General features: G+C 59.5%; 51 protein-coding genes and 1 pseudogene (2 of these 52 running past the window's edge). 22 read left to right on the top strand and 30 right to left on the bottom strand.

What is annotated here, in order from left to right; translation table 11 throughout:
• Both FHX15_RS21850 and FHX15_RS21845 read right to left on the bottom strand, forming a co-directional pair.
• Window positions 1-756: the 5' portion of an efflux RND transporter periplasmic adaptor subunit gene (locus FHX15_RS21850; RefSeq protein ID WP_184400450.1), read on the bottom strand. 414 nt of this gene lie to the left of the window's left edge; 756 of the gene's 1,170 nt are visible here — the first part of the coding sequence; its start codon is at window positions 754-756; its stop codon lies beyond the left edge, outside the window.
• Window positions 757-1,052: 296 nt separating this feature from the next.
• A complete protein-coding gene (locus FHX15_RS21845) occupies window positions 1,053-1,751 on the bottom strand; it encodes an MgtC/SapB family protein (protein ID WP_184400449.1) in 699 nt (232 codons plus the stop codon).
• A 164-nt stretch (window positions 1,752-1,915) separates the two neighbouring features.
• Between FHX15_RS21845 and FHX15_RS21840 the strand changes: the two genes are divergently transcribed.
• The 6 genes from FHX15_RS21840 to FHX15_RS21815 all read left to right on the top strand — a co-directional run bounded on the left by FHX15_RS21840 (window position 1,916) and on the right by FHX15_RS21815 (window position 8,185).
• Window positions 1,916-2,470, top strand: coding sequence for a YqhA family protein (locus tag FHX15_RS21840; RefSeq protein ID WP_184400448.1), 555 nt, complete (start codon window positions 1,916-1,918; stop codon window positions 2,468-2,470).
• A 303-nt stretch (window positions 2,471-2,773) separates the two neighbouring features.
• Entirely contained in the window at window positions 2,774-3,931 is a 1,158-nt protein-coding gene (locus FHX15_RS21835; RefSeq protein ID WP_184400447.1) for a Gfo/Idh/MocA family protein, read from the top strand.
• A 13-nt stretch (window positions 3,932-3,944) separates the two neighbouring features.
• On the top strand, window positions 3,945-4,829 hold the full coding sequence (locus FHX15_RS21830; RefSeq protein WP_184400446.1) for a carbohydrate ABC transporter permease: 885 nt from the start codon (window positions 3,945-3,947) through the stop codon (window positions 4,827-4,829).
• Complete coding sequence (locus FHX15_RS21825; RefSeq protein WP_132654659.1) at window positions 4,826-5,683, top strand: carbohydrate ABC transporter permease; 858 nt, start codon at window positions 4,826-4,828, stop codon at window positions 5,681-5,683. Before FHX15_RS21830 ends, FHX15_RS21825 begins: the two co-directional genes overlap by 4 nt.
• A gap of 76 nt (window positions 5,684-5,759) precedes the next feature.
• A complete protein-coding gene (locus tag FHX15_RS21820) occupies window positions 5,760-6,965 on the top strand; it encodes an ABC transporter substrate-binding protein (protein WP_184400469.1) in 1,206 nt (401 codons plus the stop codon).
• Between the two features lie 86 nt (window positions 6,966-7,051).
• Window positions 7,052-8,185 (top strand): ABC transporter ATP-binding protein, encoded by a 1,134-nt coding sequence (locus FHX15_RS21815; protein WP_184400445.1) that lies wholly within the window; start codon window positions 7,052-7,054, stop codon window positions 8,183-8,185.
• A 25-nt stretch (window positions 8,186-8,210) separates the two neighbouring features.
• Here the strand turns inward: FHX15_RS21815 and FHX15_RS21810 are convergent, their stop codons facing one another.
• From FHX15_RS21810 to FHX15_RS21800, 3 genes are read right to left on the bottom strand one after another with little or no spacing between them, the layout of a single operon-like run.
• A complete protein-coding gene (locus FHX15_RS21810; RefSeq protein WP_184400444.1) occupies window positions 8,211-9,311 on the bottom strand; it encodes a D-TA family PLP-dependent enzyme in 1,101 nt (366 codons plus the stop codon).
• 1 nt (window position 9,312) lies between these two features.
• Window positions 9,313-10,788 carry a M81 family metallopeptidase gene (locus tag FHX15_RS21805; RefSeq protein WP_184400443.1) on the bottom strand — a complete coding sequence of 492 codons (1,476 nt, stop codon included), beginning with the start codon at window positions 10,786-10,788 and terminating at the stop codon, window positions 9,313-9,315.
• A 29-nt stretch (window positions 10,789-10,817) separates the two neighbouring features.
• Entirely contained in the window at window positions 10,818-11,303 is a 486-nt protein-coding gene (locus tag FHX15_RS21800; RefSeq protein ID WP_184400442.1) for a hypothetical protein, read from the bottom strand.
• A gap of 112 nt (window positions 11,304-11,415) precedes the next feature.
• Between FHX15_RS21800 and FHX15_RS21795 the strand changes: the two genes are divergently transcribed.
• From FHX15_RS21795 to FHX15_RS21775, 5 genes are all read left to right on the top strand, one after another.
• Entirely contained in the window at window positions 11,416-11,802 is a 387-nt protein-coding gene (locus FHX15_RS21795; protein ID WP_184400441.1) for a RidA family protein, read from the top strand.
• 25 nt (window positions 11,803-11,827) lie between these two features.
• Window positions 11,828-12,694, top strand: a complete 867-nt coding sequence (locus FHX15_RS21790; RefSeq protein ID WP_184400440.1) for a MurR/RpiR family transcriptional regulator — start codon at window positions 11,828-11,830, stop codon at window positions 12,692-12,694.
• Window positions 12,695-12,713: 19 nt separating this feature from the next.
• Complete coding sequence (locus FHX15_RS21785; RefSeq protein WP_184400439.1) at window positions 12,714-13,490, top strand: SDR family oxidoreductase; 777 nt, start codon at window positions 12,714-12,716, stop codon at window positions 13,488-13,490.
• A gap of 31 nt (window positions 13,491-13,521) precedes the next feature.
• On the top strand, window positions 13,522-15,438 hold the full coding sequence (locus FHX15_RS21780; RefSeq protein WP_184400438.1) for a beta-N-acetylhexosaminidase: 1,917 nt from the start codon (window positions 13,522-13,524) through the stop codon (window positions 15,436-15,438).
• Window positions 15,439-15,594: 156 nt separating this feature from the next.
• Complete coding sequence (locus FHX15_RS21775; protein WP_184400468.1) at window positions 15,595-16,797, top strand: MFS transporter; 1,203 nt, start codon at window positions 15,595-15,597, stop codon at window positions 16,795-16,797.
• Between the two features lie 69 nt (window positions 16,798-16,866).
• Here the strand turns inward: FHX15_RS21775 and FHX15_RS21770 are convergent, their stop codons facing one another.
• The 7 genes from FHX15_RS21770 to ltnD form a co-directional block, all read right to left on the bottom strand.
• Window positions 16,867-17,766: a carbohydrate ABC transporter permease gene (locus FHX15_RS21770; protein ID WP_184400437.1), complete on the bottom strand. Its 900-nt coding sequence runs from the start codon at window positions 17,764-17,766 to the stop codon at window positions 16,867-16,869.
• Window positions 17,767-17,776: 10 nt separating this feature from the next.
• On the bottom strand, window positions 17,777-18,709 hold the full coding sequence (locus FHX15_RS21765; protein ID WP_184400436.1) for a carbohydrate ABC transporter permease: 933 nt from the start codon (window positions 18,707-18,709) through the stop codon (window positions 17,777-17,779).
• 68 nt (window positions 18,710-18,777) lie between these two features.
• The gene (locus tag FHX15_RS21760) at window positions 18,778-20,082 is read right to left on the bottom strand and encodes an ABC transporter substrate-binding protein (RefSeq protein ID WP_184400435.1); all 1,305 of its coding nucleotides are present in this window, start codon (window positions 20,080-20,082) and stop codon (window positions 18,778-18,780) included.
• A 151-nt stretch (window positions 20,083-20,233) separates the two neighbouring features.
• Window positions 20,234-21,301, bottom strand: coding sequence for an ABC transporter ATP-binding protein (locus FHX15_RS21755; protein ID WP_184400434.1), 1,068 nt, complete (start codon window positions 21,299-21,301; stop codon window positions 20,234-20,236).
• Window positions 21,302-21,376: 75 nt separating this feature from the next.
• Window positions 21,377-22,150, bottom strand: a complete 774-nt coding sequence (locus tag FHX15_RS21750; RefSeq protein ID WP_184400433.1) for an SDR family oxidoreductase — start codon at window positions 22,148-22,150, stop codon at window positions 21,377-21,379.
• Entirely contained in the window at window positions 22,147-23,133 is a 987-nt protein-coding gene (gene denD / locus FHX15_RS21745; protein ID WP_184400432.1) for a D-erythronate dehydrogenase, read from the bottom strand. The genes FHX15_RS21750 and denD overlap by 4 nt, the downstream gene beginning before the upstream one ends.
• A 265-nt stretch (window positions 23,134-23,398) precedes the next feature.
• Window positions 23,399-24,313, bottom strand: a complete 915-nt coding sequence (gene ltnD / locus FHX15_RS21740; RefSeq protein WP_184400431.1) for an L-threonate dehydrogenase — start codon at window positions 24,311-24,313, stop codon at window positions 23,399-23,401.
• A 227-nt stretch (window positions 24,314-24,540) separates the two neighbouring features.
• On the opposite strand from ltnD, the gene FHX15_RS21735 reads away from it, so the two are divergent.
• The 3 genes from FHX15_RS21735 (at window position 24,541) to FHX15_RS21725 (ending at window position 29,969) form a co-directional block, all read left to right on the top strand.
• Window positions 24,541-25,485 carry a LacI family DNA-binding transcriptional regulator gene (locus FHX15_RS21735; RefSeq protein ID WP_246779019.1) on the top strand — a complete coding sequence of 315 codons (945 nt, stop codon included), beginning with the start codon at window positions 24,541-24,543 and terminating at the stop codon, window positions 25,483-25,485.
• A gap of 316 nt (window positions 25,486-25,801) precedes the next feature.
• Complete coding sequence (locus FHX15_RS21730) at window positions 25,802-27,586, top strand: PAS domain-containing methyl-accepting chemotaxis protein (protein ID WP_184400429.1); 1,785 nt, start codon at window positions 25,802-25,804, stop codon at window positions 27,584-27,586.
• A 163-nt stretch (window positions 27,587-27,749) separates the two neighbouring features.
• The gene (locus FHX15_RS21725) at window positions 27,750-29,969 is read left to right on the top strand and encodes an EAL domain-containing protein (RefSeq protein WP_184400428.1); all 2,220 of its coding nucleotides are present in this window, start codon (window positions 27,750-27,752) and stop codon (window positions 29,967-29,969) included.
• Between the two features lie 107 nt (window positions 29,970-30,076).
• Here the strand turns inward: FHX15_RS21725 and FHX15_RS21720 are convergent, their stop codons facing one another.
• Genes FHX15_RS21720 through FHX15_RS30790 form a run of 4 tightly spaced genes read right to left on the bottom strand, consistent with a single transcriptional unit; the run spans window position 30,077 to window position 32,550 of the window.
• Window positions 30,077-30,388, bottom strand: coding sequence for a PRC-barrel domain containing protein (locus FHX15_RS21720; protein ID WP_184400427.1), 312 nt, complete (start codon window positions 30,386-30,388; stop codon window positions 30,077-30,079).
• Window positions 30,385-30,750, bottom strand: coding sequence for a hypothetical protein (locus FHX15_RS21715; RefSeq protein WP_184400426.1), 366 nt, complete (start codon window positions 30,748-30,750; stop codon window positions 30,385-30,387). The genes FHX15_RS21720 and FHX15_RS21715 overlap by 4 nt, the downstream gene beginning before the upstream one ends.
• Window position 30,751: 1 nt before the next feature.
• On the bottom strand, window positions 30,752-31,969 hold the full coding sequence (locus tag FHX15_RS21710) for an Nramp family divalent metal transporter (RefSeq protein ID WP_184400425.1): 1,218 nt from the start codon (window positions 31,967-31,969) through the stop codon (window positions 30,752-30,754).
• Window positions 31,966-32,550, bottom strand: a complete 585-nt coding sequence (locus tag FHX15_RS30790; protein WP_210290800.1) for a hypothetical protein — start codon at window positions 32,548-32,550, stop codon at window positions 31,966-31,968. The genes FHX15_RS21710 and FHX15_RS30790 overlap by 4 nt, the downstream gene beginning before the upstream one ends.
• An 86-nt stretch (window positions 32,551-32,636) precedes the next feature.
• On the opposite strand from FHX15_RS30790, the gene FHX15_RS21700 reads away from it, so the two are divergent.
• The gene (locus FHX15_RS21700; protein WP_184400423.1) at window positions 32,637-33,218 is read left to right on the top strand and encodes a sugar transferase; all 582 of its coding nucleotides are present in this window, start codon (window positions 32,637-32,639) and stop codon (window positions 33,216-33,218) included.
• A 171-nt stretch (window positions 33,219-33,389) separates the two neighbouring features.
• A complete protein-coding gene (locus FHX15_RS21695) occupies window positions 33,390-35,333 on the top strand; it encodes a nucleoside-diphosphate sugar epimerase/dehydratase (protein WP_184400467.1) in 1,944 nt (647 codons plus the stop codon).
• Between the two features lie 350 nt (window positions 35,334-35,683).
• Here FHX15_RS21695 and FHX15_RS21690 read toward each other — a convergent pair whose 3' ends face one another.
• Both FHX15_RS21690 and FHX15_RS21685 read right to left on the bottom strand, forming a co-directional pair.
• Window positions 35,684-36,661 carry a L,D-transpeptidase family protein gene (locus FHX15_RS21690; RefSeq protein ID WP_184400422.1) on the bottom strand — a complete coding sequence of 326 codons (978 nt, stop codon included), beginning with the start codon at window positions 36,659-36,661 and terminating at the stop codon, window positions 35,684-35,686.
• Between the two features lie 184 nt (window positions 36,662-36,845).
• Window positions 36,846-37,601: an SDR family NAD(P)-dependent oxidoreductase gene (locus FHX15_RS21685; protein ID WP_184400421.1), complete on the bottom strand. Its 756-nt coding sequence runs from the start codon at window positions 37,599-37,601 to the stop codon at window positions 36,846-36,848.
• 207 nt (window positions 37,602-37,808) lie between these two features.
• Between FHX15_RS21685 and FHX15_RS21680 the strand changes: the two genes are divergently transcribed.
• Window positions 37,809-38,687, top strand: a complete 879-nt coding sequence (locus FHX15_RS21680) for an AraC family transcriptional regulator (RefSeq protein ID WP_184400420.1) — start codon at window positions 37,809-37,811, stop codon at window positions 38,685-38,687.
• 116 nt (window positions 38,688-38,803) lie between these two features.
• Here the strand turns inward: FHX15_RS21680 and FHX15_RS21675 are convergent, their stop codons facing one another.
• From FHX15_RS21675 to FHX15_RS21665, 3 genes are all read right to left on the bottom strand, one after another.
• Window positions 38,804-39,160, bottom strand: a complete 357-nt coding sequence (locus tag FHX15_RS21675; RefSeq protein ID WP_409527024.1) for a hypothetical protein — start codon at window positions 39,158-39,160, stop codon at window positions 38,804-38,806.
• A gap of 132 nt (window positions 39,161-39,292) precedes the next feature.
• On the bottom strand, window positions 39,293-40,066 hold the full coding sequence (locus FHX15_RS21670) for a dienelactone hydrolase family protein (RefSeq protein WP_184400418.1): 774 nt from the start codon (window positions 40,064-40,066) through the stop codon (window positions 39,293-39,295).
• Between the two features lie 397 nt (window positions 40,067-40,463).
• Window positions 40,464-40,769 (bottom strand): hypothetical protein, encoded by a 306-nt coding sequence (locus tag FHX15_RS21665; RefSeq protein ID WP_184400417.1) that lies wholly within the window; start codon window positions 40,767-40,769, stop codon window positions 40,464-40,466.
• 339 nt (window positions 40,770-41,108) lie between these two features.
• On the opposite strand from FHX15_RS21665, the gene FHX15_RS21660 reads away from it, so the two are divergent.
• A complete protein-coding gene (locus FHX15_RS21660) occupies window positions 41,109-42,026 on the top strand; it encodes a sterol desaturase family protein (RefSeq protein WP_184400466.1) in 918 nt (305 codons plus the stop codon).
• Window positions 42,027-42,112: 86 nt separating this feature from the next.
• Window positions 42,113-43,153, top strand: a complete 1,041-nt coding sequence (locus FHX15_RS21655) for a substrate-binding domain-containing protein (RefSeq protein WP_184400416.1) — start codon at window positions 42,113-42,115, stop codon at window positions 43,151-43,153.
• 21 nt (window positions 43,154-43,174) lie between these two features.
• Here FHX15_RS21655 and FHX15_RS21650 read toward each other — a convergent pair whose 3' ends face one another.
• The 8 genes and pseudogenes from FHX15_RS21650 to FHX15_RS21615 form a co-directional block, all read right to left on the bottom strand.
• Window positions 43,175-44,440 carry an ABC transporter substrate-binding protein gene (locus FHX15_RS21650; RefSeq protein ID WP_184400415.1) on the bottom strand — a complete coding sequence of 422 codons (1,266 nt, stop codon included), beginning with the start codon at window positions 44,438-44,440 and terminating at the stop codon, window positions 43,175-43,177.
• A gap of 25 nt (window positions 44,441-44,465) precedes the next feature.
• Window positions 44,466-45,305 (bottom strand): carbohydrate ABC transporter permease, encoded by an 840-nt coding sequence (locus FHX15_RS21645; protein WP_184400414.1) that lies wholly within the window; start codon window positions 45,303-45,305, stop codon window positions 44,466-44,468.
• On the bottom strand, window positions 45,305-46,228 hold the full coding sequence (locus tag FHX15_RS21640; RefSeq protein ID WP_184400413.1) for a carbohydrate ABC transporter permease: 924 nt from the start codon (window positions 46,226-46,228) through the stop codon (window positions 45,305-45,307). The genes FHX15_RS21645 and FHX15_RS21640 overlap by 1 nt, the downstream gene beginning before the upstream one ends.
• The gene (locus FHX15_RS21635; protein WP_184400412.1) at window positions 46,221-47,384 is read right to left on the bottom strand and encodes an ABC transporter ATP-binding protein; all 1,164 of its coding nucleotides are present in this window, start codon (window positions 47,382-47,384) and stop codon (window positions 46,221-46,223) included. The genes FHX15_RS21640 and FHX15_RS21635 overlap by 8 nt, the downstream gene beginning before the upstream one ends.
• On the bottom strand, window positions 47,381-48,217 hold the full coding sequence (locus FHX15_RS21630) for a metallophosphoesterase family protein (RefSeq protein ID WP_184400411.1): 837 nt from the start codon (window positions 48,215-48,217) through the stop codon (window positions 47,381-47,383). The genes FHX15_RS21635 and FHX15_RS21630 overlap by 4 nt, the downstream gene beginning before the upstream one ends.
• Window positions 48,218-48,419: 202 nt before the next feature.
• Window positions 48,420-48,749 (bottom strand): type II toxin-antitoxin system RelE/ParE family toxin, encoded by a 330-nt coding sequence (locus FHX15_RS21625; RefSeq protein WP_184400410.1) that lies wholly within the window; start codon window positions 48,747-48,749, stop codon window positions 48,420-48,422.
• Entirely contained in the window at window positions 48,730-48,990 is a 261-nt protein-coding gene (locus FHX15_RS21620; RefSeq protein WP_183726342.1) for a CopG family ribbon-helix-helix protein, read from the bottom strand. Before FHX15_RS21620 ends, FHX15_RS21625 begins: the two co-directional genes overlap by 20 nt.
• A 249-nt stretch (window positions 48,991-49,239) precedes the next feature.
• Window positions 49,240-50,121: pseudogene (locus FHX15_RS21615) on the bottom strand (LysR family transcriptional regulator); the annotation flags it as partial.
• Between the two features lie 142 nt (window positions 50,122-50,263).
• On the opposite strand from FHX15_RS21615, the gene FHX15_RS21610 reads away from it, so the two are divergent.
• Genes FHX15_RS21610 through fhuB form a run of 3 tightly spaced genes read left to right on the top strand, consistent with a single transcriptional unit; the run spans window position 50,264 to window position 55,280 of the window.
• Window positions 50,264-52,408 carry a TonB-dependent siderophore receptor gene (locus FHX15_RS21610; protein WP_184400408.1) on the top strand — a complete coding sequence of 715 codons (2,145 nt, stop codon included), beginning with the start codon at window positions 50,264-50,266 and terminating at the stop codon, window positions 52,406-52,408.
• Window positions 52,402-53,316 carry an iron-siderophore ABC transporter substrate-binding protein gene (locus FHX15_RS21605; protein ID WP_184400407.1) on the top strand — a complete coding sequence of 305 codons (915 nt, stop codon included), beginning with the start codon at window positions 52,402-52,404 and terminating at the stop codon, window positions 53,314-53,316. Before FHX15_RS21610 ends, FHX15_RS21605 begins: the two co-directional genes overlap by 7 nt.
• Window positions 53,313-55,280 (top strand): Fe(3+)-hydroxamate ABC transporter permease FhuB, encoded by a 1,968-nt coding sequence (gene fhuB, locus FHX15_RS21600; protein ID WP_184400406.1) that lies wholly within the window; start codon window positions 53,313-53,315, stop codon window positions 55,278-55,280. Before FHX15_RS21605 ends, fhuB begins: the two co-directional genes overlap by 4 nt.
• A 9-nt stretch (window positions 55,281-55,289) precedes the next feature.
• Here fhuB and FHX15_RS21595 read toward each other — a convergent pair whose 3' ends face one another.
• Window positions 55,290-57,540, bottom strand: partial view of an EAL domain-containing protein gene (locus FHX15_RS21595; protein ID WP_312861877.1) — the 3' portion only. The gene runs 56 nt beyond the window's last position; the window shows 2,251 of its 2,307 coding nt (coding positions 57-2,307); the start codon falls outside the window, past its right edge; the stop codon is at window positions 55,290-55,292.

Here is a 57,540-nt window from a genome sequence, read left to right as displayed (position 1 = left end):
TTCGATCGTTCCCGGCTCCGTGTAAGGTTGGCCATTCGAAAGCCGCAGGCTTGGCTTATAGCTGCCGGCGAGTTCCTCCTTGCCGATATTGCCTCTGTTTGCACGCAGTTCGAGGATCGATCGATCGCTCACCGAGAACACGACGCGGATCGGGTCCATTTCGACGACACGAGCCAGGGCCATTGAACTGCCGCTGACGAAGCTTCCGACCGATAATTCTGCAGCTCCGATGCGACCGTCAATCGGCGAGACGATGTGGGCATAGCTGAGGTTTAGCTCGGCCTGGCTCACGCGTGCTTGTGCCGACAGGAGGTTTGCCTGGCCGGTTTCAAGCGCGGTCTGACTTTCCTCCAGCGTCGCGCGCGGTACCGTTTGGTTGCTCAGCGATTGATTTCGCGCGACGCGGCGTTGAGCGTCGGCCAATGTCGCCTGAGCGCTCGCAAGCGCTGCTTTGGCGTCCGCCAGCGCTATGTCCAGGGAGCGCGTGTCGATCAGGAAGAGATCCTGGTCCTTTCTGATCAGCTGACCTTCTTCAAAAAGGCGTTGGTCTATGAAGCCTTCGATACGCGAACGGATATCGACGGCATTGACGGCTTCCACACGTCCGACGAATTCGTGTTTCGGCGAAACGTCTTGGACCGTAACGGTCAGAATCCCAACCGACGGGCCAGCCTCTGCCGCCACGTTTTGCGGCATCCACATCAGCGTTGCGAACGATAACATCAGGAATGTCGGCGAAACACGATGCAATTTCATCGACATGTCTCCAACAGAACCGAGAAATTGGATAGCTCAAGGCGGATGGAAGCAGTCTACAATAATTAGCATATACTCAAATTCTACTACCATACGTGGAGAGCAGCAAGCGTTACCGATGGCGCGTCCTGCCCCAATTTGGCGCTCTGATGACCGTTCGCCTGATAAGCGCTGCACTGTTGAATATTTCGCGGCCAGATGTTGATGCCGCCACTCCTGAAGTCGCCCCTCAAGGCGGCGAGAGAGGAATTCCTGCGCTGTCTTCTCATGCTCCCGAAGGAGCGCCGTGTCCCCCCTCAGGTGGTCTCATCGTCGGTTTTGGACCAGCTTGTTTGCGCAACGTCCGATCTCAAACTCAGCTGGGCTACGAGTTGTTCGACAGCGCCGTCCTGGTCGCCCTTTGTGAAAACGATCGCTTCGATTTCCATTAAGTCGCTGGCATCGACCAGGCGGCTTCTTATCGACCGAAACTGCAGTTTGCTGGCATTCAGCGACTGCAGCAGTGTCGCCCGGACTGCTATTTCATGGTCCGTTTGGCATTTGAGCCTTATATCGTAGATGCGCTCTTGTTCCGGCGCGACCACAGACCAGGCTTCGATATACAATCCAATCTTGGGAAGCGTGTAGTTGAAGACGACGATGAAAAAGGCCGCTTCGGCTGCGAGCAGAAGCTGGCCATAGCCGGCGAAGACGCCGACCGCGCCGGTGCTCCAGACCGTCGCCGCCGTGCTCAAGCCTTTGATATTGGTGCCGTCGCGGATAATGAGACCCGCCCCAAGGAAACCGATACCGGTGACGACTTGAGCGCCCATGCGCAGATCGAAATCGAAGCCGATCGCACTCGGAAGCGACGCGTAGGATGCGGCACCAAGGGAAACAAGCGCATGCGTCACGAGATTCGAGTTCCGCCGCTTCAAATGTCTTTCGGCGCCGATCAGCGTTCCAAGCAGCAACGCGGTCACCAGTTTGAGGAGAATGGATTGGCTGGCGTCCATATCGATCGCCTCTATGTCTATCCGGTGTGAGTTGCGCCTATTTGCGGATGACGGCCGGTGACGTCTGCTGCAGCAAAGCATTTACCCTCGTGCAGAAAGAACCGGCATCCTTTCATCTTTTTTCTTACCTTGATTTTCGCAGTTGAAGCCCGATCGGAGAGACCATGATAAACATCCTGCTGAAGTTACGCTTCGTCATGGCGCTTGCATCCATAGGTGTTATCGCAGCCGCCGGTTTGATGTTTTGGGAGGGCTTGCTGACATTATGGCATGCCTTTGCCTATGTGAGAACCGACCCGGACCTTGCCGTCATCGCAGCCGTTATGCGGGCGACCGATAAGCTTCTGTTTGCGATCGTTCTCGTCATCTTCGGCTGCGCCATCGCGCTTGGTTTTCTCGTCGATCTGTCGCCCGAACAACGCGCAGCGCTGCCTGGTTGGATGGTCATCGACAGTGTCGCCGAGCTCAAGAACCTCTTCATCCAGATGATTATCCTCTATCTGGTGGTCCATTTCGCCACACTCGTCGCCGAAACTGACGAGATGCTGCAGTGGAACGCGCTGGTCCTTCCGATTTCGATCCTGCTATTGGCCGGCGCAATGAGACTGATTGCCGGTTCGCCCGGACACGGGCCTTTGGGCGAACACACCCCAGTGCGGGACAAACCACCCGCATCCGCTATCCACAGCGAGGATACCGACAGGCACAATATCGGGTGATCCTGCCGCTATCGACACCACCGAATGTTCATAGTGGTGACGTAGCGAACGTCGCCCACTGAAGTGATCAGGGCGCGTCTGCAGGCAGGCTTGCTTGTTCTGCCTACTGACAGTTCTCACGCGAAAAGCGTTGCCGCTTTTGCCGGCTGCACGTTTCGATTGCGTTCCACCGCAATTAACGCCGACATCATTGATGATGAAAATTAATTTCATCATTTCCCTTTGAACCCCGTTTTTAGTTGACGGGCTTTGTTTTTTGTCCCAACTTGAAGAAAATAAATTACGAGTTGGGAACTTGTTGGCATGAAAGTGGGAATTATAGGGCTTGGCTTCCGGCTCGGCTATCTTGGCTATGTCTTCAAGGCTATGGACAGCAGCTTCGAGATTGTCGGTTACGTCGATCCGGATCCTGCGGGACTTCCCGGACTGACGGAAAAAGGCATCTCTGCCGGCAAAGCTTATGGCTCGCCGCAAGAGCTCCTCGCTGCAGAAAAGCTCGATCTTTTGATGATCGGCTCTCCCAACCACATGCATCTCGATCATATTCGCCTCGGCCTCGAGGCTGGCCTTAAGGTCTTCTGCGAAAAGCCGATCGTCACCACGATTGCCGAGAGCATCGAACTTGCCCACCTGATGGCGAAGTTCGGCCATGAACGGCTGATGGTCGGTCTCGTGCTGCGCTACTCACCGCTTTACAAGGATTTGCGCGCCATCCAGGCCGAGGGCAAGCTTGGACATATCGTTTCAATCGAAGCCTCCGAACATATCGAGCCCTATCACGGCGCCTTCTTCATGCGCGACTGGCGCCGTTACGAGCGCTATTCCGGTAGCTTCATGCTGGAAAAGTGCTGCCACGACCTCGACCTCTATAATGGTGTGGTCGGCGCCCGCCCCGAACGGGTCGCCAGCTTCGGCGGCCGCAAGAGCTTCATCCCTGCCAACGACCCGGCGCGCGAAGGCATCAACGACCTGGAGCTCTTTCACCGCAAGCCGAGCGGCTGGATGGGCTCGGACAAAGTGTTCGACAGCGACGCCGACATCATCGATTACCAGGTCGCGATCGTCGAATACGCCAATGGCGTCGGCATGAATTTCCACACCAATCTGAATGTTCCCGACCAGTTCCGCCGCTTTGCCATCATGGGCTCGCGCGGTATGGCTGAAGGCGACTTCGTGCGCAGTTACCTCAATGTCCACGAGCAGCTGACTGGCAACAAAATCGTCGAAAACAAATATGCCGCGACCGAGCTGTCGCAGCATTACGGCGCCGACGAGCAGATGGCAGCCGATATTTTGCAAAGCGTGCGCACCGGTTCGGAACTCCCGGTTTCCACGCTCAATGCATTGGAGGCAGGCATCCTGGCGCTCGCCATGGATGAAGCCCGCATGAAGAAGGCCGTGATCGACCTTCGTCCCGTCTGGGACCGGTTCGACGAGGCGCTACACTCAAGAGCGGCCTGAGGAGACCGGCAAGATGAGTGCTCAGAAAAGTGCCGTCATCTTCGCCTGGATCCTTCTCCTCCCAGCTGTCCTTTATGTGCTCGCGATCGTCGCCTATCCACTGGTCGATACATTCATCCTGTCGTTTACGGATGCATCGCTGCGCAAGGTGACGAACTGGGTCGGCTGGGCCAATTACGAGAAGATCTTCAACGCCACCTTCGTGCAAGTCATTGTCCGAACCTTCATCTGGACCTTCTTTTCGGTCGCCCTGAAGATGATTATCGGCACGTTCGGCGCTGCAATGCTGAATGCTGCCGTGCCGGGCCGGTCGCTGTTTCGGCTGCTGACCATGCCGCCATGGATCGTGCCGATGGCCATCGGCATCTTCATGTGGGGCTGGATGTATAATGGCCAGTTCGGAATGATTTCCGGATTGCTGCAGCGCTTCGGCCTCGTCGATGGTCCGGTCGCCTTCCTCGCCTATGGCAGCACCGCCTTCTGGGCGACGATCGTCACCGACGTCTGGATCGGCGTGCCGCTTGTGACGATCTACTTCCTCGCCGCGATCCAGTCGATCCCGAAGGACCTTTACGAAGCAGCATGGACCGATGGCGCCGGCCGCTGGTACCGTTTCCGCCGCATCACGCTGCCGCTGATGGTTCCGGCGATCATCACCATGTCGATGCTGTCGCTGATTGCGACCTTCAATTCCTTCGACATCATCTGGATCCTGACGCAGGGTGGTCCAAGCGGCGAAACGACGACGATGATCATCGACACCTATCAGACGGCGATCGGTTCGAAGAAATATGGCGAAGGGGCAGCGCGCGCGGTGCTGATCTGCATCTTTCTTTCGCTCTTCTGCTTTGCCTATTTCCGCGTCACCCGCCGTCTGAACCCGGAGAAGCGCGCATGAGCAGCCGTCCCATGATCGATCGCTACAGTTGGTGGGAAATCATCCTCATCTACTGCGGCATAGCGCTCTTCCTCTTCTTCGTGCTGTCGCCCTTCGTCGAAGGCTTCCTGGTGTCGCTGAAGCCGCTCGCCCAGCTCTTCTCCTCGCCCTATCGCTTCTGGCCCGAAAACGGCTCGTTCGAGGCTTATCGGACCATGTGGATCAGCGTGCCGGGCTTCGGGCGCTACATCTTCAACTCCTTCTTCATCTCGATCATCGTCACCGTGATCGTGCTCTGCCTCGTCATTCCGGCGGCCTACGCTTTCGCGAAATTCGAGTTCAAGGGCATGGGCATCCTCCTTGGCGCCTTCCTGACGGTGAACATGTTCTCCGGCGCCGTCCTGCTCATCCCGCTGTTCCGGCTGATGCGCAGCATGGGTGTGCTGAATACCTATCTTGCCATGATCGTGCCGGGAGTCGCCTTCCTGATCCCCTCGGCGATCTGGCTGCTGCGCACCTACATGATCCGCATTCCGCAGGAACTCAACGAAGCCGCTTACATGGATGGCGCCAGCCATTTCTATACGCTGCGTCGCGTCATTCTGCCCATTGCGATGCCGGGCATTATCGTCGTCGCGATTACCACCTTCATCGGCGCCTATGCGCAGCAGTTCATCTTCGCGCTGACCTTCAACTCGAAGACCGAATACATGCCTCTGCCGGTGGGACTCTTCGCTTACTTCGGCAAGCAGGAGGTCATCTGGAACGAACTGATGGCGGCCTCCTTCGTCGGCATCGCGCCGGCGATGATCGTCATCTTCTTCCTTCAGCGCTATCTCGTCGGCGGCCTGACCGCCGGTGCGGTGAAACAATAAGACTAACAATAAAGAGTGAACAGCTAACACAGAGAATGGGAGTAACGACGTGAGCATTACCATCAAGACAGGCCTTATGGCGCTCGCCCTGGTCGGATCCACGGCATTGACCGCGGTCACGGCCCAAGCAGCCGACAAGGAAATCAGCTGGATCTATTGCGGCGACACGATCGATCCGGTCCACACCAAATACATCAAGGAATGGGAATCCAAGAACGCCGGCTGGAAGGTCGCGCCGGAAGTCGTCGGCTGGGCGCAGTGCCAGGACAAGGCAACGACATTGGCTGCCGCCGGCACGCCTGTTGCCATGGCCTATGTCGGCTCGCGCACGCTGAAGGAATTCGCACAGAACGACCTCATCGTACCCGTTCCGATGACGGATGATGAGAAGAAGAGTTATTACCCGCACATCGTCGACACGGTCACCTTCGAGGGCAACCAGTGGGGTGTCCCGATCGCCTTCTCCACCAAGGCGCTTTACTGGAACAAAGACCTCTTCAAGCAGGCCGGCCTCGATCCCGAGAAGCCGCCGAAGACCTGGGCTGAAGAAATCGAGATGGCGAAGACCATCAAGGAAAAGACCGGCATTCCGGGCTTCGGCCTTTCCGCCAAGACCTTCGACAACACGATGCATCAGTTCATGCACTGGGTTTACACCAACAACGGTGCCGTGACCGATGCCGAAGGCAAGATCACGCTCGACAGCCCACAGATCCTCGCCGCCCTGAAAGCCTATAAGGATATTTCGGCCTACGCCGAAGAAGGCCCGACCGCCTACGAGCAGAACGAAGTGCGCGCCATCTTCCTCGACGGCAAGGTCGCCATGATCCAGGCAGGATCGGGCGCCGCCACCCGCCTGAAGGAAACGAAGATCAACTGGGGTATCACGACACTGCCGCTCGGTCCGGACGCCAAGGGCCCCGGCACGCTGCTGATCACCGACAGCCTTGCGATCTTCAAGGGATCGGGCGTCGAGGATAAGGCGATCGAGTTCGCCAAATTCATCACCTCGCCTGATGTTCAGTCGGAATACGAACTGCAGGGCGGCGCCGGCCTCACCCCGCTGCGTCCATCGAAGAAGGTTGACGAGTTCGTCGCCAAGGACCCCTACTGGAAGCCGCTTATCGAGGGCATCAGCTATGGTGGTCCCGAGCCGCTCTTTACCGATTACAAGGGTTTCCAGAACTCGATAATCGAGATGATCCAGTCCGTCGTCACCGGCAAGGCTGAGCCTGAAGCTGCCCTCAAGAAAGCTGCCGGCGAGATCGAAGCCTTCAAGTAAACCGATCTCGAGGATCGCAGGTCTACGATCTGCGGTCCTCACCGACCAAACTCTTGCGCATTCAGGCCGGGACCGGAGACAGATTTTTGGGACAGCTTCAGCTCAACAAGGTTCAAAAATTCTACGGCGACTACGAAGTTCTCAAAGGCGTCGAGCTTGACGTCAGGAACGGCGAATTCGTCGTCTTCGTCGGGCCTTCGGGGTGCGGCAAGTCTACGCTCCTGCGCATGATCGCAGGTCTCGACGCGACGAGCAAAGGCGACATCATCATCGATGGTGTCAGGGTCAACGACCTGCCGCCCGTTAAGCGCGGCATCGCCATGGTCTTCCAGTCCTATGCGCTTTACCCGCATATGACGGTTTTCGAAAACATCGCCTTTCCGCTGCGCGTGGAAAAGATGGAGGAGGAAAAGCTCAAGGCCAAAGTCGAGAATGCTGCACGCATCCTGCATCTCGACACGCGCCTGCAACAAAAGCCCGGCATGCTCTCGGGCGGGCAGCGTCAGCGCGTGGCGATCGGCCGCGCCATCGTTCGCGAGCCGAAGATATTCCTGTTTGACGAGCCGCTATCCAACCTCGATGCAGCTCTTCGCGCCGACATGCGCATCGAACTTGCCAAATTGCACCGGCAGCTGAAGGCGACGATGATCTACGTGACCCACGATCAGGTGGAAGCTATGACGATGGCCGACCGCATCGTCGTTCTGGACGCCGGCAATATTTCCCAGACCGGCGCTCCGCTCGAGCTCTACCACAAGCCCGCCAACCAGTTTGTCGCCGGCTTTATCGGCAATCCGAAAATGAATTTCCTGCCGGTGACCTGCACATCCGCAAGTGAGGCAGGCGCGACCATCGACTATCGCGGCCAGACGGCGACGCTGCCGGTGAAGCCCCGCGACGGCATGGTCGGCAAGGTGATGACGCTCGGTATCCGGCCGGAGCATATCCAGCTCGCCGCTGGCGACATTTCGCTGACGGTTACGCCGAGCGTCATCGAACGGCTTGGCGCAAACACCGTGGCCTATGCGGCGCTCGGCAGCGAAACGGAGAATTTCTGCGCCATGCTGCCCGGCAGTGTCGGTATCCGTGCCGATGCGCCGGTTGCCGTTGGCATCAACGCGGCCGATTGCCATCTCTTTGACGAGGAAGGTGTGGCCTTCGAACGCCGCGTCGAGCTCACGGATATCGACATGAGCCTTCTGGCTCCCGTCACGGCCTGAACGGCCATTTCATCCCCGGGACCGGTTACCAGACAAGCCCGCGCGCGGCGACCTCCTCGACGCGGGTGACGATGCCGTTGCGATGGAAGACCATTGTATCGAACAGGTTCGAAACCACGCATGTATGGTTCGGGATGATGAAAAGCTTTTCGCCGATCTCAGGCCGTTGACCGGTACAGGCTGAAAGGTCGATGACGCCGTGCTCTTCGGAAAGCGAGACTATTCTCGCCTCCGGATAGCCGACGACGAGGCCGAAATCGGTAAATCCCTGCAGGTCGGAGGTCAGCGCCTTCGAGCCTGCGTCAATGACGGCGCGATCCGCATTCGGCCGCGACACGACGGTTGCCAGAACGTGCATTGCGCAATCGTCCTGCGTACAATGCCCCATTCGGATCATCTGTCGGTCATTATAGATATAGGTCCCGGCCCGGTGCTCCGTCGCCGATTTGACCAGATGCGCCTGAAAGAGGCTGGGCGTACCGCCATTGCTCACGATCGGGCAGGCGATGCGCTCTCCCGCCAACTGCTTCAATGTCGCCTGGATGAAAGCTTCGATCGTATCGGCCGCCTGCGGTTTCGGATAGGTGAGAATGCCGCCGAATATCAATCCATCGGCGATAGCGATGCGCCTTGCCAGTGCGACAGCCTGATCCGGTGTCTGGACGCCACAGCGTGCGCCGCCGGTGTCGCATTCGACGAGGACGGTGAGCGGCTTACGGCCGGAAAAATGTGCCGACAGCCCGTCGACCGTCACGTCGCTGTCGGCGACGACCTTGAGAGCGGAAATGCGATCGTTCAGGGCAGCGAGCCGTTTCAGCTTCGGAGCTCCGACAATATTGAAGGTGATCAGGATGTCTTCGAAACCGGCCTCGGCAAAGACCTCGGCTTCCGTCACTTTCTGACAGTTGATGCCCTTGGCGCCGGCCGCAACCTGGGCCGCGGCAAGTGCCGGTATCTTATGGGTCTTGATATGCGGGCGGAAATTCAGCCCGTGCTCGTCCATGTAGGACTGGACCCGCGAAATGTTGGCAGCGAGCCTGTCCTCGTCGATGATCGGGCGGGGCGTGGAAAGATCTGCGACCCTGTCTCCAGCCTTGGCGACGACGGCAAACCGGTTGTCATGCATCTTAAGCAGCTCCGCGTTCGGTTCCATGGGGATCGGCGACGATCGGCCAGATGGACTTCGGCGCGCGTCGATAGTGCGTCGTCGCCGGGTTGTTGGGATAGGGGGTTCCTGCCGAACAGTAGAGGATCTCAGCGGCGATCTTCGAGAAGGATGCGAAGAAATGGTTGGTCGATTTGATCACCAGGATCTTCTGCTTGGTCGGATCGATGCCCATTACCGAAAACAGGCTCGGATCGAAGCTCTGCGCTCGCGTCGAATTGAGAATGATGTCAATGCCATTAAGAACGATATGGGCCGCATCACCGAAAGGTGCGAGGCTCTCGCCGAACCGCATCTCCGCATTCTTCACCAGCTTGACGACCTTCACCCTACCGTCGACGGGATTGCCGGTTCCCGGTGCCGATTTTGCGCCGAAGCGCAGCGGAATTTCAGCGCCTTCGCCTGCAGCAAAACAGATCTGAACGGCGATCGGATCCCAGATGGTGCCGATCGCAGCACTTTTCACACCGCGGGCGATCAGCTCTTCGAGGACGACGGTGGCATCGCCAGCGGTTCCGCCGCCCGGATTGTCCCAGACATCGGCGATGACGATCGGCCAGGCTTTGGCGGCCATTGCCCGGGAGACGGCTTCCTTCTCGTCGATCTGCGGCACCATGAAGGTGCCGCGCTTGGAAAACAGCTCCATGCCGAGTTCGCGCGCCAGCGCCGCACCCTTTTGCGGATTATCGTCGGTGACGACAAGCAGCTTGGTGCCCATCTCCGGCACATCGCCGACCATGAAGCCGTGGACCACGGAGATCGACAGGATTTCCGGGTCTTCCTTTTCGATGCGCATGATCTTGTCGACGAAGGAGCGCATTGGATCGCGTGAGGTCGGGAAAACATCGATCATGCGGCAGTCGAACACCGAATTGACCGGCTTGACCCTGCCCTCAAGCGCATCGACGGCAATGCGCCAGAGATCCTCGGCGCGGTCGACGAAATCCGTATGCGGAAATTCCTTGAAATAAACCGCGAAATTCAGTGCTTCGAGGCGCTTCCTGGTCAAATGGCTATGCGGATCGAGTTCGGCGCAGATCAAGACATCAGGCCCGACGATATCGCGCATACGGCTCAAAACGTCGCCTTCCGTATCCTCGTATCCCGCTGCCACCATTGCCCCATGCAGGCCCATCACCACGGCATCGACAGGCATTGCGGCACGAAGCTGGTCGAGGATTTCGTCTCGCAGCCCCTCATAAGCCTGGCGGTTGACGAGGCCGGCTGGGTCGGCCCAGGCTGCCGTGCCCTCGATCAGTTCCCAGCCTTTTTCAGCGGCGACGCGGCGGCCGACCGTAATCGGCGCCGTGCAGAGGGTCGGCGTTTCCGGATGCTGGCCGGGCGGCGCATAGAGAGAGGCTTCAAAAGCGCGGCGATCCACGCAGATGGGGGAAAATGTATTGGTTTCGGTCGCGAGTGCCGCCGTAAAAATGCGCAAGTGGGTCAGCCTTGTTTTGCGGCGCCGCCTCAACCCATCGGGTTCGGCAGATAGCCGGTAAATCCGCAGATCTTCCACCGTCCCTCGTGGAGCCTGCAATAATAGAGCGTCTGCCACTGCATGAGGTCGCGGGTGCCATCACTCTTCGTCAGGCTGCCGTCGAACTTCTTGCGGACAAGCGCCGTGTTGCCCTCGATCTCGATATCCTCGAGCCTCGTCGTCGTGAAGATGGCGATGCGTGTATCTTCGGCAAAGCTCTGTGCCGCAAATTCCTTTGCCTGCCGCAGCCACTCGTCGCGATAGGCGACAAGTGTTGGAAATGCAAGACGCCACCTGTCGGGGCTGACCTCCTTACGCCCGTCAATGCCGATGAAGCCTTCCTCGATGAAATCATCTTCGACCATCGACCAGTCGGCAGCCAGAAAGGCATCGATGTCGCGGGGCACGAGCATCTCCCAGATGGCATGTCGTGCGGCGTCGGAGGACGGAAAAGGATTCTTGAAAGGATCACGCATATTCCGTCCCCCGATTTAAATTCTTTTCATAAATGGCGTTTTTCACTGGTCAAAATCCGCTTTCTATGGTCCCTTGTCAACTTATCAAGAAAATAATTTGCAAGGATCAGCAATGTCCATCACACGATATGGCACTGTTCAGACCGGCGCCGGCGGCAAGCCCTTGCCCTTTGCGCGCGCAGTCGAAGCCGATGGCTGGCTCTATGTTTCCGGCCAGGTGGCGATGGAGAACGGCGAGATCATCGACGGCAATATCGTTGCCCAGACGCATAAGACGATCGCCAACGTGCTCGCCATTCTCGACGAAGCCGGATACGGCGTCGAGGATGTGGTGCGCGTCGGCGTATGGCTGGACGATCCGCGCGATTTCTGGAGCTTCAACAAGATCTATCAGGACTATTTCGGCGCGCATCCGCCGTCTCGCGCCTGCGTCCAATCGTCGATGATGGTGGATTGCAAGGTCGAGATCGACTGCGTTGCCTATAAGAAGAAGAGTTGACTGAAGGATCGGCGGGAGGACCGGCTTGGACATCTTTTCCACATTGCAGGAAGACAGGGGCCGGCTGTCCGCCTCCGAGAGCCGCATTGCCGACATTGTCGTCAATGACTTCGAATTCGCCGTGAACGCCTCGATCATCGAGCTTGCCGAACGCGCAGAAGTCTCGCCGCCGACTGTTACACGTTTCTGCCGCCGCCTCGGTTGCGACAGCTTTTCCGATTTCAAGGTGCAGCTTGCCCGCACCGCCCATGTCGGCGTGCGTTATCTGAAGCCTGAATCAAAGAGCAGCGATCCGGCCGATGTCGCTCAGGATATCATCACCAAGGCACAGAACGCCCTTTTCCTGGTGCACCGCTCGCTGGATCTCGCAGCTATCGAAGCCGCTGTCGCGCAGATCGCCAAGGCGGAGATGATCTATGCTTTCGGTTCGGGCGGTAATTCCTCGATGATCGCCGACGAACTGCAAAACAGGCTCTTCCGGCTTGGCCTGCGCATCACGGCCAGCTCCGACCACGGTATGCAGTTGATGATGGCGGCAGCGGCAAAGTCCGGCGATGTGATCATCGGCTCGTCCTTTTCGGGTCGCAATGCCGAGCTTGTTCGGGCCTTTGGGTTGGCCCGCGAAGCCAAGGTCAAGACGATTGCGCTGACACAGAGCGGCAGCGCCGTCGCCAAGGCGGCCGAGATCGTCGTGCCGATCGACATTCCCGAAGGCACGAACATCTTTCGCCCGACATCGACGCGCATCGCCTATATCGCGACGGTCGATATCCTGGCGAGCCTTGTCGCTTACGCCGTGCGACCGAAGGCGACGGTCACGCTGAGGCGTATCAAGCAACAGCTTGTCACCTACCGCGACGGCGACGACGACAAGCAACTGCTCGGCGATTGACCAACAGAAGGAAGCAGCAATGACACGATCAGTGGCCATCGTCACCGGAGCAGCAGGCGATATCGGAGCGGCAATCGCTGGCCGGCTTGCCGACGATCATGACATTATCGTGCTCGCTGACATCGATCCCGACGCTGCGGCAGCCGTTACCGGCGCACTCGGGCCAACCGACCGCTTTGTCGTCGTCGGATGCGACGTGACCAGCGAGGCAAGCGTTGCGGCTCTTGCTGCGCGCGCGGCCGGGCTCGGCAGTCTGCGCACGCTCGTCAACAATGCGGGTGCAGCGCGTGCCGTCAGCCTGCATGATACGACGCCGGAAATCTGGCGTGCCGACAATGCACTCAACCTCGAAGCGGCATTTCTCTGTTTCCGCGCCGTCGAAGACCAGCTGAAGGCGTCGCGGGGCTCGATGGTCAACATTGCCTCGGTCAACGGCATGAACGTGTTCGGCCATCCGGCTTACAGCGCGGCCAAGGCCGGACTTTTGCACTTCACCCGGCTGGTCGCGGTCGAATACGGAAAATTCGGCATCCGCGCGAATGCCGTTGCGCCCGGAACGGTGAAGACACAGGCCTGGGAAGCTCGCGCGGCCGCCAATCCCAATGTCTTCGAGGATGCGCGTCGCTGGTACCCGCTGCAGCGCGTGGTCGATCCGAAGGATGTCGCCAATGCCGTCGCCTTCCTGGCCGGGCCGCAGGCTGCGGCGATCACCGGCGTCTGCCTGCCCGTCGACTGCGGCCTGACGGCCGGCCAGGCCGAGCTTGCGCGCACCTTTTCCCAGTCCGAGCACTATTGAAACTCATAGGATATAACGAGAGGAACAAGACATGAAGCCGGCAGAGTATCGCCTGGAAAGCAGCTGGAACCCCGACGGTGGACCGAATGGTGTGTTTACTTTCACGCTTTTCAATCTCTCCGATAGGGCACTCTCCGGTTTCAAGCTTGCCTATACCTCGCTGACACGGGTCATCGATGCGGCTTTATGCGGCAATGCCACCTTTTTAAGACGCAATGCCAATTTTCATGAGTTCGAGCCACCGGCAGGGCTGGTCTTGGCTGCCGGCGAAAGTTGGACTTTCACCGTCGCCGGCCTGCACCGCCCGGCGCGGCATTGCACCGACGGCGCCAAGTCGGCCTATCTGACGCTGTTATCCGGAAAGCATGTCGCGGTCGCCGTTTCCGATCTGCTGCTCGAGGGCGGCAATAGCGAGCCTCCGCCTGTACTTTTGCCCGAGGGCCGGCTCGATCTGCCCTTTGCACTGCAGCCGTGGCCGGCCGAAATCGATGCGAAGCCGGGCGATAGTTTTCCGGTCGTTCTCTATCCGGAAGGCGCCAGCGCAGACGAATTGTCGGCAATATCTGCCTGCATTTCGCTAACCCGCCGCCTTTTCGAAAGCGACCATTCGGTTTTCAATCTGGTCGCCTCGCCGCAGGGGCGCGCGCTCACCTTCAGTAGAAACGCCTCGCTCAATGCCGAAGCCTACCGGCTGACCTTCTCGGCCGATCGCGTGACGCTTTTCTATTCCGGCGCCGCTGGGCGCCAGTATGGCCTGACCTCGCTCGCGCAGATGCTGAACGGTGCGCGGGCAAGCAAGGGCAAATTCCGCTTCCCGGTTTCCGGAACGATTTCCGATCGGCCCCGCTATAGCTGGCGCGGCTGCCATCTCGACGTTTCCAGGCAATTTTATCCGGTTGCCGACATCAAGCGGCTGATCGACATCCTCGCCTGGTTCAAGCTCAACATTTTCCACTGGCATCTGACCGATGACGAGGCCTGGCGCCTGGAGATCAAGGCCTATCCGCAGCTGACGACAACAGGCGTGTTGCGAGGCCCGGACGAGCCGCTGCTGCCGCAGCTCGGCAATGGCGCCGAGCCGGTCGGCGGTTTCTATTCGCAGGACGATGTCAGAGACATCGTCGCGCATGCGAACTCCCTCAACGTCGAGGTGGTTCCGGAAATCGACATCCCCGGCCACAATGCGGCGACTTTGGTTGCGCTTCCTGATTTGACGGATGGACAGGAGGCCCCGGACAGCTACCATTCGGTCCAGGGTTATCCCAACAATGCGCTCAATCCTGCCGTGCCGCTGACCTACGAATTCCTGGAAAAGGTTTTCGATGAGATGGTCGAGCTGTTCCCCTCATCCTACATCCATATCGGCGGCGACGAGGTGGCGGACGGCTCCTGGCTTGCTTCGCCGCTTGCCAGAAAGCTGATGGCGGAAGAAAGCATTTCCGGCACGTTCGGCCTGCAGTCCTACTTCCTGAAGCAGGTCAAGACCATGCTCGACAAGCGCGGCCGCAAGCTCGCGGGCTGGAACGAGGTCGCCCATGGCGGCGGGGTCGCGGCGAAGGACAGCCTGCTGATGGCCTGGGAAAATCCGCAGGTCGGCATCGAGCTTGCCGAACAGGGCTATGACGTCGTTATGACGCCGGGCCAGGCCTATTATCTCGACATGGTCCAGGCCGAAGCCTTCCAGGAACCGGGCGCGAGCTGGGCTGGTACGGTCCCTCCGGCCCACACCTATGGCTATGAGGCAGCCGGCGAATTCCCTGAGGAATTGAAGCACAAGCTCAAAGGTGTTCAGGCCTGCATCTGGTCGGAGCACTTCCTGTCGCGCGGCTATTTCAACCGCCTCGTCTTCCCGCGCCTTCCCGCAATTGCCGAAGCTGCGTGGACACCGAAGGCGTCGAAGGATTGGGAGCGTTTCGCCGCGATCGTGCCGCTTAGCCCGAGGCTTTGAGCTCGCAGCGATGCCTTTCCCTTGAATGAGGATTTCGGCTACACGCCGCGTGCCTTTCCACCCACTGGCGCGAGCGAGAGTGATCATGGCGATGATGGTGCGGACAAGGTTTTCCCCGTCCTCACCATCATCGCCTCAAAGCCAGCTGGCGAGATAATGAACCGCTTCATTCCCGACGTTTTCCGTAATCCTGCAGTCCGGGTGAGCATGATCGCCATCTTCACCTTCGGATTTGCCGGAGCGACGACGACCCCCTACCGGTCCGTGGTCGGCATCCGCGAGCTCGGTCTGTCGAATGAACTCTATGCCGCGCTGATCTTTGCCGCGGCGGCGGTTAACGTCATCGTCAGCATTCTGCTCGGCAATTTTGCCGATCGGCTCGGTGAGTATCGCACGATGATGCTTGTCGCGGCGACCTTCGGCGTCATCGGTTATGGCGCGGTCTTCTTCTTTCCGACGCAGGACATATTTGTCCTCAGTGCACTTCTGGTGCTGCCGGTTTATGGTTGCCTTAACTCGTTGCTCTTTGCCAATGTTCGGGCCGCAACGCATGGAATGGCGCCAGCCGACGTGGCGACAGTCAATTCCGGCGTGCGGGCGATGATCTCGCTTTCCTGGGTTCTGGTTCCAGGGCTCACGGGCATTCTGCTTTCTTCTTCTGCGACCATGCTGCCGGCCTATCTCTTCGCCGCGATTTCCTGTCTGGTCTGTGTGGGGCTCGTCGGCTTCCTATTGCCCCGACAGAGCGGTACGGTTCTCGCCGCCACACACCATCTTTCCTATTTCGCCGCACTCGGCCAGGTGATTTCTCCAAAAATTTTCGGCCGGATCGCGGCGGTTGCGCTGATTAGCAGCACATTGCATGTGAACGACGCTGTTTTCCCGCTCGTTGTAACCGGCGCCGCACGCGGTACAGTCGCCGATATCGGCATTTTAGTCGGGATCGTCGCTCTGCTTGAGGTGGTCTTCATCATTGTCTGGTCGCGCCTGTTGCGCCGTATCAGCCAACTCGCAGCCCTTACCGCCGGGGCGCTGATCTATGCCGTCTATTTGCTGCTTCTGGCGTTCGCCCATGAGCCCTGGCATGTCTATGCTCTCACCTTGATCAGCGGTATCGGGGCGGCGTCGCTGATCTCCATTCCAATCACCTACCTGCAAGATTTGATCGCCGAGCGGCCTGGTCTCGGCAGCGCTCTGATTTCCGTCAATATCTTTCTCAGCGCCGGATTGAGTGCTCTTCTCTTTGCGGCCGGCACAGCCATGACAAGCTATTCCGGCACTGCGGTCGTCAGTGCGCTCTCCGGTCTTCTCGGGATCGCCTGGCTGCTATTTCTCGACAGGCGCCGGCGCTGGTTCTGACGACGGATTTTTCCTCCTCGCCCAGAGCCAGCCCGGGTACGCCAGCAGGAGCAGGCTTTCTGCCCCTCTTCACTCCTTGACCGCCCCGGTCATCGACGAGACATAATAGTCGACGAAGAACGAATAGAGAATGACGACCGGCAATGAGCCGAAGAGGGCGCCCGCCATCAGCGATCCCCATTCGAATACATCGCCACGGACCAATTCGGTCAGGACACCGACGGGGATCGTCTTGTTCTCCGACGACTGAATGAAGGTCAGAGCGTAGATGAACTCGTTCCATGACAGCGTGAAGGCGAAGATCCCGGCTGAGATCAGGCCGGGTACTGCCAGGGGCAGGATGATCTTCGTCAGGATCTGCCAGCGGTTGGCGCCGTCCACCAAAGCGCTTTCCTCAAGCTCGAAGGGAATCGAGCGGAAATACCCCATCAGCAGCCAGGTGCAGAAGGGAATGAGGAAGGTCGGATAGGTGAAGATCAGCGCGAGCCGCGAGTCATAGATCCCGAGCTTGAAGACGATGAAGGCAAGCGGGATGAACAGGATCGATGGCGGCACGAGATAGGCAAGGAAGATGACGAGGCCGATGGAGCGAGAACCGGTGAAACGCACGCGCTCGATCGCATAGGCACCGAAGACCGACGCCAGAAGCGAGAGCAAGGTCGAGCAGACCGCGACGAGGATCGTGTTCCACATCCAACCGGGATAGGAGGTCTCGAGGAACAGATATTTGATATGCGCCAGCGTCGGACCAACCACCCAGAAGGGGCTGTAGTTACTGTAGTCAGTCAGTTGCTCGTTCGGCTTTACCGCGGTGATCGCCATCCAATAGAAGGGGAAAAGCAATACGAAGACGAAAACTGCCATCGGCAGGTAGAGCATCACCACCCGCCGGGGGAGACGGTTCAGATAGCTCATTCCCTCGGCATTGTCGGTCAGGACGACGTTAGCGGTGTTTGAATTGGTCGACATATCTTTCTCCCTAGTCCTGGCCGCCCTGCTGCCATTTGCGGCGCTGCAGACCGAAAAAGCTGAACATGATCGCCCCAAGCAGGAACGGGATCATGGCGACAGCAATCGCCGCACCTTCGCCGAGCTGGCCGCCGGGAATGCCACGTTGGAACGACAGTGTCGCCATCAGATGCGTGGCGTTGACCGGCCCACCCTTGGTCAGCACGTAGATGAGCTGGAAATCCGTGAAGGTGAAGAGCACCGAGAAAGTCATGACGACAGCGATGATCGGCGTCAGCATCGGCAGCGTCACATAACGGAAGCGCTGCCAGCTGGTCGCGCCGTCAAGGGAGGCGGCTTCCTGCAGTGAGGCCGGAATGGTCTGCAGGCCGGCAAGCAGCGAGATCGCCACGAAGGGAATGCCACGCCATACGTTGGCGATAATGACGGAAATGCGTGCATTGGTGGGATCGCCGAGGAAGTTGATCGGCGCATCGATCAGGCCAAGCTGCATCAGCGACCAGGAAATGATCGAAAACTGGGAATCGTAGATCCACCAGAAGGCCAGGCCCGACAACACGGTCGGTACGACCCAGGGCAGAAGCACGATCGCCCGGAAAAAGCTCTTGAACGGCAGATGCTGGTTCAAAAGCAGCGCAAGCCAGAGGCCGAGCGCGAACTTCAGTAGCGATGCGATGAACGTATAGAGGACGGTGTTGAAGACCGACAACCAGAAGACATTGTCGTCCATCAGGTATTGGTAGTTCTCCAGACCGATGAAGATACCGTCGCGGCCGATGCGTGTATCGGTGAAACCGAGCCAGACACCGAGCCCCAGCGGATAGGTCAGGAAGCAGACAAGGAATATAGCCGCCGGCAGCATGAACAGGAAGCCGAGAACATTATTGTTTTGCAGGAGCGAGCCTGTCGGCCCGCGCGTATCCCCGGAATTCATCGTCGACATTGCTTATCTCCAGATTGGCGCATGCGGTAAGGCCTGCGGCATGCCGCTTGTCTTGAAAAATGTGGGGATCAGATGCGGTAGTAGCGGTTCGCCCGGCGCTCGGCCTCCTTCATCGCATCTTCCGGCGACTTCTGGCCGGTGACAGCAGCGGCATACATGTCGACCAGCACGTAGTCCGCCATCGTCGCAGCCGAAGCATAGCCGAGCGGACCGGCATAGCCGTTCGGGCGCAGTTTCTCCGAGGCGAGCGCGTAAGGCGCATGGACCGGATCGGCAGTCCAGATCGGATTCTTGGCAAACGCCTTGAGAGGCTGGCAGCAATAGGCGCTGGAGCCCTGGATCCAGGCATTCATCTGATCGGCTTCCATCATGAACTTGATGTAGGCCTTGGCCGCTTCCGGATATTTGCTGTGCTTGAAGAGCAGCAGCGAACTCGTTTGGAAAAGTTCCACGCTCTTCCCGACAGGCCCGATCGGGAAGTTCGTCGTGCGGATGTCCTTGGCAATGTCGGCGAGCTTCGGGTCGTTCTTGGCGGTGTAGTACACCGAAACGCCGTTGGCGATCAGCGAAACCTGGCCGGCGAGGAAGGCGCGATTGTTGTTGACGTCCTGCCAGCTTTCCGTCCCCGGGATGAAGGTGGCGTAGAGTTCCTTGGCATAGTTGATCGAGGCCAACGTTTCCGGGCTGTTGATCGTCACCTTGCCGCCTTCGTCGACCATCTTGCCGCCATGGCTCCAGAGCAGCCAGTGGGCATAGTTGTTGCCGTCACCGACGGCCTTGCCATGCGGGAAGCCGGCAGGGGTGCCCTTGGCTTTCATGGCCTTGCAGAGCTCGAGGAAGCCTGCCGTATCCTTTGGAAATTCGCTGAAGCCGGCGGCCTTCACGTGGGTATCGCGATAGACGACCGCATTGCCGATCGTCGTCAGCGGCATGGCAATGAACGTATCCCCGTGCGACGCGTAGCCTTTCAAGCCGTCGTACCAGCCGCCGTATTTGTCGCCGAGATAATTGGCGAGTTCCGTCAGATCGACCAGCTTGTCCGGATACTGATGGGCATCGTCGAACCAGCACATGATGAGGTCAGGCCCTGAGCCGACATTGGCCGCGACCGCAGCCTTCGGGCGAATGTCCTCCCAGCTTTCCTTGTCGATGCGTACCTCGACGCCGGTCGCCTCTGTGAATTTCTTGGTGTTTGCAACCCAGGCGTCCTCATCGCCCTTCACGAAAGGCGTCCAGCGCAACAGGCGCAGGCTCGCACCGCTTTCAGGCTTATAGGTCGGTTCGGCCTGTGCGAAAGTAGGCCTGATGCCCAGCCCGGCGACGCCGGCTGCGGCGGCCGAAGCAGCAAGAAATTCACGTCTCTTGATCGTCATTATATTCCTCCTCCTTGGAAAAAGCGGGAGAGAATTCTCCGACATCCATCTCCCGCTCGATGAACGACGGTACCTGCATCCGGAAATGGGATGCTTTGCCATTCGACGGATGGACGGAAGGCTCCTCCCTCCCGCGCTCCGCTGGAAGGCGTCAGCCGGTCAACCTCTGGCCGCTTTCGGCATCGAAGAGATGAACATGCGAGGCGTCGATTGCGATATCCAAGCGTTCGCCGGGGCGCGCATTGACGCGTTCGCGGAAGACGCAATTGAGATCGCTGCCGCCGAGTTTCAGCGTGAGATGCGTCTCGTAGCCAGTCGGCTCGATCACGACAATTTCGCCTGACAGGCCATTGGGGTCGAGCAAGATATATTCCGGGCGAAGTCCGTAGACGAGGTCACGCCCTTTTGCGCTGTCCGGCGCATTGGCAACCGGCAGCGCTGTGCCATCGGCGGTGATGAATCGACTTGCGTTTTCGGGATCGAGCCTTCCCTTGATCATGTTCATTGCCGGGGAGCCGATGAAGCCGCCGACGAAGAGATTGGCCGGCTTGTCGTAGAGCTCCAGAGGCGAGCCCACCTGTTCGACGATCCCGTCATGCATGACGACGATCTTGTCGGCCATGGTCATCGCTTCGATCTGGTCGTGGGTGACGTAGACGGTCGTGGTCCTCAACCGCTGATGCAATTCCTTGATCTCGGCGCGCATGGCGACACGCAGCTTCGCATCGAGATTGGAAAGCGGTTCATCGAAGAGGAAGACTTCCGGATCGCGCACGATGGCCCGGCCCATGGCCACACGCTGGCGTTGGCCGCCGGAAAGCTGGCGTGGATAGCGGTCGAGCAGTGCATCGAGCCCAAGAATGCCTGCGGCGTATTTCACGCGCTTTTCGGCCTCGGCCTTCGGCGCCTTGTTGAGCATGAGCGAAAAGCCCATGTTCTGCTGCACCGTCATGTGCGGATAAAGCGCATAGTTCTGAAACACCATGGCGATGTCGCGATCTTTCGGGGCCAAACTATTCACCACCCGTCCGCCGATCCGAATTTCACCGGCTGAGATGTTCTCAAGCCCCGCCAGCATGCGCAACAGCGTGGACTTGCCGCAGCCTGACGGGCCGACGAGAATGACGAATTCGCCATCGGCGATATCGATGTTGACGCCTTTAATCACCGGAAACGCGCCGAACGATTTGCGCACTTCCGCGAATTGAACACCTGCCATACTCCCTCCTCCCAGATATCGAGCACCACATGCTATGTATTCGCCTTCTCAGGCTTCACCGGCGGCAACCGCTCGCTATCCGCGCCCGACAAAGGGCATCTTTGTCGCCATAACGGTCATTGTCAGCACATTGGCGCTGAGCGGCAGACCCGCCATGTAGACGACCGCATCGGCAATGTGAGCGGCATCAATGGTCGGCTCCGCAGCAGTCGTGCCGTTGGCCTGAAGAACGCCGGTGGCCATTCGTTTCGTCATATCGCTTGCCGCATTGCCGATATCGATCTGGCCGCACGCAATATCGAATTCGCGCCCATCGAGCGCGGTCGATTTCGTCAGGCCGGTGATTGCGTGTTTGGTCGCCGTGTAGGGGGAGGAATTGGGGCGGGGCGTCGTTGCCGAAACCGAGCCGTTGTTGATGATACGGCCGCCCCGTGGCGTCTGGGCCTTCATCAGCCTGAACGCCTGCTGCGTACAAAGAAAGGCGCCTGTCAGATTGGCCGACACGATGGCGCTCCAGTCTTCAAAAGACACATCCTCCAGCGGGATGCCAGGCACCGAGACTCCAGCGTTGTTGACCAGGAGGTCGAGCCGGCCATACCGATTTGCGATCGTGTCGAACAATGCCTTCACCGAAACCGGATCGCCGACATCGGCACGCACTGCGACCACGTCCGCACCTGTTTCGCTTCGGAGTTCGGCAGCCGCTTTCTCGAGAATCTCAACACGCCGTCCGGAGATGACGACCCTGTAACCGGCAGCACCGAGCCCCTTGGAAATCGCGCGGCCAACGCCCGTACCGCCACCGGTCACCAGGGCAACCTTAGACTGCTCTGCGAAACTTCCGCTCATCCAAGCCTCCCGCCAAGTTCGTCCTCGATATGCACCTGCAGGATCTCATCGAAACCCGTCTCTGCCTTAAAGCCCAGTGCGGATGCTCTCTTTGCATCGAACCGGGTCGGCCAGCCGGCAACGATACGTTCGATCGCAGGATCGCGCTCGCGCCTAATCAGTGCGACGGCCTTGTCGCCTGCAAGACGGCGCAGCGCATCGATCTCCTCCGAAACCAGGGCGGAGAGCCCCGGCATGGTTAGGTTGCGCCGCGGCCCCACTTCTGCCGTGTCGATCTTTGCAGCATGAACGAAGAACCCGACCGCAGCCCTCGGACTTGCGAACCAGTGCCGGACAGTATCACTGACCGGCAGCACCGCCGGCTTGCCGGCGAGCGGCTCACGCAAAATATTGGAAAAGAAGCCGGAGGCGGCCTTGTTCGGCGCACCTGGTCGCACGCAGATCGTCGGCAGGCGAATGCCGATGCCATCGAAAATGCCGCGGCGCGAGTAATCGGCAAGCAGCAGCTCGGCGATTGCCTTTTGAGTGCCGTAACTCGTCAAGGGCGTGGAAAAGAATTCGTCCGGAATGACATCCGGGAAAGGCGTGCCAAATACGGCGATGGAGGATGCAAACACCAGACGCGGCACATAGTCGGATTTCAGACCCTCTTGGCGGATCGCGTCGAACAGTGCACGTGTCCCATCGAGGTTGACGGCGTAGCCTTTATCGAAATCCGCCTCCGCCTCGCCGGAAACGATTGCCGCCAGATGAAAGATCAGATCGGGCCGCGCCTCAATCAGCTTGTCGGCGACGCCCGGCTGGGCAAGATCGACCGTGGTGGCGTTTGACAGGGACCGAAGGGCTTCAGGCACCGGTGGCTGAAATGCATCGACCAGCGTCAACCGACTGATCGAAGCGCCGAGCGCGTCAGGTTCGCGGGCAATTCTTTCGACCAGTTTGCGGCCGACCATGCCTGCCGCACCCAGAATCATCACATGCATGTCGGCTTACCTCCCAGCGCCGCCGGCCTCGTTCTTCGAGACGACCTCGTGTCAGATCGGGACCCGTTCTCCCCAGCCGGATCCCGCGCGTCACACCAAGCGCAACGCCATCTATTCCTCAAGTTTTCCAAATCCCCGATAGGCAGGAACGTTACCGGCCAGAAAAAAACAAACAAAACTGCAACCTGCAGATCAACTTACCTTGCATGATCTGCGGGTGGTAGCAATCGAACATAAGTCTCATGTCTCCTTTGCCCAGTGCCTGTCAGGAAATAACCTTCATGCCCGGCAGGACGACGCCGCTCTTTTCGGCAAGGACCTTTGCCACGGCGGCATCGTCTTCCTTGCCGAGACCGGCCTCGGAAGCCTGCTGGAAGAGCGAAAGCGCGGTCGCCGCGAGCGGTGTGGCGGCACCTGCCCGGTCTGCTTCAGAGGCGACGATGCCGAGATCCTTGACGAAGATGTCCACCGCCGAGCGCGGTGTATAGTCTCCCGAGACGATATGTTCGCCCCGGTTCTCGAACATCCAGGAGGAGCCCGCTGAAACCCGTAACACCTCGTAAAGCGTCTTCAGGTCGATCCCGGTCTTGGCTGCAAAGGTCAAAGCCTCCGCCGTCACAGCAATATGCACCCCCGCCAGAAGCTGGTTGATCATCTTAACCTGCGACCCGATACCGGGCCTGTCTCCCAGCCGGAAAACCTTGCCCGAGACCGCATCGAGCGCCGGTTGCGCGCGGACAAAAGCCTCCGGCGAACCAGAGCCCATGACGACCATCTCGCCGGAAAGCGCCTTGGCCTGGCCGCCCGAAACCGGCGCGTCGACAACAAGCATCCCGGCGGCTTCTAGCCGATCGGCAATCGCGACTGCAGCGCTTGGCGCCATCGTGGCGCAAAGGAGAAAGACGGTACCGACGCGTGCCGTCTCCAGCGCGCCGCCCGGCCCGAACAGGACGTGCTCCACCTGGCTGCTGTTGACGACGAACACAAACACCGCAGCGGCTTCAGCGACGGCTTGGGATGGTGTCTCACAGGATTTGCCGCCTGTATCCGAAAAGCGCTGCAACACATCAGATCGGACGTCACAACCGTAGACGGTAAAACCTGCTCTCTGAAGCGACAGGGCAGCACCCCATCCCATTGATCCAAGGCCGATGACTGCCGCCGTCCGTCTGTCCTGCACAGCTCCTCCTCCGGGATGGCCCCACCTGTCGAGCGCGGTGTTATCGATACCGGTATCGGTAACAAGCCCTATTTTGGTGACAAGTGTCAAGCGCGGGCAGTTTCACTTTTAGCGCAATCGGCTTATGACTTCACTTTACGCGCTGGTCTCGGCATTGATTGGGGGATCCCTTGGGCTTACGCAAATCCACCCTGGAAGAAGTAGCCGCCGCCGCCGGCGTGAGCAAGATGACCGCGTCGCGGGCCCTGCGGGGCGCGCCTGATGTCTCTGCTGAAACCCGTCAGAGAGTGCTGGAGGCAACGGAGTTGCTGGGCTATGTCGGCAACCGGCTTGCCCTTTCATTATCATCTCAGAAAACCAACCTCGTCGCTGTTGTCGTGCCGAGCATGTCTAATATCGTCTTTCCTGAGGTGTTGGCAGGCATTTCGGCGGGCCTTGAGGGATCCGGCATGCAGGCCGTGTTCGGCCTCACGGACTATGATGCGCGTAAAGAGCGTGACGTTATCAGAGACATGCTGTCCTGGCGGCCGAGCGCAATCGTCGTCACGGGTCTTGATCAGCCCGAAGACACTGTGAAAATGCTAAGAAGCGCGGATGTTCCGGTCATTCAGATCATGGATCTCGACGGCACGCCGATCGACTTCAACGTCGGTCTGTCGCACGGAAAGGCGGGCGAGGAGATGGCAAGGGCACTAATAGCTGCCGGCCGAAAGCGTTTCGGATACATCGGCAGTGCGTTGGAGCGAGACTTGCGTGCGGCAAAACGCAAGGCCGGTTTCGAGCGTGTTCTGCATGAAAACCATCTCTCTTTCATCGGGCAGAGGCTCGGCGATACGCTTTCGTCCGTCGGTCTCGGTAAATATCTGACGCACCAGTTGCTGCGCGCCGAGCCGAACCTTGATTGCATATATTATTCCAATGATGATATGGCCGTCGGAGGCGCATTCGCCGGCCTGGAGGCCTCCCGAAGCGGCGAAATCCTCATGGCAGGATTTAACGGGCTCGATCTTGCAGCCGCGCTTCCATTGAGGATCGCGACATCCAAATCCCCACTCCGAATGATTGGCGAAATTGCCGGGCGTCTCGCACGCGGCTCTACAGCGCCGAACCTTCCGTCAACCGGCAAGATCATCGCTTTTGTCCCCGAAATCACCGGCGTTCACCAGGGCTAAATCGACGACACCGGCCGGCAGCGGCGCGATGGTCGTCCGCGGCATTTCGAGAGCCTCCGTTTGTCCTACCCGAACGTTGAAATTTCCAGAATCAAAGTCAGGTGGGAGACCATAGTTTCGTGCTCTGCCAAACACTCCCAGCTGATCGTTTTAGCTTTTTTGGCGCCGGTCTTAGCGAAGATCGTCATCTCCGCCGCGAACTATTCTAGGACTACCAGTGCAGCGGGAATCTTATAATTAAATCTGCGTTAATGATCATAGGCGAATATTTGGGGGCACGGCTGAATTGGCGGCGGTGAATCTCTGGGGATTTCGGATGACAGTTCTTGATCGTGGTGGAAATGCTGTCGCAGTTCTTGCCGCTCTTTCGAATTCGCAAGCCATGATCGAGTTTGACTTATCAGGCAAGATCCTCACAGCGAATGAAAACTTCTGCAGGGCGCTCGGCTACGAGCTCAGGGAAATTGTCGGAAAACATCACAGCATGTTTGTCGATCCAGCCTACGCATCCTCGGCCGAATACAAGGCTTTCTGGACGAAGCTGTCAGCCGGAAAATTCGAGCAACAGCAATACAAGCGGATCGGAAAAGGCGGGCGCGAGGTCTGGATCGAAGCGTCCTACAACCCCGTGTTTCGACGCGGAAAGCCGGTCAAGGTCGTCAAGATTGCAACCGATATCACCGCGCAGAAACTGAAGTCCGCCGAAGATGCGGGTAAGATCCACGCATTGTCGCGTGCACAGGCGATCATCGAATTTTCGCCGACCGGCGAAGTTCTCACCGCCAATGACAATTTTCTCAGCGCGCTCGGATATTCGCTCACGGAAATCCAGGGCAAACACCATTCGATGTTTTGTGAAGCAGACTATACAAGGTCGGACGCTTACAAGGAGTTCTGGCGAAAGCTCTCGAGCGGCCAATTGGTTGCCGACGAATTCATGCGTATCGGCAAGGGCGGACGGAAGGTTTTTATCCAAGCTTCCTATAATCCAATCTTCGACCTGAACGGCAGAGTGTCCAAGGTCGTCAAGTTCGCGACCGACGTTACGGCACGCGTCGAGAATGTCGAACAGCTCGCCGGCTGCCTGACCAATTTTGCCAATGGCGACCTGTCTCAGACGATTCAGAGACCTTTCATTCCCTCACTCGAAAGGCTCCGCATCGACTTTAACAGTGCATCGGAGAAGCTGAAGGGCGCGATGGCGATGGTGGCCGAAAATGCCAAAGCGATCTCGGCCGGCTCCAACGAAATCCGTACAGCAGCCGACGATCTCGCAAAGCGCACGGAACAGCAGGCAGCCTCCGTCGAAGAGACGGCCGCGGCGCTTGAAGAGATCACGACGACGGTAAAGGATTCGAGCCGCCGCGCTGAGGAAGCCGGCCAACTCGTCGCGCGCACCAGAGACCATGCGCAACACTCCGGCCAGGTCGTGCGTGACGCGATAGGTGCCATGGACCAAATCGAAACCTCGTCAAGCGAGATTTCCAATATCATTGGCGTTATCGATGAGATTGCGTTCCAGACGAATCTCTTAGCGCTTAACGCCGGCGTCGAGGCGGCGCGGGCAGGGGAGGCAGGCAAGGGTTTTGCAGTCGTTGCCCAGGAGGTTCGTGAACTGGCGCAGCGCTCGGCGAAGGCTGCCAAGGAGATAAAAAGCCTGATCACGGCGTCCGGTTCCCATGTCGCAAACGGTGTCGCTCTTGTCACGAAGGCCGGAACCGCGCTGCAGGAAATCGTCAGTCAGGTTCACGACATCAATACGAACGTCACGGCGATCGTGGAGGCGGCACGCGAGCAATCCACCGCGCTCGCCGAGATCAATCAGGCGATCAATATCGTCGACCAGGGTACACAGCAAAATGCCGCGATGGTCGAGGAGCAGACTGCTGCAAGCCATGGCCTCGCGCGTGAGGCCAGCGCCCTCTTCAAGCTTCTCGAGCAGTTCCGTTTCGGCGACGTATCGAGATCCAGATCTGCGTTGACGCAGACCGATCCTCACACTGTCATACCTACAGCCCTGAAAATGCGTAGCTTACCCGCCGTATCCGTCCAGCGCGGGTCGGCTGCCGTCGCACTGAACTCCGATTGGGAAGACCTCTGATCATCCCAGAAAATTGCAACGGGGCGGGGGATCTCGTGACAAGCGACGTGAACATCATCGTGTGACAGCCGGCCATGAAACGTAAACCACCGGCGGCAAGTTCGTCCGCTCTCATGATCCATGAAGGGTCTCACTCACTCGATACAGCGAGGAGTAAGGTCGCATGTCACCTACCGAAGACGAGAGGTTGAGACTTCTTTACGGGACGAGCATTCTCGATACTCCGCCGACGACGGAGTTTGACGCTGTCGCACGCCTGGCCTGCAGCATGTTCGATATGCCAATGGCATTGGTTTCGTTTGTCGATGAGCACAGGCAGTGGTTCAAGGCCCGGCAAGGTTTACCTCTGAAGGAGGCGCCACGGGAGCGTTCCTTTTGCAGCCACGTCGTTGAAACAGGGTCACCGCTCGTCGTCGAAGATGCCAGCAAGGACCCGCGTTTTTACGCGAACACATTCGTCACAGATTATTCAGTTCAGTTTTATGCCGGAGTTCCGCTTTCGGAAGGAGAGACGTGTTACGGCAGCTTTTGTGTTCTCGACACGAGGATCCGCCACTTCAGCGGCCGTGATCTCGAACAGCTTCACAATCTGGCAAGCGTCGTGATGGGCCTTATTCGGGAACATCGTCAGCAAAGCCTGCTGAAAGAGCAGCAGCGCGAACTGGAGCTCAAGCAGGCCCGCTTCGAACAGACCGAGCGCTCCGCCAATGTCGGAGGCTTTGAGATGGATGTTAGCACCGGTGCGATCATTTGGTCGGACCAAATATACCGCATCGTTGGATTGCCGATCGGCAAACCCATGACCTCGGAAGAGGTTATTGCCTGCTACGCCCCCGAAGAACGCGAGAGCGTCCGGCGCAGGATCCGCGATGTTCTGAATGGCTCGGGAACTGGCGTTGACAAGGAGTACCGCATCATCACGCCAGAAGGCCAGGAACGATGGATTCGCGTCGTTAGCGATATTGAACACCTGCAAGGTGAGCAAAAACGCCTGTTCGGTATCGTTCAAGATGTTTCCGAAAAAGTGCGCTACGAGCAACGTCTGCTACAGGCAGCCAATACTGATCCTCTTACCAGACTTGCCAACCGGGCCGCATACAATGCGCATATGGAGAGCCTTGCAGCGGCAGCCGCCCCCTCCATCGGCCTGTTACTAATCGATGTCGATCGTCTCAAGCAAGTGAACGATATCCTTGGACACGCAACAGGTGACCTGCTGCTGAAAGGCGTGGCGTCACGCCTTGAGGAGTGCGTCGGAAAGCGTGGAAAGGTGTTTCGCCTCGGCGGTGATGAGTTCTGCGTTGTTCTCGGAGCACCCGCAAATGCGCGCAGCATGCGTTCGCTCGCCCGGTATCTGATTGAGTATATCGGCCACCCAATGGACGTCGTCGGGTCGACGATAAATCCGATGATAACCTTGGGCGGCGCGATTTCGGAAGGTGACATGAATGCGGCGACGCTTTCACAGAACGCCGACTTTGCCCTCTACCACGCAAAGGAAACACAGCGTGGCAGTTACGTCCAATACAAGCCCAGCCTGCGTTCGACGATAGCTCATCGCATTCAAATCGTTCAGACGGTCGAGCAGGCCCTCGCCGAGCATCGAATGCTGCCCCACTACCAGCCGCTCGTCCGTTGCGCCGACGGCCAGGTATGGGCATTTGAGGCGCTCGTGAGGATGCAGCGCTCGGATGGCCCAATTGTGCCAGCTGCGCATTTTCATGAGGCATTCGCGGACTCGGGGGTGTCCCATCACATCACCACGCAAATGCTCGAGAATGTCGCGACCGATATTCGGAACTGGGTGGATCGCGGGCTGGAGTTCGGACGGGTTGCGCTGAATGTCGGCGCCTCCGATTTCATGAGAGGTGATCTGGAAAGCCGGATTGTTACCGCGTTTACGTCAAGAGGCATCCCGTTGGACAAGCTGGTGCTTGAAGTGACGGAAACAGTGTTCCTGCAGGGGCTGGAAGATACCGTTGCAACGACATTGCAGCGTTTGCGGAGAAAAGGCCTTGCTGTCGCGCTCGATGACTTTGGAACAGGCTATGCGTCACTGACACATTTGCGCAGCCTTCCCGTTGATATTATCAAGATCGACAAAAGTTTTATCGACACGATGTTTGAGAATGAATCGAGCCTCGCAATTATTGAACTAGTGCTCAATCTGGCACGAAAGCTTCAAATGAAGGTCACTGCGGAAGGCGTAGAAACACATCGGCAGGCGATGCGCTTGCTGGAAATGGGCTGTACCACGCTCCAAGGTTATTTGTTTAGCAAGCCGATGGCCGGCGAGAACGTCGGCGAATACCTATCTGCATCTAAACCGTACTTGATCGAAAGTTCTGAAGGATCGCAGGAGGGCCTTCGTCTTCTCGGATAGAAGATCAGAGCCGCTCCTCCATTGATCCCAGGTGGCGCTGGCGTGGACGGATCGATTTTTCGGGACAGCGGCCACAGGCGACGAGTGCCAGATCGGCCACGATTGTTTCAGTTGAAGGTTTGCAAATCGGCTTTAGAGCAGGTCACCCGCAGATGCTGAAGATCATGGATGTCGAGCTTGTCCCATGGCACCATCTTCTTGCTATCCGGCCGCGCTGCACCGATCGCCGTCAGGATGGCGCGGCCGATCGCAAGTGCGGAAAGCCTTTCAAACAGGCCGTAGGCGCCGAGGTGATATTCGGTGACATAAAGATCCGCGCCGCGCGCTTCAGCCCTGATCTCTTCCAGACGCCCGACTGCCTTGCCGTCCACGTCATACACCTGCCTGCCCAATAGAAGTTCGAGCTGAATCTCCTTCATGATTGACCTCCGGGAATCCGGTTGATCACGTGGCGCCTCAGCCAATCCTGGCTTCGCTCCAATGGCGTCTGGCGCCGATCCACGTCCACTTCGACGTCGACCCCAACATCTATTACGCTTGACCATGGCACACGAAAGACCCTTGCTGGGTTCTTCGCGCCGGTGGTTTTTCTAATCCAAAGCATCCAGCGATAGGGCCAGCGACCCAGCCGCCGTGACAGTGTCAAACTTCCCATTTCGATGAAGGCAACCTTGGGAGCATCGGGATCGGACAGCCGTAATACGATGCCATCCACCTTTCCGACACGATGTTGCTCTCTATCGACCACTTGCTTGTCAAGGACGTCGCGCACCAGGTTCATATCATCCTCCGAATATCTGCAAAGGAATTGTTATGAGGGCGACGATGAACGACAGGCCTATGATGATCAGCACTGCGGCATTGCTGATCCACCCGTTCCGGTGATCGCCAACGAAGTTGCGGTCGTTCATCAAAAACAGAAACGGCACGACGCCTAACGGCAAGCTCAATGCCGTGATCGCCATTGAAAATATCGTTAGCTGAAGCGGATCGAGTCCCATGGCGATCGGCAAGACTGCGATGCCGAGAAAGCCTGTATAGACGAGGGCGAAGGCTGGATTGGCCTTGGGTTTAGCATCCTCGGACCAATTCCAGCCGAAGCCCTGGGCAACGAGATAAGCCTGTGCGAGGCTCGCTTCGAGCGCCGCGCCGAAGCAGGTGATTCCGAGTGAGGCTGCAAAGAGGTAAAAGCCCCATTTACCCAATGCCGGGATCAAGATTGGCGCGATCTGGTCATATCCTTCGATGTCGTTGATTCCAATCGGTGGATAGACGATTGCCGCCAGGATTAAGATTGCGATGGAAATGACGGCGCCGAACGCCATTCCTATCGTCGCGATCACGCGGTTGGCGGTGAAGAAACTTTTATCCCATTTTTCCTCGATCGCACCTGAGGAATAAAACAGGAACAGAAACGGGGATATGACAGCGCCGAGGATACTGATGGCGATGAAGCCATAATGCAGGGGATCTTTGCTCGCTAGCGTCGGCACGAACCCTTTCGCCACTTCGCCCCATGGCGGGTCCATTATTACCATCCCCACAACAAAAGAGAGCGCCACCAACCCAAGGATGGAGACACCGTCTTCAATGGTGCCGAAAGTGCCTTTCCAGAGCAGAAGCCATATCGTGAAAGCGACCGGCAAGGCCCACCATTGAAAGCTTGCTCCGCTGACGAATTGCAATGCCAGGGCAACACCGCCGATCTCGGAAGCCAGAACGAGCAGGTTGACGATCGAGATTATTGCCAGAGTGAGTATGAAATAATTCGATCCGAAACGCTCCCTTACGCCATCGGCGACAGTGTGATGGCTCGCAATGGCAAAGCGACCGGACATTTCAATCAGGAAAATCAGGCAGATGGTGCCGAGGACAACGGCCCAAAGCAAGCTGAAGCCATAGGCTGCTCCGGCTTGGGCCGACGTGGCGATCTGGCCGGTTTCGACGAACCCGCCGACGCTGGTTACGATCCCCAGCGATATCTGCAACAGCTTTTTCATTCATCAGCACCGGAGGTTTTACGCAGGTCCGCAGTGTACTGCTGGAGCTCAGTGAGGCGCTGACGACCCGCGTCAAATCGACCATGATCGACGTCGTCCTTCACCGCGCCAATCATTTTGTCCAGCTTAACGATATTCGCTTTCGCTTCGGCTTGTTGCGAGGTTTGCGGCAGCTGAGACGAAAGATCCAGAATCTCTTTTTGACAACGCTCCACTGCAAGGGCGGTGAAGCCCTTTGGAACAAGCGCGCCAAGACGGGCATCGAGGATCATCTCGGCAGTAGCGCTCCATGAGAGGATTTCCTGCATTCGTTTGTGGAACTGGTCGTCCTGGTCCGCGCAGGACGCGAGCCATAGGATTAGAAATGTGGACAAGATTATCTTCGAGGAAGGCGGACGTGCCTTCGCGGTTCCCGGAAATCGGTTTTGCTTCCTATCCCCAGCAAATTCGGGGGCCGAAAGAGCGTGAGCTATCCAATTTTTCGTGCCACCGATGGCGGAGGTGCCCGGCAATAAACATCTGGCCAAAGATGTACCTCCTCGGTGCGACAAATCGGTCCTAATCAACTGGTTATTGCCCATCTAGGTTCCAATTTGGCGGAAACGGGCGTTGACGTGAATTGGCCGGAGACGCTAGGGCAAAGCAGGCCGTTGAAGGCCAGAAGACCATGGGAAGGGCGAGAGCAGTCGTGAAGCGTGCAGTGGATCTATTCCTGGCTTTGGTGGCATCTCTGATCCTGATCATTCCGATCGGGGTCGTGGCGCTCTGCGTCCGTCTGACCTCACCCGGACCTGCGCTTTACTGGTCGAACCGGGTGGGGCGGCGCAACAAGATCTTCCGGATGCCGAAATTTCGCAGCATGCGGATCGACACGCCGACGGTCGCCACGCATCTGCTCGACGATCCCTCCCGTTATCTAACGCCGATCGGCGGCTTTCTGCGCAAGTCGAGCCTTGATGAACTGCCGCAGCTCTGGTGTATCCTCAAGGGCGACATGAGCTTTGTCGGCCCGCGACCGGCGCTCTATAACCAGGACGATTTGATCGCGCTGCGCACGGCCGAAGGCGTCGATGCGCTGCTGCCGGGATTGACCGGCTGGGCGCAGGTCAATGGCCGTGACGAGCTGCCTATCCCGGAGAAGGTGAAGTTCGACGTTGATTATCTCAAGCGCCGCTCTTTCTTCATGGATATGAGGATTCTTGCGATGACGGTCGGCAAGGTGCTGGGCAGCAAGGGCATAACCCATTGAGGTCACTACCCATGGTTATAAACAGGTTGGATACGCGACCCATGATTATTCGGTTGCACTTGAGATTGAAAAAGACAAGAAGAAGTCAGGCTGGAATAATGGGTGGGCACTATAAATATGCATGATGATCCTTCAACTGACGGATCAAAGGCCAGCCGGTCCTGGATGTCGATGCAGGCACTGGTCGGGCCGCTCTTGGCGATGCCGCGTCCGGCCAAGCGTATTCTTGCGCTCATCGTCGATTCCAGCTTCTGCATTCTCACCATCTGGCTTGCCTATTGTTTCCGTCTCAATGAATGGACAGTGCTGACGGGTGTGCAGTGGCTTGCGGTTCTGGTGTCGCTGTGTCTGGCGCTGCCGATCTTCATCGTGATGGGCATGTACCGGGCGATCTTCCGCTATGCCGGAATTGCCGCTTTCCTGGCGGTGCTAAAGGCGATCGCGATCTATGGCGTTGCCTTTGCCACGATCTTCACCGCGCTCAGCGTTCCTGGCATCCCGCGGACGGTCGGCATCCTGCAGCCGTTCCTGCTGTTGATCGCAATCGGCCTTTCCCGTCTCGGCATCCGTTATTGGCTGGGCGATACCTACCAGCGCATCCTGCACAAGGGCGCAATGGCAAAGGTGCTGATCTATGGCGCGGGCAGTTCCGGCCGCCAGCTTGCCGCAGCGCTGACGAACAGCACCGAACTCAATGTCGTCGGGTATCTTGACGACGACCCGAAGCTCAAAGGCGGTATCATGGGCGGTCTGCGGATCTATGATCCCTCGGATCTGCCGGCGCTCGTCCAAACACTAAATGTCCGCGACGTGCTTCTGGCTCTGCCGTCGGCATCGCGCCAGCGCCGCAATGAGATCCTCGAAGAAATCCGCAAGTCGCGTGTGAACGTCCGCACGCTGCCGGATATGACGGCACTCGCGCAGGGTCGTATCGCCGTTTCGGATATCCGCGAACTCGAAATCGAAGACCTGCTCGGCCGTGAGGCCGTGGCGCCGCGCCAGGAGCTGCTCGATAAGGCCACCCTCGGCAAGGTGGTAATGGTGACGGGCGCCGGCGGTTCGATCGGCAGTGAGCTTTGCCGCCAGATCCTGCGCAGCGGTCCGACGCACCTCATCCTCGTCGAGCAGAACGAATTTGCCCTCTATGCGATCCATGGGGAGCTGCAGAAGCTGTCGGAAGTTTACGAGCGGCAGACTGTGCAGATCGTGCCGATCCTCTGTTCGGTGCGCGACCGGGACCGCATGGAGCACATCATCATGAGTTGGCGCCCGCAGGCGCTCTATCATGCGGCAGCCTATAAGCATGTGCCGCTCGTCGAGCAGAATGCCGTCGAAGGCATCAAGAATAATGTCATGGGCACACTGATAACAGCGCAGGCGGCTGAAAAATATGGCGTGTCGAATTTCGTTTTGATCAGCACCGACAAAGCTGTTCGCCCGACCAATGTCATGGGCGCCAGCAAGCGGCTTGCCGAAATGGTTTTGCAGGCGCTCGCCTCCGAGCAGCGTACAGGCGACCACGTGCGCACCAACTTCTCCATGGTCCGCTTCGGCAACGTACTCGGATCCTCCGGTTCCGTGGTGCCGCTGTTTCGCCAGCAGATCAGAGACGGCGGCCCGGTGACGCTGACCCATCCCGACATCACCCGATATTTCATGACGATTTCGGAAGCCTCGCAGCTCGTCATCCAGGCTGGCGCCATGGCCGATGGCGGCGATGTCTTCCTGCTCGACATGGGCGAGCCGGTGCGCATTGCCGATCTCGCCCGCCGGATGATCGATCTTTCCGGCCTGACGCTGCGCAGCGATGACAATCCCGAAGGGGATATCGAGCTCTCGATCACGGGCCTGCGCCCGGGTGAAAAGCTCTATGAGGAACTGCTGATCGGCGATAATCCGGAGACGACCGAGCATCCGCGCATCATGAAGGCGCGTGAGGATTTCCTCTCCTGGCCGGAGCTTTCCAAGCGGCTTAGGGTTCTCGATGCAGCGCTCGACCGCAACGACATACCGGCCGCCCGCCTGATGCTCGCCGAACTCGTCTCCGGCTATGCCTCGACTGGCGAGGTGACCGATCTCGCCCTAAGTACTGTCGAGGCCAATACGGCGGCGTGATCTAAGCCCGGTTTTGCGTCGGGGCCTTTTTTCCGTTCCGCTTCGAATATCCAGCCGTTCCTGCATCGGCGTCATTGTCGGCCGGTCAGGCCGCACTGGTGACCGAGCGGGCTGGGCTGTCCGCAGGCCGTCAACCAGCTCCCGGGAGGTTCGAGCGGGTCGACGCTGGAGGCGAACTTGCTGGCACCTTCGACTGCGAGGTGGCTGTCGGCTTCTTGCTGCGCTGCAGCACGTCATGTCGCTGCGCTTGCCCGCCGCGGCTGCGAACAGGGCACTGATGGCGGTCGCCCGTACCGGACGCCCGGCGCGGCATGATCCGCGGCCATCGCTGCGGTCGGACGGAGCATCGGCTATTCAACGAAGTCGACGATGACTCCGTGCTTCACCATGCCAGCAAGTTCCTCGACATCCCAATTGGTCAGCCGCACGCAGCCATGTGAGCCAGCCTTGTCGATCAGCGAAGGTTCCGGTGTTCCGTGAATGCCGTAAGTCGGCTCTGAGAGGTCTATCCAGACCGTGCCGACGGGGTTGTTAGGGCCACTTGGCAGCGTTAGTGGCTTCTTATTATGGCCCTGCTGAAAATTGATCTTGGGATTGTAGACGTATTTCGGATTCCGTGCGACGCCGTTGACCTTGTGCTGACCCGTCGGTGAGGGATTGTCCTCGCTCCCGATAGTCGCTGGATAAACTGCAAGAATAGAACCGTCGTCTGCAAAGGCCAGGACCTCGCCGCTCTTCCTGCGGGCCTCGATGCGCTTGACCTTCCCCGTCCGTGGCGCGCCAACGACCGCAACCGCAATTGTTTCGCCTGGGGAGAATTGGGCATGTGGGTTCAGTGCCCTCAACAGGTCGATGTCCATATGAAAGCGCTCAGACAGCCGCTCGGCGACGCTCGTGTAGCCAAGACGTCTCATCTTGGCTTGCTTGGCATAGTCTCTCGGGATTGCCGCGACGAGATCAGCGGCATCGTCCGGCGCAATGATATAAGGGCCGATCACCTGTTTGTCGTCCTGCAGCAGAGAAATCATCTGCGGATCGGGTTTTCCGTCGACCGGAAGGCCCCGCATGACCTCGAAGCCGGCAATCGCCTTGAGGACGTTTTCGCCATAAAAGCCGTCGATCACGCCGGGTGACGAGCCTGCGCGGTCAAGCAAAACCTGAAGATGGATGATTGCCGGATCTGGTGTCTTCGATCTTTCGGTCGGAGGAACGGGAGAGATGTCTGTGATCGGTGCGTTGTTAACGATCTCGGCGTCAAGCTGCTGGGCGTTGCCGACCCCACAGATTGCAAGCGATAGGAAGCCGCTGGCGAGCATGGACTTGATCATGCTGATTAAATAACGACGGACGAAAAAGTTCCTTCGGCGCCTTTGGCGATGCGCTGGTTCGTTCGCCGCGTGTCGCGATCGCGGCAATCGCTAAATCGCTGAGTTAGAGAAAGCAGGCGATCGAGAGGAGAGGGAACGAGGTCTCCTCCCGTCAAGTTTAAGCGGCGCTATCGGATGGCGATGATCAGATGTTCTGGCCTCCGGAGACCTCGATGCGCTGCGCCGTTACCCACCCGTTGTCCGGGCCAACGAGGCTCGCAATCATCGGACCGATATCGTCGGGCAGTCCGACGCGACCAAGGGCAATCATTTTGGCGAAGGCCTCCTTATAGGCTGGTGTGTCGCGTACCGCGCCACCTAAGAAGTCCGTCGCAATCGCGCCAGGAGCAACCGTGTTTGCGGTGATCCCACGGCTGCCGAGCTCCTTGGCGAGGTAAAGGGTCAGGATTTCCACGGCGCCCTTTGCCGCCGAGTAAGCTGAGAAGCCGGGATAGGAGACGCGTGTCAGGCCGGAGGAGAAGTTAATGATGCGTCCACCGTCCATAATGAGCGGCAGCAGCGCCTGCGTCAGAAAGAAGACGCCCTTGACGTGGACGTTGAAGAGATCATCGAACTGCGCTTCGGTCGTCTCGGCAAAAGCTGCCATCTCGCCGTGGCCCGCGTTGTTAATGAGATGATCGAAGGTCGTCCTCGCCCATTTTTCGCTCAAGACCGAACGAACGCTTTCTGCGAAAGCAGGGAATGCGGAGGTCGATCCGACATCGAGCTGAAGCGCGACAGCTTTTCGACCAAGGGCTTCGATCTCAGCGACGACCGCCTTTGCCTCGTCCACGCCGCTGCGATAGGTGAGGATGACGTCGCCGCCATGCTTTGCGATGCTGATAGCCGTGTTGCGACCAAGTCCGCGGCTAGCGCCTGTTACAAGTGATATCGTCGTCATGGGTCAACTCCTTTGTTTCGAACCAATGACGCCAAACTGCACCTGAAAACGTCAATACGGTTGCCTATTTTTCCAAGCGAATTGCCTAATTGTCCGAAAGAGGTTTGGACAGCAGGTTCTCGATATTGCAATTTTGTTTCGTTTGAAGGTATTTTGGCGCCGTTGAGTTGAACTCAAATTGCCCGTTTCTCTTTGGGGCGTACCCTTATGAACCTGCTTGAAACCGTCCGGCGCCATGCGGACGCACATGTGGACCGCTTCGGAGCTGCGTCCACTCCGATCGCCGGACTGACTGCGATCCGAGCCACGGCGCCTAGCGAGCTCCAGTTCGCCATCAACAGGCCGCTGGTGGCGCTGGTTCTGCAGGGACGCAAGAGGGTGAGCATCGGCTCGACCACTTATGATTTCGGGGCAGGGGAGAGTTTGCTCATCTCAGCCGATGTCCCGACCGTTAGCCAAATCACAAGCGCCAGCCGCGCCGCGCCCTACTATTCCCTGGTGCTTGAACTGGATCTTGCGATGATCCGCGAGCTGAACAGGGAAATTGGCGCGTCGGGTTCGGCGGGTACACTGCCTGTCAATGTCGATCCGACGCAAATCGAAGTGGCCGACATTGCCGCGAGATTGATGGCGTTGATCGATCGGCCATCGGCGCTTTCGGTTCTGGTAAAGCAACATCTGAGGGAAATGCACTTCTGGCTGATGATGGGCAAACACGGCGCCGCAATCCGCGCGCTCGGTCAGATGGACAGTCATGCGGGACGGGTCGCGCGTGCGGTCGCTCTTATTCGCGACGGGTTCGCACGACCCTTGAGGGTACATGAGCTTGCGGAGGCGGCCGGAATGAGCCTGTCGTCGTTCCACGAGCACTTCCGGGCTGTGACCACGCTCTCGCCACTTCAGTTCCAAAAACAGCTCCGTCTGATCGAGGCGCGCCGGAAAATGGTCCATGAAGGGTTGCCGGCAAGTTCTGCGGCCTATGCGGTCGGTTACGAAAGCATCACGCAGTTCTCAAGAGAATATGCCCGTCAATTTGGAGCACCGCCCGCTAGGGATTTGAGGAATGCCCGCATCAATGCAGCGTGACAGAGCAATGGATGAGGGGCAATGCTGCCGAACCGTCAGCGGTGTTTGGTCACAGTCGCTCCTTCGACCCCCGGTCGGTGTTTCCGACCGAGGGCGTTCTTATCGGTAGACTGCCCCTACCGGAGGGTAGGGCAGCCGCGGATGTTGGCAAAGCTGATCTCGTCAGGGCCACGTCGCGTCCAGCCCTGAACGATGACGCGGCGCGGAGTGACGCCAACGACACGGGCGCGGCGGAAGCCAAAATCTCGTGCCTTGTCCTCGGCCCATCGAGGATCGCAGCCGCCACCCGGCGGCCGGCCCCAGCCAGGGCGCGGTGGGGGCGGCCGACCCCAATCCCTTTCAGCTTTAAAACGAGGCGGCGGGCCTCTGCCGTAATCCTCGTAATATTGCGCGGACGCGATGCTCGAAGTGGAGGCCACAGTGCTAAGGGCAAGCAAGATGCCGAAGGCGGATTTCGTAAAGTTGATCATCAATCCAATCTCGTTGGGGCAAACATCCGCGAGGGTAGGGCGCATCGTGGCAAACTGATGGCCAAGTGGATAATTGCCAGGCAACGGGACAACTCGACCTGTTGTTCCAGCACGTTATGGGCAAGACCGATAGATCTAACGCGCACCCTGTACCCGCGAATGGGCGTCCGGCGCTTTAAGCGTTTCCGAAAAAAGTTCGAGCAGCCGCTTCCAGTGCCGCTCGGAACCCTTTTCGCTATAGATCTCGCCACGATCGGGAACGGTCCAGCCGTGCGACATGCCGACATAGTTCTCGATGATGTGATCGACGCCGCCGGTGCGCAGCGCCTCGGCGAGGCGAGCCGACTGTTCGGGCGGAAAACTGCCATCGACGCCGGCAACGCCGACATAGACGCGCGCCTTTATGTGGCCCGCAAGGCGATGCGGGCTGTCGGGCGCTTCGCTTGCGAGGTTGCCGCCATGGAAGCTCGCGGCGGCGGCAATCCTGTCGGCGTAGGTGGCAGCCGCCGTCAGCGCTCGTCCGCCGCCCATGCAATAGCCGACGACGCCGACCGGGCCGGAAACGCCTTCGGACTCAAGGGCGTCGAGGAAGGCACTGCTGTCCTTCTTCGTCATTTCTTGCGTCGTTTCCCGGATCATCTTCATGATCTCGGCGCGCGATGTCTCGTTGCCGAAAGAGGAACCGTCGAAGGGGCCGTAGGCGCCGAAACGATAGAAGAGATCGGGCATCAGGACGACATAGCCGGCAGCCGCCAGACGCTCCCCCATCATGTCGGTCGCCTCCCGCGGACCGAGCGCGTCCATGTAATAGAGAACGCCGGGCAAGGTTTTGCCCTCGCTGCCGTCGGGGCGGAAAAACGACGCCTTGGCAATGCCGTCAGCCGTCGTGATTTCAATATTGCGTTTCATCAAGCAATCCCTTTGATTTTATTGAAGCAGCGCAAAGGCTGCGGCCGGCAATCTGGCAAAGGCGGGCGACAGTCTCAAGACACGAATGCGTGGGTTAGGAGCGTCAGTCCCCTTCGCCCACAAAGATGGGGCGCGGCTATGGTCCGGAGAAGCGGGCATTCTCCAAATGTCGTTGCCCGCAAAATCTGGCCGGCCAGATCCCATAGCTACTGATCGATTGCTGTCGATGGGATGGTGGCAATCCATTAGAGGATATGCAACTGAGACGCCTATCCGGAACTGCGCGAGCAGGTCAACAAGCTGACGCCAGCACGCCGCTGGCACTCTTTCGGCTGCAGACTCGACGGTATCTCGCCATCCGCCGCACGATCGGATCGTCGCGACGCGGGCGCGAATTTCAAATCCCTGAACCATCGAGCTGCTGGGCGTCCTCGCCTTCCCAGGGAGAGGGCATCGAGCCGCGACTGAGATTGGCTGAAGGCATCGGCATCCAGCACTTCAATTCCGGCTCGGCATATTCGATGATGTGGCCGGGCGAGGAATCGGAGGCGCGCCAGCCTTCTGCCCCGAATTGATCGCCGTTCGACCAATAGGCGAGGTCAACTTCTGCCGGCCCTTGTTCGGACGCGCGGATCGTGACCAGAATTCGACTACCGTCTTTCGGTGCGCTCGCCATGTTGCGCCAGCCGTCGCGCTCGACCATTGTATTTCCTCCGCCTTGTCGTTGGTTGCAACTGTCGCCTCACCATCGAAAGCGGTCAACTCAAACTTTGTAGAACCTTCCTCGACTGGGGACAGTCGTGTCGGAAGCAAAAAATCGACAGCTCCGCGCCCCTGCAATCCTCCATCCACAGCTTGACTGCGCCGTTCCACGAGGCGGGTGACGCAAGCGATTGCCGATCGTTCTGATCAATGGCATGACTGGCGCAAATGCCGGGCCGAGTGCCTACCGGATCGTTCCGTACAGCGACGGCTACGGGCGATTTGGCAAGAATGGCAATTGGCTTCAAGCCCGGCGAGCTCTTGAGGGGACATGACATCGATGCCGAAAGCCGTCGCAGCCGTTAAAAGTGCGCTTGCCATCCTGTCCTGGCCGCTGGTGTTTTTCTCAGGCCTGACCGGGGCGCATTTCGCCTTTTCCGGCCATTATCCCATGGTTGCATTCGGGGCCGTCTATGCGGGTGCGGTGTCTCTGCTCTTCCTGCTCGAGCGCATCATTCCCTATGAACAGAGCTGGTTGCAGTCGGATGGCGAAACGGCCAACGATATTGCCCATACGATTTTGACGAAGGGACTGGTCGAGCTTGCAGCACTTGCCGGGGTGATCTTCCCGATGCTGGCCGCGCGTCTGCTGCAGCCGATTGCCGCCATGCAGTTCAGTCTCTGGCCTTCCGAATGGCCGATGATCTTCCAGGCCTCTCTTGCCGTCGTCATTGCCGAGCTCGGTCTCTATTGGGCGCATCGCATCGCTCATGAGCGGCTGTTCTTCTGGCGTTTCCATGCCCTTCACCACAGTGTCACCCGCCTCTGGGTCATTAATACCGGGCGTTTTCATGTCATCGATTCGCTCTTTAAGGTAGCGCTGAGCCAGATCCCGCTCTATCTGCTCGGCGCACCGCTGCAGGTTTTCTGGTGGCTCGGCGCGGTTACCGCCTTCATCGGCATCCTGACCCATTGCAACGTAGACATGCGAACCGGTCTTTTCGACCTCGTCTTCTCGACACCCAGGCTTCACCGCTGGCACCATTCGAAGGATATCAGCGAGGGCAATACGAATTACGGCGAGAATGTCGTACTCTTTGACCAGCTGTTCGGCACCTACTTCAATCCCGACCGGCCATCCTCGACCGATATCGGCATCAAGGGCCAGATAGCACCCGACTTTCTCAGCCAGTTGACGCAGCCCTTCACCAAGGATGGCGTGCGCCAGATTCTCGGCCATCATCCCAAACGCAGCTGAGATCGGAAATCCGTTTTGCCCGTCATCATTTCATGACAATCGGCCCGTAAGAGCCTGCAAACCTCGACCGAACGGACAGGACGGCGATGACGACGTTGAAACAGGTTGCGCTGAGGGCCGGATGTTCTATGGCGACGGCAAGCCGCGTGCTGAATCTCAGCGGTCCGGTCAGCCAAGCAGCGGCCCTTCGCGTGCGCCGCGCCGCCGCCGAAGTTGGTTATCGTGCGGCCGCGGCCTCTACCCGTAGTGGCCGCCGGCCTGTCGTCGGCGTGCTGGTGCCGAGCGTGACCAATCCGGTTTTCGCTTCGTCCCTCTCGGGCATCCAGAACCGCATGCTGGTTGCCGGTCATAGCGTTCTGATCGCTCAGTCGAACTACGATCCCGCTCAGGAGGCCAATGCGGTGGCAGGGCTTCTCGGCGAGCGGCCGACCGGGTTGATCCTGACGGTCTGCAATGGTGAGACAAGCTCGGCATTGGCGCAGGACCTGCCGCCGACCGTGCTGCTCGGCAGCTCCCCGACGGACCGATATCCAGCTGCCGTGACCGTCAACAATCATGCGGCCGGCTGCCGCCTGACAGAACATCTCTTATCCATGGGGCATCGGCGCATCCTCTATGTCTCGGGCAGCTTCAAAGCTTCCGACCGTGCGTTTTTGCGTTACCGTGGCTACCTGCAGATGATGGAGGCAGCGGGCGTGGCTCCGCTCGAGGCCGTAGAAGTGCCCTTCGTAAGCGGCTATGATCAGATCGATCTTGGCCAGGCTTTGCGGACATTTTCCCCGACTGCCATTATCGGCTCGAACGACCTGATCGCGCTCGGCGTCATCGGTGCGATCAATCGCGAAGGCTTGCGTGTGCCCGACGATATTTCCGTTGCCGGCTTCGACGGCATCGCCATCGGCAAGCTCATCAACCCGACGCTGACGTCGATCGAAATGCCCGATCTCAGCATGGGCGCGACGGCGGCCTCGCTGCTGCTCGATATCGTCGAAAACGATGCGCCGCTCAGGCATCTCGAATTGTCGCATGCCCTGCGCCCTGGCGGCACTGTGCGAAACCTCCAGAACGAGAAGACCGCCGCACCTGCGGGATGCGACGGTTCCGGATCGAAACCGCGGGTGGCTTGAGCCCGCGATCCATTGCAAAAATCAGCTGCGCGGCAGCATGCCTTCGACGTCGGAAGCTGCGTCATCGAGGGCTTCGTTCGGCTCTGCCGAGCCATCCACGACGCGCGACAGGTTGTCGACGATTGTCTGGGTGACCTTGACGCCGTTGGTGCCTGGGAAGGCATACCAGGGGATCATGCGCGGCATCTGGCTGAGGCCGGCCTGGAAGAGCGGGTTTTTCTTGTAGAAGTCACCGAGATATTCGGCCGACTTGGCGGCAAGCTCATTGTTCGGAACATAACCGGTGCCGGGAACGACGACCGAGGCGCCATAGGGCCCGGCGGCGAACTTGGCGAACTTCCAGGCAGCTTCCTGCTTGGCCGGGTCCTTGGCGAGGATGACGACGGCGTTGCCGCCGGTCGGCAGGTGACCCTTTTCAGGATCGATGAGCGGGATCTGGGCGGTGCGCAGGTCGAACTTGGCGCCGACATTCTTGATCGTGTTGACGAGCGCGCCGGTCGTCTGGAATTCGAAGCCGACCTTGCCGGCTGCAAAGGCCTGTTCGCCCGCTGCCTTGGTGAAAACAGGCATGCCGCCTTCCTTGACGAAGCGGCTGATCAGCTCGACGGCCTTCTGTCCCTCGGGACCGTTGAAGGTGACCTTTTGCTCGTCGTCGCTCAGCATTTTGCCGCCGGCGCCGAAGAGGAGGGCCGAGAACATCCAGTCGTCGCCCTGCCAGCGGAAATCCATGCCGTCGACGCCGTTGCCGAGCGCCTTAATTTTGCCGGCAAGCGCGATCACTTCGTCCCAGGTCTTCGGCGGGGTGTCGGGATTGCCGCCGGCTGCTTTCAAGAGATCGGCATTGTAATACATGATCGGGTTGGAGGTCGCGAAAGCGAGGCCGATCTGCTTGCCCTTGACCTGGGCGAGCTTCAGGATCGTGTCCGAGAAGCCCTGCTCGGCCATGTTGCCTTCCTTCTCGACGAGCGGCGTCATGTCGACGGCGACATTGCGCTCGTTCAGCATGCGCAGGCGGTTCAGGCCGATGAAGGTGACGTCGGGCATTTCGGACGTTCCAGCCTGGCGCAGGATCAGCTGGATGCCGTCTTCATAGGTCGCCGAAGGAGCGGCGAACTGGATCTTGATGTCGGGGTTTTCTTCCATGAACTTCTTCGAGATCGTGTCCATCACGTCCTTGAAGAAACCCGGCATCGGGTAGTGGATCGTCAGCGTCGTTTCAGCGTGGGCCGGCAGGGCTGCCGCCACAGACAGAGCCGCTGCTGCGAGGAACTGGGTGAAATGCTTCATCGCTCGTTCTCCTGGGTTCAGCCGGTCAGCCTTTGAGACCGGTCATGGTGATGCCCTCGACGAAGCGTTTTTGCGCGAGCAGGAAAGCCGCAACGAGGGGAATGGTGATGATGATGGTAGCCGCCATCAGCGCGCCGTAGTCGTCGCCGGCTTCCGCGGCGCGGAAGTTCATTAGGCCTAGCGGCGGCGTGGCATAACCAGGCTTCGAGATGACGATCAGCGGCCAGAAGAGGTCGTTCCAGTGGGCGACGACGGAAAAGATTGCGAAGGCGGTCACCGCCGGCCAGGCATTCGGGACGATGACGCGCGAGACGACGCCAAGTTCGGACATGCCGTCGAGACGGGCGGCATGGATCAGGTCGTCCGGTATGGCACGGAAGAACTGCAGGAACAGGAATATCGCAAAGACCGAGATGGTAAAAGGAGCGACCAGCGCCGTGTAGCCGTTGAGCAGAGACAGGCTGTCGAAGGCTACGTAGAGCGGCAGGGCGGTGGCATGGATTGGCACCAGCAGGCCGAGCAGGACCAGTACCATCATCAGCCTGGCGGCGCGGAACTTCAGCTTCGCCATGGCATAGGCGCAGGGGATGGCAACGATCACCTGAAAGAGGAAGATCAGCGCGCAGACGACGAAGCCGTTCCAGAGCAGCGTGCCCATCGCCACTTTGTCGAGGGCCTTGGAAAAGTTCTGCACGTAAAAGAAATGCGTCGGGATCAGCGAGAGTGCTGCCGTGAAGATATCGTCCTGCGACTTGCCGGCTGCCGAGATCATGAAGATATAGGGCGCGAGGAAGATGACCGCGCCGAGGAAAAGCAGGGCAAGACGGATCAGACGGCCGAGGGTGAGTGGGGTGCGCGTCTTCATCAATAGTGAACCCGCCTGTCGAGGAAGCGGTATTGCAGGAACATCATGACCACGAGGATGGCGAGGAAGACGACGGTCATGGCCGAGGCATAACCGACCTTCATGTAGACGAAGCCCTCCTGGTAGATGGTGAAGAGCAGGACTTCGGAAGCGTGGTTGGGGCCGCCGTCCGTCAGCGTCTTGACCGTCTCGAAGGTCTTCACCGCATTGATGATGCTGATCGTGGTGACGAAAAGCGCTGTTGGCCCGAGCATCGGCCAGGTGACGAGCAAGAAGCGGTCGAGCGGCGATTTGGCGCCGTCGATCTCGGCTGCGGCATAGAGCTCACGCGGAATCGCGGTGAGGCCGGCGAGGAACAGTACCATGTTGAAGCCGACCGTCTGCCACACACCGATGATCGACAGGCTGTAAAGCGCCGTTGTCGAGGAGCCGAGCCAGTTCGGCTTCGGCAGGCCCACGAGTCCGATCAGCGCATTGATGGGGCCGATGGTCGGGTGGAAGAGATATTGCCAGACGGTTGCCATGGCGACGATCAGCGAGACGACGGGCAGGAAATAGGCGGTGCGGAAGACGCTCTTTCCCCAGCCCTCGCTCTCGATCAGCATGGCGACACCGAGGCCGAGCGAGATCGAGGCGGGGGCTACGATTGCCGTATAGACCGTCGTGTTCCACAGTGACTTGCGAAACGTGCGGTCGGTGAAGAGCTCGGCATAATTCTCGAAGCCGACGAAGCGGAACTTGCCGGCACCAAGCTCGAAATCGGTAAAGCCGAGAACGAGCACGGCAACGATCGGCAAGAGAACGAAGAGCAGGATGAGGATGATCGCCGGCAGTGCCAGCAGCCAGGCAGTTTGCGCTTCGCGCCGCTCATGCTTTGCGGCCGATGCGATGGGACGGATTTCGCCGGCGGCGATGCTAGCCATGGGCCTTCTCCCTGCTGGCATCGGCGGGAAGAGCGCTCGCGTGCAGGCGGCGGCCATCGGCTGCAAAGACCATGGCCTTGTCGGCCTGGAAAGACAGGGCAACCGCCATCCCGGCGATGAGACCTGCGGCATCATCAGGCGCGAGCTTGGCAAGCACGGTCTCGCCGATCGCATTCAGCCGGCAGAGCAGGATGACTTCGGAACCTAGGAATTCCAGGCGCTCGATGCGGGCGGAAAGCGAGGTCTCGCCCTCGGCGGCAAGGCGGACGAATTCCGGGCGGATGCCGAGCGTCACGTCGGAACCGGCAGGATTGGTCTCTTCCAGCGCCAATCGAATATCCCCGAAGGCGACTGTTCCGTGCTCGGCGCGCGCCGGCAGGAGATTGATGCGCGGCTGGCCGACGAAGCGGGCGACTTCAATATGGGCGGGATCGTCATAGATGACCTGGGGTGGTGCCAACTGCAAAAGCTCGCCGCCGATCATCACGGCGACGCGGTCGGCCATCGACAGCGCCTCTGCCTGGTCATGGGTGACATAGACGGTCGGCACGCCGGCGCGGCGATGTAATTCGACAATCTCGCCGCGGGCATGGACGCGCAGATTGGCGTCAAGGTTCGACAATGGCTCGTCCATCAGGAAGACGCTCGGATGGCGCACCATGGCGCGCGCGAGCGCCACGCGCTGCCGCTGACCACCCGACATCTGGCCGGGCTTGCGTTCCAGCAGATGATCGATTTTCAAGGCCTTGGCCGTCTCCTGCACGTCCTTGGAAATGCCGGAGCGAACGGCGCGGTAGCCGGGCATGATGGGGCCGAGGAAGGGCAGGCGCTGCAGGCGGCTCAGGCGCCGCATGGCAAGCGGCACGGCGATATTCTGTCCGGCCGTCAGGTGCGGATAGAGCGCGTAGGACTGGAAGACCATGGCGATGTTGCGCTCGGCGGCTGCCACATCGGACAATTCCCGTCCGCCGATGACGATCTCGCCGCCATCGGCATGATCGAGGCCGGCAAGGATGCGTAAGAGCGTGCTCTTGCCGCAGCCCGAGGGGCCGACGAGGGCGATGAATTCGCCTGGCTCGACGTCGAGGCTGATATTCTTCAGGATGGCGTTATCGCCGTAGGATTTGCTGATGGCCGACAGGGAGAGCGCGCTCATTGCGCCGGCTCCTTTTGCACCTTGTGGGCCTCGTGCGGGTAGACTTCGGCAACGACATCGTCGAGCACATGCGCCTTCATGCCTGATATGGCGACGATCTCGCTCGTGACATCATCGCGGACCTCGTGAAGCACGGCTCCGACAAGCTTCTCACCCGGCATCTCGCGCTCCATTGTGCCGATGATGAAGGAGGCGGCCGGACCCCAGACCAGCGACGTATCGTTGTAGCGCCCCTTCCAGGCCCAGTGCAGGTGGCCGCTGGCATAGAGTGCGACGTCATGGGCGGCGATCAGGTCATAGAGCCGCTGGCGCTGGGCCGGGCGGATGCTCCAGTAGCCGGTGTCGCCTTCATCAGGCGTGTCGACGAAGAGCGGCTTGTGGGCAAACATGGCGACGCGCCGTCCCGCGCGTGTGGCAAGCGCTCTTTCCAGCCAGTCGAACTGCGTTTCCTGCTCATCGTTCTCCATGCCCATCAGCAGGCTATCGAGGCCGATCAGGCGCCAGTTGCCGGCATCTTCCAGCCAGTAGTCCGGGCCGACGAGGCTGCGCCAGCGATTGAGCCTGACAGCATCGACCGGCTGTAGCGAGCCTGGCAGATGGCCGACATCGTGATTGCCGGGAACGATCAGCATCGGGATCTTCACCTGCCGCATCAGCTCCATACAGAAGGTGAGGTCCTCGTCCTTGTCGGCGGCATCGACGGCAAGGTCGCCGGTATGGATGACGAGATCGGCGCCGCTGGCGTTGATCCAATCGCCGAGCGGCGGCCAGTTGCCGTTGAAATGCGGTATCGACGGGCTGAAATGGGTGTCGGTGATCTGGACGATTTTCATGCCGGCGCTCTCCGATAGCCCGCGGCACCTTTCCGGCGGCAGGCAAATGCTCTTGCCGCCTCTTTAGAGCCCGCCAATGTCAGGCGGGTTACAAGCGTTTCCACCCTTGTTCCAATTGTGTCGTGCAATTGTCATGAAGGATCGAACGCGCGGTCAGGTCCGCACCCGGACGCCACGAAGGATCGATCGATGTATGTTGAAATCAGAGACCGCTGTCGACGTCGAGATCCGGCGTCGGTGCAAGCATCCGTCCATGGCGGATCAGGATCACGTCCACGCTATCGCCATCATAGAGGTAGTCCAGCAGATAATCCCCGACCACGAGCGTCAGGCTCCCGCTAATCTGCAGGCCGCCGTGCATCCGGTTCCCGGATAGAGGAAATTCGGACAGCGTCCGCTTCGCGTTCTTGATCGCGAGCGCAAACTTTCGGGCTGCGGCAGGGTTGAGTTTCCGCAGATACTCGCCTTCGCGGCGGATATACTGGCGACGTCCTTGGAAAGCCGTACTGCAGTCACGCAGCTTTTCCGCCAACGATCCTGTCGATGTCCGCGATCACATCATCCATATTCTCGAACTCTCCGGCCGCGATCTGCTCACGGCCCTTGATCGCGGCGAGGATGTCGGCCCCCTCGTTCATGAGATACGTCCGCAGGGCGCGAACGATGATGTAGCTGCGGGATCGATCGCTTGCTTTTGCGATAGCTTCGATTTCTGCAATCACGTCGGAAGGCACCCGGAGAGTGACAGATTCTGATTGGCTGGCGTTCGACATTGCTTGCCTCCTTCAGGATGTAAGACAATGTAAGACAATGTAAGACAAGCGAGGATCTGATACAATGGTGGATCTGCGTCACAGATCGACTTTGCATCCTTCCTCGTGTAGTCTCGACAGATCAAGTTCGGACCCGACTGGCGGCGAACGGCGCAATGCGGACAGGGTCGTGTCCGACGGTTCGCCAGACACCGGCGCTTTGCCTATCTCGCCCGATGCTGGAGGACTGATCTTCTGCCGGTGCCGGCCAATGAAAGCCTTGGTGGCAGGCGAACCCTCACCCTTTCGATAGGCGATCGCGACATCAGACGTCACCGTCACGTCGCCGAGTGGCCGATAATGAATATCGGGCAGTTCCACCCGGCTCATCGATTGCGGCACCAGCGCTATGCCCATGCCAATGCCGACAAGGGTGGCGATCTCGGTAAAATCGTGCGCGACGGCATTGACGGATGGTTCGAAGCCGGCCTCGCGGCAGGCCTGCAGCGTGTTGCAGTGAAAGCCGACGTCCGGCGGCTGACGCGGAGTGATGAACGTTTCCTGCGTCAGTCGAGCCAGCGTATCGATTGAGCGCGCCGCGAATTCATGGCCGTCGCGGATCATGGCGACCAGCGGTTCGCGCAGCACGACCTCGACCGAAACACCGGGTGGGATCGGGGCCGGTGCACGTATATAGCCGAAATCGAGCAGGCCGTCGGCAATGCGCTGCAACTGCTGGCGCAGTTCCATTTCCTGCAACTCGACTTCCACATAGGGATAATCGCGCTTGAAATCCCTGATGGAGCCGACGACGGCACCGGAATAGGCGGCCGACGCCACATAGCCGATCGAGATGCGTCCGCTTTCGCCGCGCCCGGCACGGTGGATGGCTGCAACCGTCGCCTCGGTCTGGACTAGCACCTTACGCGCCTCCTGCAACAGGATCTCGCCCGAATGCGTGAGGTGCACTGCTCGGCGGCTCCGGTCGAGCAGCTGCGTACCGACGATGCGTTCCAGGCTCATGATCTGCTGGCTGAGGCCCGGCTGGGCGATGCCGAGGCGGGCGGCGGCACGCTCAAAATTCCGCTCCTCGACCAGGGTGACGAAATACCTCAAATGTCTGAGTTCGAAGCCGGGCTCGGTCCTTGCCAAAGTTCCTCCCGTTAGAAGAAATCAAATCTATGACGTAGGCCATTTCATAGCCTGCACTTATGAAAAATTCGTGCTCCATTTATTGGATCTCTCAAAATAACATGATTATTAAAATCCAGTTTATGGCATATACAGGCCTCCAATGACTGGTTCTCTTCGCTTGCGCAATTTTCTTTCGACCATCGTTCTCACGTCCGCGCTTCTTGCGCCGCTGTCGGCGCTCGCCCAGGACGTCAATCCGACGACGCTTGCTCCGGTCGTCATCAGCGGCGCGAAGGGTGAAGATCCCACGGCTCCGGTAAAGGGCTTTGTCGCCAGAACCAGTGCGACCGCCACCAAGACCGGCACATCGCTTCTCGAAATCCAGCAGTCCATTTCTGTGCTGACGGCCGACCAGTTGAGATCGCAGGATGTCGAAACCGTCGGCCAGGCGCTCGACTATGTGCCTGGCGTCGTCGGCGAGCCCTATGGCGCCGATCCGCGCTTCGATTCACCGCGCATCCGCGGCTTCGATAGCCGCCAGGCGCAGTTTCTGAACGGATTGCGCATGATGCGCACCGCCGGGGCGCCGGCCGTCGATCCCTATCAGTTGGAACGCATCGAGGTGCTGCGCGGTCCGGCTTCTGTCATCTACGGCCAGGGCAACCCGGGCGGCATGATCAACCTCATCAGCAAGCGGCCGGTCTTCGAACGCTTCGGCGAAGCGGGCGTGCAGGCCGGCAGCTACGATACTCACGGCACCTATTTCGATTTCGGCGACATCGTGGCCGGCAATTCTGATTTCGCCTATCGCCTCACCGGTCTGGCAAGGGAGGCTTCGGCACAGGTCGACGAGCTCGACAACGATCGTTACTTCATCGCTCCGGCGCTGACCTGGCAGCCCGATGAAGACACCAAGCTGACCATCCTGACCAGCGTCCAGCACGATAATCCGAGCACGCCGTCGAGCCTGCCGCCGCAACTCACGCTCAACGCGTCGGGCGCCAATCGCCTGTCGCGGGACTTCTTCGTCGGCGACAAGAGCTTCGATAGATCGGACCGGACACTGACGAATATCGGCTATGAGCTGGAACACCGTCTGAACGACACCTGGACCTTCCGCCAAAACCTCCGCTACCAGAATTTCGACTGGAACTATCAGGCGCTCGGCATGGCGACGGCGGGCCTTGCAGCCGATGGACGGACCATCAACCGCAACGCCACCATCCAGGACGAGTTGCTGAACACGTTCAACGTCGACAACAACTTGCTGGCGCAGTTCGATACCGGCGAAATTCAGCACAAGATGCTGTTTGGCCTCGACTATAGCTATTACAGCAACAATGTCGGCACGCAGTTCTGGCGGGCGACCCCGCTCGACGCCTTCAATCCGGTCTATGGCTCGGTCCGACTGATCGCCCCGACGCTCAGCACCTATGTCGATTCGCAAATGACGCAGGTCGGCATCTATGTGCAGGACGAGCTTGCCTATGAGAACTGGCGCGCCACCGCAGCCCTTCGGCAAGATTGGGCAAGTACCGAGGGAACCTCGACCAACCGGTTGACCGGTCTGGCGCGTCCTCTCGACAAGGATGACCAGAAGCTGACCGGCCGGGCCGGCCTCAGCTATGTCTTCGATAACGGCATTGCCCCTTATATCAGCTATGCCACCTCTTTCGAGCCGGTACCGGTGCCGGCGACCGGCGGGCCTTTGCAGCCGACGACAGGCGAACAGGTGGAAGTGGGCGTGAAGTACCAGCCGGAGGGCTGGAACGGCTTCTTCACTGTTGCGGCCTACGACCTCAAGCAGAAGAACGTGCTGACAACCTTTGCCCTGCCGGGCGGCGGCACGGCAACCGGGCAAATCGGCGAGGTTGACGTCAAAGGCATCGAACTCGAAGGGGTCACCAGTCTGACTGATGGCCTCGAGCTGCGTGCCGCCTACACCTACATGCAGGCTGAAATCGTCGGCGGTGTCGATGATGGCAAGCGCCCGGACAATGTGCCCGAACATGCGGCAAGCCTATGGGTCGACTATACTTTTTCAGAGGATACGGCTCTGGAAGGTTTCGGTCTCGGCGGCGGCGTGCGTTATGTTGGCCAGCGCTATGGCGACACCAGGAACACGCTCGATCTTGACGCCGTGACCCTCTTCGATGCAGCTCTCCACTACAAGAAGGACAATATGACGGCCTCACTGAACTTCAAGAATATTGCCGATAAGGATTATGTCGCAAGCTGCAGCTCCTTCGGCTGCACCTATGGCGATGGCAGAACGGTGACGGGCAAGCTGACCTTTCAATGGTGAGAGACTATCGAACAGGAAATGGAGGGAACTTCCATTCGATCGGCCGTCGGCAGGCGCTTGCCCTGCTGGCGGCTTTCGCCATTCCGCGCAAGACCTTCGCATCTGCTCCGACGCGCATCGCCGCAATCGATTGGGCGATGCTCGAAACGCTTGTCGCGCTCGGCGTCATGCCGGTCGCCGCGACCGAACTCGTGCAGTTCCGCAAGGACGCGGTCGAACCCGTCCTCGACCCCTCGGTTGCCGATCTCGGCCTGCGTGGATCGCCCAACCTCGAACTCCTGCGCCTGCTGCGCCCGGACCTCATCCTGATTTCGCCCTTCTATCTGAGGTTTGAAGCAAGTTTCAGGGCGATCGCGCCTATCCTGTCGCTGCCCTTCTATAACAGGGGCGAGCCACCCTATCAGAAAGCCGTTGATGCCGTTTCGGCACTGGCGCGCGAACTCGGTCTTGAGGAGCGCGGCAGGGCGGTGGTGACTGAGCAGGCCGCCCTCCTTGAGCAGACCCGCCTCAGCCTGGAGCGCTTTGCCTCACGCCCAACCTATCTCGTCAATATCGGCGATGCCAGGCATGTGCGCGTTTTCGGCGCCGACAGTATGTTCGGCGATATTCTTGGCCGTCTTGGTCTGCCCAATGCCTGGGCGGACCGCTCCCGTTACACATTTGCTGCGCCGGTACCGATCGAAAATCTCGCGGCCGAGCCGGAGGCTCGCATCGTCATCATCTCCGATATACCTGTCGAGGCCCGCAATGGGTTGAAGAACAGTATTATCTGGCAATCGCTGCCGCCCGTTCGCGCCGGGCGGGTCCTGATGCTCGGCAATATCAATCCCTATGGGGGCATCTCGGCCGCCGCTCGCTTCGCGCGGCTCTTCAAGGCGGCAATGCTGTCGTCGGGGGAGATGCCATGATCAGACCCGCCGCACTTCTTACCGCGCTCTTAGCCTTTATCGCTTCAGCCGGGCTCTTTCTCCTGGCCGCGCTGAACCATCTGCCTTTAGCAGACTGGCCGCGATTGCCATTCGACGCCAGCCAGATGACGACACAGCAGATCATTTTCGCCTATGCGGTTCTACCGCGCGCAGCGGTCGCAATCCTCGCTGGCGCCGCACTCGGTCTCGCCGGCGCGCTGCTGCAGCGGCTGCTGCGCAATCCAATCGCCGATCCCTCGACGCTCGGCGTCTCCTCGGGCGCGCAGCTTGCGATCGTTACAGCAACGCTGTTCTTCCCTGAAGTGCTCGATGGCTACCGCGCTTTCGTGGCGCTCGCCGGCGCAGGTGCGGCGACTGCTATCGTCTTCCTGCTTGGCTGGCGACGCGCCTTCGAGCCTATCACGATGGCCGTTTCCGGCCTGCTCGTCGGCATTACTTGCAGCGCGCTCTCGGCGGCGATGACGCTCTCGCAGGGCGAATATCTCATGTCGCTGGTCACCTGGAACGGCGGTTCGCTTAGCCAGCAGGACTGGTCGACGACGATCTCCCTCGGACTGGAGCTGTTGCTCGGCCTTGCGGTCACGCTTCTACTCCTGCGCCCGCTCACCTTGCTCGGCCTTGGCGATAGCAGTGCCCGCTCGCTTGGCGTCGCACTCGCCGGCACGCGCATTGCCGTTGCAAGCCTTGCGGTGACCCTGAGCGCCGGCGTTGCCGCAGCCGTTGGTCTTATCAGCTTCATCGGCCTTGCCGCACCGGCGCTCGTGCGCCTGCTCGGTGTGCGCACAACGCGCAGCATCCTGGTTCTCTCGCCTGTTGCCGGCGGCCTGCTGCTCTGGTTCTGCGATGGTATCGTGCAATTGGTCGCGTCGTCGGCCGGTGAGACCTTTCCGACGGGATCGGTGACGGCCTTGATCGGCGGGCCACTATTGCTCTGGCTGCTGCCGCAGGTGCGTGCCGTCGAGCCGCCGCATCCGCCCGATAGCGTTATCGTTTCTCGCGCGCCACTGTCGCGCCTCGTCCTCATCCTCTGCCTGCTGCCGCCGCTCATATTGGCCGCTTTGTTCCTCGCACGCCTGCCCGATGGATGGATACTCGTCAGCGGCAATCTTTTTTGGGAGCTGTTCCCCGCCCGCTGGCCGCGCCTGGTGGCATCGGCTGCAGCAGGCGGCCTGCTTGCCACGGCAGGCGCCATGCTGCAGCGCCTCACCGGCAATCCGATGGCAAGCCCGGAGGTTTTGGGTGTCACCGGCGGCGCCGGCGTCGGTTATGCTATTGCCCTGAGCCTCTCGGCTGGCGCCAATACTCCTGCACTCTTCCTCGGTGCTGGTGGTGGTGCCATCTTGGTCCTGGTCGTCGTGGCACTCTTTGCCGCCCCTCGGCATCTGCCACCGGAACGCCTGCTGCTGGCAGGCATTTCTATCAGCGCCTTCAGTTCGGCGATCCTGAGTGCCTTGCTTACCGTCGGCGACCAACGCGCCTGGCAAATCCTCGCCTGGCTTGGCGGCTCGGCCGCAGCGGCCACGCCCGCAACGGCGGCCTTTCTCGCCGCCCTGACTGTCGTCGTCCTGGCAATCGGTCTCCTCTTCGCACGTTGGCTGACCATCCTGCCGCTCGGCCCGCCGACCGCGCTCGCGCTCGGCTTGCCCCTGGTCGGCGCCCGCATGATGATGGTGCTGACGGCGGGCCTTGCGACGGCGGCCGCCTCGCTGCTCGTCGGTCCCTTGAGCTTTGTCGGCCTGATGGCGCCACATATTGCCCACCGTGCCGGCTTTGAAAAAGCAGGCAGCCAACTTCTCGCCTCGACGATAATTGGCGCAATGTTGATGGTGATCGCCGATCTCGGCGCCCGGACTGTGACCTTCCCCTACGAGTTGCCGCTCGGCCTCTTCGCGGCCTTCGCCGGTGCTCCCTATCTCGTCTGGATGATAGGCAGGCGACCGTAGGGCAGGCGGTCAGCGAACGACCTGGGCTGCCGCTTTGGTCGAGCGTATCGTTGGCAGGAAATCGGCGAGAGGCATGGGGCGGGAGAACAGGAAGCCCTGGAGATCGTTGCAACCAGCTGCGACGAGAAAATCTCTCTGCCCCTCGGTCTCGACGCCTTCGGCCGTCGTCGCCTTGCCGAGCGTCCGGCTCAACCCCAGGATCGCCGAAACGATGGCGGCCCCCTCGGCTTGCGTCCCAAGCAAGCGAACAAAGGATCGGTCGATCTTGATCCGGTCGATATTGAACTGAATGAGGTGGCTGAGCGACGAGAAACCGGTGCCGAAGTCATCGAGCGCGATCCGGATTCCCCGTGATCGGAGCTTGCCGAGCGTTGCCTGGGCATCCTCATCGATGTTGAAGAGGGCAGCTTCAGTCAGCTCCAATTCCAGCCGCGATGGCGGCAGGCCGGTTTCCGCCAGGATGGAGAGAACATGGTGGTCGAAATCCCGATGGCGGATCTGCGAGGGGGAAACGTTGACGGCAACAGACATGTCGGCTGGCCAGCCGGCGGCAGCCTCTGCTGCGCTTCTGAGCACCCAGTGGCCGAGCTGATCTATCATGCCAGCCTCCTCGGCAATCGGAATGAATTTGTCCGGCGACAACAAACCAAGGGTCGGATGGCGCCACCGCAAGAGAGCCTCGGCACCCGAAAGTCTGCCATGCGCGTCGGCGCGATGCACGCCCTGAAAGAAGACTTCCAGGCGGCCCGGATCAATTGAAGACGCGTTGTTCGCGCTGTCGGGGAGATGGGCATGGTCTGCGAGCACGAGGCGAAGATCATTCTTGAGGTTTTCCCTTGCCTCGACCCGATGATCGAGGGAGGGATCATATTCAACCAGGCGTCCGCGTCCGTTGGTCTTGGCTTCGTATAGGGCGACGTCCGCCCGCCGCAAAATCTCACTGCTTGCCTGGGCCGCGTCATGAAAGGCAGCAATCCCGATCGAGCATCCGATGCGGACAACGATGTCACCATCGCGAAGTTGGAATGGCTTGCTCAATGCGCCGATGATCGTGTTGCAGAGGAGAATGTGACTATCGTCGCCCTCTCTGGCATCGGGAAGAAGTAGAGCGAATTCATCGCCGCCAAGCCTTGCAAGGGTGTCGCCTGGTTCAATGAGCGCGTTCATCCGGTCGACAACGCCGCGCAACAGTTCATCACCGGCAGCATGTCCGTGGATGTCGTTGACCTCCTTGAATTTGTCCAGATCGACGAGGGCAAGGACGGAGCGCCTGCCAGGAGATTTCATGGATGCAAGGCATTGCTCGAGACGGGCTGCAAAGAGCGCCCGGTTCGGCAAGCCCGTCAAGACGTCATGCAGTGATAGATGCCGGGCGTGATGTTCACTGGCGCTGAGTTCTCTGAGGCTGCGACGCAACCGGCCCATCAATGCGAAGAAGAGGCCGACAATGACCAGGCCAGCGATGGAGAGGATCGGAACAAGCCGGCCAATAACGCGTGAACCCGGCAGATCCGGTGTCCAGATAATGAAGCCGATCGGCTCCCCGCTCGCCGTCGCCTCTATTTGAAACGCAACCTCATCCTGCTCCTGATCGGCGGTGCGGGCATAGCGAGCGCCGGCCAGCCCCTGTTCGCGGCTCAACGTATCGAGCGTAACGCCGTCGAGGAAGCGGAACGCCACGAGATAGAGCCCGTTGGCGTCGTTGCCTTGCTGCTGATTAGTGTTTGAAGAACTTTTGACCGAAACGACGCCGGCGACCGAAGGGCGGCCCTCAAGTCGCATCAGTTCTACCCGACTGGGTTGCGGATCGGAAGTCGACCCCTGCGGCGTGCCGTGCTGCTTTGCTTCCAGATCCTGGATCATCGGCTGAAGGAGCGGGCGGACCCATTTGAAGCGGCGGCTTGTTTCCGGATCGGACTCAAGAGCAAGCTCGCCTGCTGGAGTGACGAGGAATGCTGCGTTGTAGCCGAATACTGTTGTCGCAATCTTCCCGAATGCCGCAGCGGATGTTGCACCCGCCCGTTCGTGCTTGCCGCTTGCCATTGCCGAATCCGCCAGCAGCAATGAGGCATAGCCTGCCCCCATCAGCTGGATATCCTGTGACACGCCTCGGACCTGGTCGAGGAGGCGGCTGTTGACCAGCTGCCGCTGTCGATCAAGGGCGGCTGCGTCGCTTTCCTTCCCAGCCCAGATAGCAGCCAGGAACACCAGCCCGAGAATTGCCAGACCGCTGAACGCAAGCAGAACCAATACCGAACCG

The organism is Rhizobium sp. BK650 (assembly GCF_014195325.1).
Lineage (GTDB): Bacteria > Pseudomonadota > Alphaproteobacteria > Rhizobiales > Rhizobiaceae > Rhizobium.
Note: the sequence above shows the minus strand (reverse complement) of the source record. Positions and strands in the feature narration are given on the sequence as shown.

Bases quoted from the DNA above. Each gene is read 5' to 3' on its own strand.
- FHX15_RS21755 (WP_184400434.1), bottom strand. From the start codon at position 21,301: ATGGCAGGTGTTCAATTCGCGGAAGTGCGCAAATCGTTCGGCGCGTTT.
- FHX15_RS21610 (WP_184400408.1), top strand. From the start codon at position 50,264: ATGACTGGTTCTCTTCGCTTGCGCAATTTTCTTTCGACCATCGTTCTC.
- FHX15_RS30790 (WP_210290800.1), bottom strand. From the start codon at position 32,550: ATGGGCAATAACCAGTTGATTAGGACCGATTTGTCGCACCGAGGAGGT.
- FHX15_RS21605 (WP_184400407.1), top strand. From the start codon at position 52,402: ATGGTGAGAGACTATCGAACAGGAAATGGAGGGAACTTCCATTCGATC.
- FHX15_RS21720 (WP_184400427.1), bottom strand. From the start codon at position 30,388: ATGAAGGAGATTCAGCTCGAACTTCTATTGGGCAGGCAGGTGTATGAC.
- FHX15_RS21825 (WP_132654659.1), top strand. From the start codon at position 4,826: ATGAGCAGCCGTCCCATGATCGATCGCTACAGTTGGTGGGAAATCATC.
- FHX15_RS21685 (WP_184400421.1), bottom strand. From the start codon at position 37,601: ATGACGACGATATCACTTGTAACAGGCGCTAGCCGCGGACTTGGTCGC.
- FHX15_RS21620 (WP_183726342.1), bottom strand. From the start codon at position 48,990: ATGTCGAACGCCAGCCAATCAGAATCTGTCACTCTCCGGGTGCCTTCC.
- FHX15_RS21765 (WP_184400436.1), bottom strand. From the start codon at position 18,709: ATGTCGACGATGAATTCCGGGGATACGCGCGGGCCGACAGGCTCGCTC.
- FHX15_RS21775 (WP_184400468.1), top strand. From the start codon at position 15,595: ATGAACCGCTTCATTCCCGACGTTTTCCGTAATCCTGCAGTCCGGGTG.
- FHX15_RS21690 (WP_184400422.1), bottom strand. From the start codon at position 36,661: ATGATCAAGTCCATGCTCGCCAGCGGCTTCCTATCGCTTGCAATCTGT.
- FHX15_RS21810 (WP_184400444.1), bottom strand. From the start codon at position 9,311: ATGCATGACAACCGGTTTGCCGTCGTCGCCAAGGCTGGAGACAGGGTC.
- FHX15_RS21840 (WP_184400448.1), top strand. From the start codon at position 1,916: ATGATAAACATCCTGCTGAAGTTACGCTTCGTCATGGCGCTTGCATCC.
- FHX15_RS21730 (WP_184400429.1), top strand. From the start codon at position 25,802: ATGACAGTTCTTGATCGTGGTGGAAATGCTGTCGCAGTTCTTGCCGCT.
- FHX15_RS21715 (WP_184400426.1), bottom strand. From the start codon at position 30,750: ATGAACCTGGTGCGCGACGTCCTTGACAAGCAAGTGGTCGATAGAGAG.
- FHX15_RS21710 (WP_184400425.1), bottom strand. From the start codon at position 31,969: ATGAAAAAGCTGTTGCAGATATCGCTGGGGATCGTAACCAGCGTCGGC.
- fhuB (WP_184400406.1), top strand. From the start codon at position 53,313: ATGATCAGACCCGCCGCACTTCTTACCGCGCTCTTAGCCTTTATCGCT.
- FHX15_RS21735 (WP_246779019.1), top strand. From the start codon at position 24,541: ATGACCGCGTCGCGGGCCCTGCGGGGCGCGCCTGATGTCTCTGCTGAA.
- FHX15_RS21750 (WP_184400433.1), bottom strand. From the start codon at position 22,150: ATGAGCGGAAGTTTCGCAGAGCAGTCTAAGGTTGCCCTGGTGACCGGT.
- FHX15_RS21780 (WP_184400438.1), top strand. From the start codon at position 13,522: ATGAAGCCGGCAGAGTATCGCCTGGAAAGCAGCTGGAACCCCGACGGT.
- FHX15_RS21650 (WP_184400415.1), bottom strand. From the start codon at position 44,440: ATGAAGCATTTCACCCAGTTCCTCGCAGCAGCGGCTCTGTCTGTGGCG.
- FHX15_RS21680 (WP_184400420.1), top strand. From the start codon at position 37,809: ATGAACCTGCTTGAAACCGTCCGGCGCCATGCGGACGCACATGTGGAC.
- FHX15_RS21800 (WP_184400442.1), bottom strand. From the start codon at position 11,303: ATGCGTGATCCTTTCAAGAATCCTTTTCCGTCCTCCGACGCCGCACGA.
- FHX15_RS21695 (WP_184400467.1), top strand. From the start codon at position 33,390: ATGCAGGCACTGGTCGGGCCGCTCTTGGCGATGCCGCGTCCGGCCAAG.
- FHX15_RS21635 (WP_184400412.1), bottom strand. From the start codon at position 47,384: ATGAGCGCGCTCTCCCTGTCGGCCATCAGCAAATCCTACGGCGATAAC.
- FHX15_RS21770 (WP_184400437.1), bottom strand. From the start codon at position 17,766: ATGTCGACCAATTCAAACACCGCTAACGTCGTCCTGACCGACAATGCC.
- FHX15_RS21845 (WP_184400449.1), bottom strand. From the start codon at position 1,751: ATGGACGCCAGCCAATCCATTCTCCTCAAACTGGTGACCGCGTTGCTG.
- FHX15_RS21830 (WP_184400446.1), top strand. From the start codon at position 3,945: ATGAGTGCTCAGAAAAGTGCCGTCATCTTCGCCTGGATCCTTCTCCTC.
- FHX15_RS21785 (WP_184400439.1), top strand. From the start codon at position 12,714: ATGACACGATCAGTGGCCATCGTCACCGGAGCAGCAGGCGATATCGGA.
- FHX15_RS21795 (WP_184400441.1), top strand. From the start codon at position 11,416: ATGTCCATCACACGATATGGCACTGTTCAGACCGGCGCCGGCGGCAAG.
- FHX15_RS21760 (WP_184400435.1), bottom strand. From the start codon at position 20,082: ATGACGATCAAGAGACGTGAATTTCTTGCTGCTTCGGCCGCCGCAGCC.
- FHX15_RS21665 (WP_184400417.1), bottom strand. From the start codon at position 40,769: ATGGTCGAGCGCGACGGCTGGCGCAACATGGCGAGCGCACCGAAAGAC.
- denD (WP_184400432.1), bottom strand. From the start codon at position 23,133: ATGCATGTGATGATTCTGGGTGCGGCAGGCATGGTCGGCCGCAAACTG.
- FHX15_RS21835 (WP_184400447.1), top strand. From the start codon at position 2,774: ATGAAAGTGGGAATTATAGGGCTTGGCTTCCGGCTCGGCTATCTTGGC.
- FHX15_RS21820 (WP_184400469.1), top strand. From the start codon at position 5,760: ATGGCGCTCGCCCTGGTCGGATCCACGGCATTGACCGCGGTCACGGCC.
- FHX15_RS21640 (WP_184400413.1), bottom strand. From the start codon at position 46,228: ATGGCTAGCATCGCCGCCGGCGAAATCCGTCCCATCGCATCGGCCGCA.
- FHX15_RS21660 (WP_184400466.1), top strand. From the start codon at position 41,109: ATGCCGAAAGCCGTCGCAGCCGTTAAAAGTGCGCTTGCCATCCTGTCC.
- FHX15_RS21645 (WP_184400414.1), bottom strand. From the start codon at position 45,305: ATGAAGACGCGCACCCCACTCACCCTCGGCCGTCTGATCCGTCTTGCC.
- FHX15_RS21670 (WP_184400418.1), bottom strand. From the start codon at position 40,066: ATGAAACGCAATATTGAAATCACGACGGCTGACGGCATTGCCAAGGCG.
- FHX15_RS21725 (WP_184400428.1), top strand. From the start codon at position 27,750: ATGTCACCTACCGAAGACGAGAGGTTGAGACTTCTTTACGGGACGAGC.
- FHX15_RS21655 (WP_184400416.1), top strand. From the start codon at position 42,113: ATGACGACGTTGAAACAGGTTGCGCTGAGGGCCGGATGTTCTATGGCG.
- FHX15_RS21630 (WP_184400411.1), bottom strand. From the start codon at position 48,217: ATGAAAATCGTCCAGATCACCGACACCCATTTCAGCCCGTCGATACCG.
- FHX15_RS21700 (WP_184400423.1), top strand. From the start codon at position 32,637: ATGGGAAGGGCGAGAGCAGTCGTGAAGCGTGCAGTGGATCTATTCCTG.